At 45.1% G+C, this 47,242-nt stretch carries 44 protein-coding genes (1 of these 44 running past the window's edge); 15 read left to right on the top strand and 29 right to left on the bottom strand.

Features of this window, described 5'->3' with window-relative positions; translation table 11 throughout:
• Positions 1-241: integrase core domain-containing protein (locus DPF93_RS16160; protein ID WP_164675382.1), on the top strand; the 241-nt coding region annotated here is incomplete at its 5' end.
• A gap of 39 nt (positions 242-280) precedes the next feature.
• Here DPF93_RS16160 and DPF93_RS16155 read toward each other — a convergent pair.
• From DPF93_RS16155 to gyrA, 3 genes are all read right to left on the bottom strand, one after another.
• Positions 281-2,164 (bottom strand): methyl-accepting chemotaxis protein, encoded by a 1,884-nt coding sequence (locus DPF93_RS16155; protein WP_114767154.1) that lies wholly within the window; start codon positions 2,162-2,164, stop codon positions 281-283.
• Positions 2,165-2,493: 329 nt separating this feature from the next.
• Complete coding sequence (locus DPF93_RS16150) at positions 2,494-3,123, bottom strand: LysE family translocator (protein WP_114767153.1); 630 nt, start codon at positions 3,121-3,123, stop codon at positions 2,494-2,496.
• A 184-nt stretch (positions 3,124-3,307) separates the two neighbouring features.
• Positions 3,308-5,950, bottom strand: coding sequence for a DNA topoisomerase (ATP-hydrolyzing) subunit A (gene gyrA, locus DPF93_RS16145; RefSeq protein ID WP_114767145.1), 2,643 nt, complete (start codon positions 5,948-5,950; stop codon positions 3,308-3,310).
• Positions 5,951-6,229: 279 nt separating this feature from the next.
• Between gyrA and ubiG the strand changes: the two genes are divergently transcribed.
• The 4 genes from ubiG (at position 6,230) to yfaE (ending at position 11,171) form a co-directional block, all read left to right on the top strand.
• A complete protein-coding gene (gene ubiG / locus DPF93_RS16140) occupies positions 6,230-6,937 on the top strand; it encodes a bifunctional 2-polyprenyl-6-hydroxyphenol methylase/3-demethylubiquinol 3-O-methyltransferase UbiG (protein WP_114767144.1) in 708 nt (235 codons plus the stop codon).
• Positions 6,938-7,393: 456 nt separating this feature from the next.
• Complete coding sequence (gene nrdA, locus DPF93_RS16130; protein ID WP_114767142.1) at positions 7,394-9,676, top strand: class 1a ribonucleoside-diphosphate reductase subunit alpha; 2,283 nt, start codon at positions 7,394-7,396, stop codon at positions 9,674-9,676.
• Positions 9,677-9,759: 83 nt separating this feature from the next.
• Entirely contained in the window at positions 9,760-10,893 is a 1,134-nt protein-coding gene (nrdB, locus tag DPF93_RS16125) for a class Ia ribonucleoside-diphosphate reductase subunit beta (protein ID WP_075649642.1), read from the top strand.
• Positions 10,893-11,171, top strand: coding sequence for a class I ribonucleotide reductase maintenance protein YfaE (yfaE, locus tag DPF93_RS16120; RefSeq protein WP_114767141.1), 279 nt, complete (start codon positions 10,893-10,895; stop codon positions 11,169-11,171). Before nrdB ends, yfaE begins: the two co-directional genes overlap by 1 nt.
• Before the next feature lie 102 nt (positions 11,172-11,273).
• Here the strand turns inward: yfaE and DPF93_RS16115 are convergent, their stop codons facing one another.
• Complete coding sequence (locus tag DPF93_RS16115) at positions 11,274-11,528, bottom strand: 30S ribosomal protein S6 modification protein (protein ID WP_114767140.1); 255 nt, start codon at positions 11,526-11,528, stop codon at positions 11,274-11,276.
• Between the two features lie 176 nt (positions 11,529-11,704).
• A complete protein-coding gene (locus tag DPF93_RS16110) occupies positions 11,705-12,943 on the bottom strand; it encodes a CinA family nicotinamide mononucleotide deamidase-related protein (protein ID WP_114767139.1) in 1,239 nt (412 codons plus the stop codon).
• 176 nt (positions 12,944-13,119) lie between these two features.
• On the opposite strand from DPF93_RS16110, the gene DPF93_RS16105 reads away from it, so the two are divergent.
• Positions 13,120-14,004 (top strand): DUF3943 domain-containing protein, encoded by an 885-nt coding sequence (locus DPF93_RS16105; protein WP_114767138.1) that lies wholly within the window; start codon positions 13,120-13,122, stop codon positions 14,002-14,004.
• Between the two features lie 199 nt (positions 14,005-14,203).
• Positions 14,204-14,716, top strand: a complete 513-nt coding sequence (locus tag DPF93_RS16100) for a glycine cleavage system transcriptional repressor (RefSeq protein ID WP_114767137.1) — start codon at positions 14,204-14,206, stop codon at positions 14,714-14,716.
• A gap of 87 nt (positions 14,717-14,803) precedes the next feature.
• On the opposite strand, the gene nspC is transcribed toward DPF93_RS16100, so the two are convergent.
• The 3 genes from nspC to DPF93_RS16085 all read right to left on the bottom strand — a co-directional run bounded on the left by nspC (position 14,804) and on the right by DPF93_RS16085 (position 20,222).
• A complete protein-coding gene (nspC, locus tag DPF93_RS16095; protein ID WP_114767136.1) occupies positions 14,804-15,937 on the bottom strand; it encodes a carboxynorspermidine decarboxylase in 1,134 nt (377 codons plus the stop codon).
• 139 nt (positions 15,938-16,076) lie between these two features.
• On the bottom strand, positions 16,077-17,321 hold the full coding sequence (locus DPF93_RS16090; protein WP_114767135.1) for a carboxynorspermidine synthase: 1,245 nt from the start codon (positions 17,319-17,321) through the stop codon (positions 16,077-16,079).
• A 15-nt stretch (positions 17,322-17,336) separates the two neighbouring features.
• Positions 17,337-20,222 (bottom strand): pyridoxal phosphate-dependent class III aminotransferase, encoded by a 2,886-nt coding sequence (locus DPF93_RS16085; RefSeq protein WP_114767134.1) that lies wholly within the window; start codon positions 20,220-20,222, stop codon positions 17,337-17,339.
• Positions 20,223-20,991: 769 nt separating this feature from the next.
• Between DPF93_RS16085 and DPF93_RS16080 the strand changes: the two genes are divergently transcribed.
• Positions 20,992-22,302: a TolC family outer membrane protein gene (locus DPF93_RS16080; protein WP_244204746.1), complete on the top strand. Its 1,311-nt coding sequence runs from the start codon at positions 20,992-20,994 to the stop codon at positions 22,300-22,302.
• Positions 22,302-22,925, top strand: coding sequence for an OmpA family protein (locus tag DPF93_RS16075; RefSeq protein ID WP_114767132.1), 624 nt, complete (start codon positions 22,302-22,304; stop codon positions 22,923-22,925). Before DPF93_RS16080 ends, DPF93_RS16075 begins: the two co-directional genes overlap by 1 nt.
• 116 nt (positions 22,926-23,041) lie before the next feature.
• On the opposite strand, the gene nhaA is transcribed toward DPF93_RS16075, so the two are convergent.
• The 5 genes from nhaA to DPF93_RS16050 form a co-directional block, all read right to left on the bottom strand.
• On the bottom strand, positions 23,042-24,187 hold the full coding sequence (nhaA, locus tag DPF93_RS16070) for a Na+/H+ antiporter NhaA (RefSeq protein WP_114767131.1): 1,146 nt from the start codon (positions 24,185-24,187) through the stop codon (positions 23,042-23,044).
• 303 nt (positions 24,188-24,490) lie between these two features.
• The gene (locus DPF93_RS16065; protein WP_114767130.1) at positions 24,491-25,627 is read right to left on the bottom strand and encodes a lipocalin-like domain-containing protein; all 1,137 of its coding nucleotides are present in this window, start codon (positions 25,625-25,627) and stop codon (positions 24,491-24,493) included.
• Entirely contained in the window at positions 25,628-28,081 is a 2,454-nt protein-coding gene (locus DPF93_RS16060) for an ABC transporter permease (protein WP_114767129.1), read from the bottom strand. It lies immediately after the preceding gene.
• Positions 28,062-28,733 carry an ABC transporter ATP-binding protein gene (locus DPF93_RS16055; protein WP_114767128.1) on the bottom strand — a complete coding sequence of 224 codons (672 nt, stop codon included), beginning with the start codon at positions 28,731-28,733 and terminating at the stop codon, positions 28,062-28,064. The genes DPF93_RS16060 and DPF93_RS16055 overlap by 20 nt, the downstream gene beginning before the upstream one ends.
• Before the next feature lie 121 nt (positions 28,734-28,854).
• The gene (locus DPF93_RS16050) at positions 28,855-30,228 is read right to left on the bottom strand and encodes an MATE family efflux transporter (protein ID WP_164675381.1); all 1,374 of its coding nucleotides are present in this window, start codon (positions 30,226-30,228) and stop codon (positions 28,855-28,857) included.
• A gap of 95 nt (positions 30,229-30,323) precedes the next feature.
• Here DPF93_RS16050 and DPF93_RS16045 point away from each other — a divergent pair, with 95 nt between their 5' ends.
• The gene (locus DPF93_RS16045) at positions 30,324-31,775 is read left to right on the top strand and encodes a DUF2867 domain-containing protein (protein WP_114767127.1); all 1,452 of its coding nucleotides are present in this window, start codon (positions 30,324-30,326) and stop codon (positions 31,773-31,775) included.
• A 33-nt stretch (positions 31,776-31,808) separates the two neighbouring features.
• Here DPF93_RS16045 and DPF93_RS16040 read toward each other — a convergent pair whose 3' ends face one another.
• Both DPF93_RS16040 and DPF93_RS16030 read right to left on the bottom strand, forming a co-directional pair.
• Entirely contained in the window at positions 31,809-32,258 is a 450-nt protein-coding gene (locus DPF93_RS16040; protein ID WP_114767126.1) for a YHS domain-containing (seleno)protein, read from the bottom strand.
• A gap of 278 nt (positions 32,259-32,536) precedes the next feature.
• Positions 32,537-33,076, bottom strand: coding sequence for a cysteine hydrolase family protein (locus DPF93_RS16030; RefSeq protein ID WP_244204745.1), 540 nt, complete (start codon positions 33,074-33,076; stop codon positions 32,537-32,539).
• An 88-nt stretch (positions 33,077-33,164) separates the two neighbouring features.
• Between DPF93_RS16030 and DPF93_RS16025 the strand changes: the two genes are divergently transcribed.
• Positions 33,165-34,082, top strand: coding sequence for a GlxA family transcriptional regulator (locus DPF93_RS16025; protein WP_244204744.1), 918 nt, complete (start codon positions 33,165-33,167; stop codon positions 34,080-34,082).
• 26 nt (positions 34,083-34,108) lie between these two features.
• Here the strand turns inward: DPF93_RS16025 and DPF93_RS16020 are convergent, their stop codons facing one another.
• The 14 genes from DPF93_RS16020 to rsuA form a co-directional block, all read right to left on the bottom strand.
• Positions 34,109-34,606 (bottom strand): DUF2867 domain-containing protein, encoded by a 498-nt coding sequence (locus DPF93_RS16020; RefSeq protein ID WP_114767123.1) that lies wholly within the window; start codon positions 34,604-34,606, stop codon positions 34,109-34,111.
• Positions 34,607-34,639: 33 nt separating this feature from the next.
• Positions 34,640-35,017, bottom strand: coding sequence for a nuclear transport factor 2 family protein (locus DPF93_RS16015; RefSeq protein ID WP_114767122.1), 378 nt, complete (start codon positions 35,015-35,017; stop codon positions 34,640-34,642).
• A gap of 74 nt (positions 35,018-35,091) precedes the next feature.
• Complete coding sequence (locus tag DPF93_RS16010) at positions 35,092-35,610, bottom strand: RDD family protein (protein ID WP_114767121.1); 519 nt, start codon at positions 35,608-35,610, stop codon at positions 35,092-35,094.
• Between the two features lie 28 nt (positions 35,611-35,638).
• Positions 35,639-35,944, bottom strand: coding sequence for an NIPSNAP family protein (locus DPF93_RS16005; protein WP_114767120.1), 306 nt, complete (start codon positions 35,942-35,944; stop codon positions 35,639-35,641).
• Between the two features lie 197 nt (positions 35,945-36,141).
• Positions 36,142-36,636, bottom strand: a complete 495-nt coding sequence (locus DPF93_RS16000) for a GNAT family N-acetyltransferase (RefSeq protein ID WP_114767119.1) — start codon at positions 36,634-36,636, stop codon at positions 36,142-36,144.
• 240 nt (positions 36,637-36,876) lie between these two features.
• Entirely contained in the window at positions 36,877-37,746 is an 870-nt protein-coding gene (locus DPF93_RS15995; protein WP_114767118.1) for a PhzF family phenazine biosynthesis protein, read from the bottom strand.
• Positions 37,747-37,851: 105 nt separating this feature from the next.
• Positions 37,852-38,262, bottom strand: coding sequence for a nucleoside diphosphate kinase regulator (gene rnk, locus DPF93_RS15990; protein WP_114767117.1), 411 nt, complete (start codon positions 38,260-38,262; stop codon positions 37,852-37,854).
• A 228-nt stretch (positions 38,263-38,490) separates the two neighbouring features.
• Positions 38,491-38,997: a DUF3087 domain-containing protein gene (locus DPF93_RS15985; protein WP_114767116.1), complete on the bottom strand. Its 507-nt coding sequence runs from the start codon at positions 38,995-38,997 to the stop codon at positions 38,491-38,493.
• Between the two features lie 157 nt (positions 38,998-39,154).
• The gene (locus DPF93_RS15980; protein WP_114767115.1) at positions 39,155-39,823 is read right to left on the bottom strand and encodes a hypothetical protein; all 669 of its coding nucleotides are present in this window, start codon (positions 39,821-39,823) and stop codon (positions 39,155-39,157) included.
• Between the two features lie 60 nt (positions 39,824-39,883).
• On the bottom strand, positions 39,884-40,321 hold the full coding sequence (locus tag DPF93_RS15975) for a GNAT family N-acetyltransferase (protein WP_244204743.1): 438 nt from the start codon (positions 40,319-40,321) through the stop codon (positions 39,884-39,886).
• Complete coding sequence (locus tag DPF93_RS15970; protein ID WP_244204742.1) at positions 40,318-40,674, bottom strand: DUF6404 family protein; 357 nt, start codon at positions 40,672-40,674, stop codon at positions 40,318-40,320. The genes DPF93_RS15975 and DPF93_RS15970 overlap by 4 nt, the downstream gene beginning before the upstream one ends.
• 166 nt (positions 40,675-40,840) lie before the next feature.
• Positions 40,841-41,506, bottom strand: a complete 666-nt coding sequence (locus DPF93_RS15965) for a DUF2913 family protein (RefSeq protein ID WP_114767114.1) — start codon at positions 41,504-41,506, stop codon at positions 40,841-40,843.
• Entirely contained in the window at positions 41,506-42,711 is a 1,206-nt protein-coding gene (locus DPF93_RS15960) for a Bcr/CflA family multidrug efflux MFS transporter (RefSeq protein WP_114767113.1), read from the bottom strand. Before DPF93_RS15960 ends, DPF93_RS15965 begins: the two co-directional genes overlap by 1 nt.
• 304 nt (positions 42,712-43,015) lie before the next feature.
• Positions 43,016-43,714 (bottom strand): 16S rRNA pseudouridine(516) synthase RsuA, encoded by a 699-nt coding sequence (gene rsuA, locus DPF93_RS15955; RefSeq protein WP_114767149.1) that lies wholly within the window; start codon positions 43,712-43,714, stop codon positions 43,016-43,018.
• 127 nt (positions 43,715-43,841) lie between these two features.
• Here rsuA and radD point away from each other — a divergent pair, with 127 nt between their 5' ends.
• The 4 genes from radD to DPF93_RS15935 form a co-directional block, all read left to right on the top strand.
• Positions 43,842-45,584 (top strand): DNA repair helicase RadD, encoded by a 1,743-nt coding sequence (gene radD, locus DPF93_RS15950; protein ID WP_114767112.1) that lies wholly within the window; start codon positions 43,842-43,844, stop codon positions 45,582-45,584.
• Between the two features lie 146 nt (positions 45,585-45,730).
• A complete protein-coding gene (locus DPF93_RS15945; RefSeq protein WP_114767111.1) occupies positions 45,731-46,132 on the top strand; it encodes a PepSY domain-containing protein in 402 nt (133 codons plus the stop codon).
• A 2-nt stretch (positions 46,133-46,134) separates the two neighbouring features.
• Positions 46,135-46,794 (top strand): response regulator transcription factor, encoded by a 660-nt coding sequence (locus DPF93_RS15940; RefSeq protein WP_114767110.1) that lies wholly within the window; start codon positions 46,135-46,137, stop codon positions 46,792-46,794.
• A protein-coding gene (locus tag DPF93_RS15935) for an ATP-binding protein (protein ID WP_114767109.1) crosses the window boundary here: on the top strand, positions 46,784-47,242 show its 5' portion. 882 nt of this gene lie beyond the right edge of the window; only the first 459 of its 1,341 coding nucleotides appear in the window; its start codon is at positions 46,784-46,786; the stop codon falls past the right edge of the window. Before DPF93_RS15940 ends, DPF93_RS15935 begins: the two co-directional genes overlap by 11 nt.

The raw sequence follows: 47,242 nt of genomic DNA, 5'->3' as shown, positions 1-47,242 counted from the left end.
AGATATAAAGCCATCCATGACCGATGGGTATGACTGCTACCAGAATGCGTTAGCAGAGAGAGTCAATGGGATACTAAAACAAGAGTTCCTACTCAATAGGTGTCAAGACATCAAAGAGCTCAACCAACTAGTAAAAGAGTCTATTAGTATCTATAACAATATGAGACCACATCTTAGCCTCGGGATGAAAACCCCAAATGAGGTTCATGAAAAAAGCCAGCTGCTAACGCAGTTGGCTTAGTATAAAACTGTCAACGTATTTTAGGACGAGACAGGATAACTACAGTTTAAAGCGCTTGATCTCGCTCTCTAGCTCATAAGATAGCTGAGACAGTTGCGCAGCTTGCTCTGCCGCTTCATTGGCTTCATCGGCTAGGTCTTGTGATACATCGCGAATACCGATGGTATTGCGTGTGATCTCTGAGGTTACCGATGCTTGCTCTTCCGCCGCTGAAGCAATCTGCGTTGCCATGTCGCTAATCACTTCCACTGCCGCTTGAATTTGCGTTAAGCTCACTGCCGCTGAATCTGAATCCACCACGCTAGTATCGGCTAGCTGGCGGCTATCGCCCATAATGCCCACCGCTTTTGCAGTCGTAGCACGCAGGGTTTCGATCATCTGTTGAATCTCTTGCGTCGATGAATGCGTACGCTGACTTAACACGCGCACTTCATCCGCTACCACAGCGAAACCACGTCCTTGCTCACCTGCGCGCGCCGCTTCAATCGCCGCGTTCAATGCAAGTAAGTTGGTTTGCTCTGCAATACCTTGGATAGTCGATAGAATCGTATTAATGCTGTGACCATGCGCTTCAAGCTCTTGAATCACTTGAGTCGCCACTTCTACTTCACGAGCGAGATTCTGAATAGATGATTGAGTTTGTACGACTTGCTGACCACCATGTCCACACACTTCTACCGCTTGTGAAGATTGTTGAGCGGTATTGTCTGCGTTGCCCGCGATCTCTTGCGTCGCAGCAGCCATCTCGTTGATCGCTGTCGCGACCATATTGATTTCATCTTGCTGAGTACGAATACGCGTGCTGCGCTCTTCCGCTTGCTGCGCGGTCGTTTTCGCTTGTTCGCTTAATGACGCTGATACCATGCTCAGTTTGCTGACCATTTGATGCATATTACCCACGAATGTATTGAAGCTCGTTGCTAGGCGACCGACTTCATCATTGCTATGCGGTACAAGACGTTGAGTTAGGTCAGCATCACCAGAGGCGATGTCTTCTAGTGCTTGTGATACACGTACTAAGTCGCGGAACAAGTAGCTAACAAGGAACGACACCGCGATACCCACTAGGATAGTAATCACAGATGCTGTTACTAGCAGCTCAGCTAAAAGTGTCGCATGACCTGCTTGTTCAGTTTCACGATCCATTTCGATCGCAAACAGCCAATCTGTTTGTGGTACCGCTTTAAAGTAAAATAGCTTTTCTACGCCGTTACGTTCGATGATCTTAATTTGACCAGAACCAGCATAACTCTCAACTAGCCCCATATTCAGTTCTGGAGACAGTGAATTGACTGGCTTTAACAGCAGATTTTTGTCAGGGTGCGCTAAAAAGGTACCAGTTTGCTTATCAATCAGCATCGCGTAAGCATTTTTACCTGCGTCTAGGCTAATAACGTCGTTGATCAGTTGGTCAATCAGAACGTCAGCACCGACTACACCAACTAACTGACCGTTTTGGCGGATCGGTTCAGCGATTGTTACTAGAAGTGAACCGGTAATCGCATCTTTATAAGCAGGAGTAATCACCTGTTTACCCGCGCGATTAGCGTCAGAGTACCAAGGACGAGTACGAGGATCGTAATCGGCACGGTTACGCTCAGGATGAGAGCGGTACATATCCCCCGCAGGCGTACCTAAGAAAATGTCATCGAAGCCACCTGCAATGCGAGCTTGTTTGAGAAATGGCACCACATCCGACTGGTTAACATAGCCATTAAACGCAGATGCGATATCTTCGCGAATGGTCACCCAATCAGAAATACCCGTTGCAGCAGTATTCGCCATACTTTCCGCACGTGAATACATGCCATTACGCGTTTGTTGATAAAGCTGGTCAGCAGACAACCAAGTAAGGGCACTCGCCATTAGCACTACCGCCAATAAGCTTGCACCTATGAGTTTTTGTTTTAGTGATAGATTCATTGATGTTTTGTAGCAAGACAGAATAGTAAGTGCGCGAATTTTAGCTACAAAAAAATACAGTTGCACGAAAATTCCCACACTTTTAGATATTTAGGTTAATTTGCGAACATATCACCAAAATAGAATATGAGACTGATTTAATAAATTATTTCGCTATTATCATTAGATGAGAGTGGTTAAAGAAAGAGGAAAAAATGGCAAGCCAAACTTCGATTGGGTGTCTTGCCAAAAATTAAGACGTTTGGAAGGAAAATGAGTGCTATTTGCTGCTTCGCTAGGCTGAAGGCTTACTTAACTTTCGCACTCACCAAAACTGTAGTGTGCCAGAATCAGGCTTTGGTTGCCGTCGATAGAACCGTACCTGCGCCAATAAATACCCCGCCAGTAACACGATTAAATACCTTCGCGCGCCCTCTGGCGAACAGCCAGTTAGAAGATTTCGCGCCCAAGAAGGCGTAAATCGCCAACCAAGAAAACTCCATCACAATAAACGTGGCAGTGAAGATAATATATTGACTAAGCAGTGATTGCTCGGGGCTAATAAATTGCGGAAAAAGTGCGGTGAAGAATAAGATAGCTTTGGGATTGCTGCTCCCAACAATAAAGCCTGACACATAATGTTTAAGCAGTGATTGCTCTTGACCTGTTTGGCTCTGTTGCAACTGATAGTCTTCTTCGCGAGACATAATGGCTCGAATACCCAAATAAATCAGATACGCAGCGCCGACGTATTTAATCACGTTGAAGACTAGTTCTGAAGAAGCGATGATCAACCCTAGTCCAGTAAACGACAAGGTTAATATAATTGTAATCGCACTCAGGCTGCCAAGAGCAGTAAATACACCAACTCGAAACCCTTGTGTCACCCCTTTGGTCATACACAATAATGAACTTGGTCCTGGTGACGCGGTAAGAATTAAAATGGCGACAAAATAGAGCGCCCACGTTTCTAAACTCATACTAATCTGCTCCTTGCTGATCATAACAACTCCCTCTCTCGGGAGACTTCGAATTGTTAACTTCCTTGTAACAAACATCAATTGAACAGAATTTACGCTCTTTGTCTAGCGATGAGTCTCTCTATTGGGTATCAGACATAAAAAAACCGAGCGCGAGGCTCGGTTTTTATTTCTATTTGAAGTCTTATTCCGCAGAGTCTTCTGCAGAATCGTCCGCTGGTGCATCTGAGTTTGCTTCAGCTTGAGCTGCTTCATTTGCAACTACTTCGCCTTCTTCACCCTCTTCCGTCAGCTCTGACTCTTCAATTTCATCGATACGCTGTAGACCTACCACTGACTCATCCGCAGCCGTACGGATTAGTGTAACACCTTGAGTATTACGACCAACCTGGCTTACTTCAGCAACGCGAGTACGAACAAGTGTACCTGCGTCAGTGATCATCATCATTTCATCGCCTTCTTCAACTTGAACAGCACCTACTACAGGGCCATTACGTTCTGAAACTTTGATAGAAACAACACCTTGAGTCGCACGACCTTTGATTGGATACTCAGCAAGCTCAGTACGCTTACCGTAACCATTTTCAGTCACTGTTAAGATGTCACCTTCATTAGAAGGAACAATTAACGATACAACTTGGTCTTCGTCTGCGAGTTTCATACCACGAACACCTGCCGCAGTACGACCCATTGGACGAACTTTGTCTTCGCTAAAGCGAACAACTTTACCCGCTTTAGAGAACAGCATGATATCGCTTTGACCATCGGTAATGTCGACACCAATCAGTGCATCATCATCACGTAGATTAACGGCGATTAGACCATTTGAACGTACGTTCGCAAACTGGTCTAGAGACGTCTTCTTAACAGTACCGTCGCCAGTCGCCATAAAGATAAACTTATCTGCGCTAAATTCCGAAACAGGAAGAATAGCAGTGATACGCTCACCTTCTTCTAGCGGCAGAATATTAACGATAGGCTTACCGCGCGCTGTGCGACTTGCTAGAGGTAGCTGGTAAACTTTCAGACGGTATGTCTTACCACGAGTAGAGAAACATAGGATGTTGTCATGAGTATTCGCAACTAGCAAACGCTCGATGTAATCCTCTTCTTTCATCTTAGTTGCGCTCTTACCTTTACCACCACGACGCTGTGCTTCATAGTCGCTTAGGATTTGGTATTTCACGTAACCTTCATGAGATAGAGTCACTACTACGTCTTCACGTGCAATTAGCTCTTCCATGTCAATGTCGTGGCTAGCCGCAGTGATTTCAGTACGACGAGCGTCGCCAAAGCCATCACGTACCGCTTCTAGTTCTTCACGAATCACTTCCATCAAACGCTCTGAGCTTGCAAGAATGTGCATTAGCTCTGCGATTTCATCTAGTAGTACTTTGTACTCGTCTAGGATCTTCTCGTGCTCTAGACCGGTCAATTTGTGTAGACGTAGATCTAGAATCGCTTGCGCTTGTTGTTCAGTCAGGAAGTACTGACCATCACGGATACCGTATTGTGGCTCAAGCCACTCTGGACGCGCAGCATCTGTACCAGCACGCTCAAGCATTGCCGCTACATTGCCAAGATCCCAACCGCGTGCAACTAGACCCGCTTTTGCTTCAGCTGGTGTTGGCGCGTTACGGATAAGGTCGATGATTTCATCGATGTTTGCTAGTGCTAGCGCCAAACCTTCAAGGATATGCGCACGCTCACGAGCTTTACGTAGTTCGTAGATAGTACGACGAGTCACCACTTCACGACGGTGGTTAACGAAGCACTTCAACATCTCTTTTAGGTTAAAGAGTTTAGGCTGACCATTATCTAGGGCAACCATGTTGATGCCGAATGTAGTTTGCAGCTGAGTTTGCGCGTAAAGGTTGTTTAGAACCACTTCGCCTACTGCATCACGCTTACATTCGATAACGATACGCATACCATCTTTGTCAGATTCGTCACGTAGCGCACTAATGCCTTCAACTTTCTTATCTTTAACTAGCTCAGCAATCTTCTCGATTAAGCGAGCTTTGTTCACCTGGTATGGGATCTCAGTAACGATAATGGTTTCTTTACCATTCTTCTCTACTTCGATGTCCGCTTTTGAACGCATGTAGATCTTACCGCGACCAGTCTTGTACGCGTCTACAATGCCTTTACGACCGCTGATTAGCGCCGCTGTTGGGAAGTCAGGACCAGGGATGTATTCCATTAGCTCATCAATTGTGATTTCTTCATTATTGATGTAAGCCAAGCAACCATCGATTACTTCGCCTAGGTTATGAGGCGGAATGTTGGTCGCCATACCAACTGCGATACCAGAAGCACCGTTTACCAGCAGGTTTGGAATTTTAGTTGGAAGTACTGCCGGAATTTGTTCCGTACCGTCGTAGTTAGGTACGTAATCAACAGTCTCTTTGTCTAAGTCAGCCAATAGTTCGTGTGCGATTTTCGACATACGAACTTCGGTGTAACGCATTGCTGCAGCAGAGTCGCCATCGATCGAGCCAAAGTTACCTTGACCGTCGACTAGCATGTAACGTAGTGAGAACGGCTGCGCCATACGTACGATAGTGTCGTACACAGCACTATCACCATGCGGGTGATATTTACCGATTACGTCGCCAACAACACGGGCAGACTTTTTATATGGTTTATTCCAATCGTTGCCTAATACATTCATCGCGAATAGAACGCGGCGGTGTACTGGTTTTAGGCCATCACGCACATCTGGAAGAGCACGACCCACGATTACTGACATCGCGTAGTCTAGGTACGAACCTCGAAGCTCGTCTTCAATGTTTACGGGCGTGATCTCTTTAGCTAAATCGCTCATAGAGCCATTATCCCTCTATTATCAGATCGTAAATACGATACGTGTAAGGTGCAAAAATATAACACACAAATCGTCACTTCGGCATCACTTTCCCTCTCCTTTTATCAGGTTGTGAGGTCGGTTGTGAATCAACTGCTGACTATTTGCACACAACTTGCATACCTTGCTGAATTCTGGTCATTTTATAGCCAGCTTAAGTGAAAACAACCATTCACTTTTGAGTGGTTGAAAATTGTCGCTATAATGCCCGTCGAAGTTTGCCAAATAGATAAATGGATTATGACAAAACAACAAAACGTAGATCCAAACGAGATCAAGAAGTTTGAAGAGATGGCTTCCCGTTGGTGGGATCTCGAAGGTGAGTTTAAACCTTTGCACCAAATCAACCCACTGCGTCTTAATTATGTCTTAGACAATGCCGACGGTCTTTTTGGTAAAACCGTACTTGATGTGGGCTGCGGTGGCGGCATTTTAGCAGAAAGCATGGCAAAAGAAGGCGCCATAGTGACTGGTCTTGATATGGGTAAAGAGCCTCTAGAAGTTGCGCGCCTGCATGCGCTAGAGACAGGTACGAAGCTGACTTATATCCAAAGCACGATTGAAGACCAAGCACTTGAAAACGCCGGTCATTATGATGTGGTTACCTGTATGGAAATGCTTGAACACGTTCCTGACCCACTTTCAGTGATCAAATCTTGCGCAGCTCTTGTTAAGCCTGGTGGTCACGTTTTCTTCTCCACACTAAACCGCAATATCAAATCTTACCTATTTGCGATTGTTGGCGCAGAAAAGCTACTTAAAATCGTGCCAGAAGGCACCCATGACCACGACAAATTCATTCGTCCATCTGAGATGATCAAAATGATCGATCAAACGGATCTTATCGAATATGGCATCACAGGTTTGCATTACAATCCGTTAACAGACAGCTATAAATTAGGGCGTAACGTCGACGTTAACTACATCGTTCACACCCGCAAATTCTAGCTTGGTCAATATTTGTTCGATCTCTGGCGGTAGCACATTGTGCCCGCCTTTTTTAATGAATTTTGCATAATTTACGTGCGATTGATTCCAGAATAATCAGCAATTTTTTCACTCCCTTTTTTTGTCTAAGATCAAGATATTTTTTTTTCGTTGTGGTTAACAAAGAACCGAATCAAAAACCGTATTTTCCTACAGTCACGCCACGCCTAATTTCATCGGTTAGTATTCACTTACTGTTTTTTTTTAATTAACTAGTTATCCACAGGAACTGCAAGATCTTGAGCTTGAAAATACCCCTCGATAGCACTATCTTGTAACCCGCAGAGACAAAGACCCCTATATCTTGTGTTTGCACTATAATTAACAAATAGATTTTGATCACAAAGCCGAATATTAATTTACAACAATTACACAAAAATACGGCTTTCATCAGTTTTGTTAGGGAAATGAAGCAGAATGAAACAACAACTCACTGTCACAAAGCGTGATGGCCGAAAAGAGACTATTGACCTAGAGAAAATCCACCGCGTGATTACGTGGGCAGCAGAAGGTCTAAACAACGTTTCGGTATCACTTGTAGAACTTAAAGCTCACATCCAGTTCTACGATGGCATTACTACATCCGACATTCACGAGACTATCATCAAGTCTGCCGCTGACCTGATATCTGAAGAAACGCCAGATTATCAATACTTAGCAGCGCGCTTGGCGGTATTCCACCTACGCAAGAAAGCATATGGTCAATACGAGCCGCCTAAGCTGTTCGACCATGTTTCTCGCTTAGTTGAAATGGGTAAGTATGACCACCACATTCTTGAAGATTACACCAAGGCTGAATTAGAAGAGCTAGACTCATACATTCAGCACGACCGTGATCTTGATTTCTCGTACGCGGCAGTAAAGCAGCTTGAAGGTAAATACTTCGTGCAAAACCGCGTGTCTGGTGAAATCTACGAAAGTGCGCAGTTCCTATATATTCTTGTATCAGCATGTCTATTCGCGAAATACCCGAAAGAGACACGTCTTGATTACATCAAACGTTTTTACGACGCAACTTCGACATTTAAGATTTCTCTACCTACACCAATCATGTCTGGTGTACGTACTCCTACTCGTCAGTTCAGCTCATGTGTTCTGATCGAATGTGGTGATAGCTTAGATTCAATCAACGCAACGGCTAGCTCGATTGTGCGTTATGTTTCTCAACGTGCTGGTATCGGTATCAACGCAGGCCGTATTCGTGCACTAGGTTCTGAGATCCGTGGCGGTGAAGCTTTCCACACTGGTTGTATCCCGTTCTACAAATACTTCCAAACAGCAGTAAAATGTTGTTCGCAAGGTGGTGTTCGTGGTGGCGCAGCGACTGTGTTCTACCCTATGTGGCACGGTGAAGCGCGTTCGCTACTTGTACTTAAAAACAACCGCGGCGTTGAAGAAAACCGTGTTCGTCATATGGACTACGGTGTACAGCTAAACAAACTGATGTACCAACGTTTAGTGGAAGGTGGCAACATCACACTATTCTCACCATCAGATGTACCAGGGCTTTACGATGCATTCTTCGAGAACCAAGCTGAGTTCGAACGTCTGTACGTGAAATACGAAAACGATCCTTCAGTTAAGAAAGAAACCGTTAAAGCAATTGAAATGTTCTCTTTGCTAATGCAAGAGCGCGCTTCAACTGGTCGTATCTACATTCAGAACGTTGACCACTGTAACACACACAGTCCATTCGACTGTGAAGTTGCGCCAGTACGTCAATCAAACCTATGTCTTGAAATCGCACTACCAACTAAACCATTGGTTAACGTTGAAGACGATTCAGGTGAGATCGCGCTATGTACGCTTTCAGCGTTCAACCTAGGTGCAATCAACGAACTTGATGATCTGAAAGAGCTATCTGAGCTTGTGGTCCGTGCCCTAGATGCACTACTAGACTACCAAGACTACCCGCTTCCAGCGGCGTACAAGTCAACCATGAACCGCCGTACTCTTGGTGTCGGTGTGATTAACTTTGCTTACTACTTAGCGAAGCATGGCGTGAAATACTCTGATGGTAGCGCAAATGGTCTAACGCACCGTACATTTGAAGCGATTCAGTACCACCTATTGAAAGCGTCTGTTGAACTGGCGAAAGAACAAGGTAAGTGTCCGCTGTTCAATGAAACGAACTACGCGAAAGGTCTACTGCCGATCGACACTTACAAGAAAGATATCGACCTGATCTGTGACGAACCACTGCACTACGATTGGGATGAGCTTCGTAAAGAGATCATGGAACATGGTCTACGTAACTCGACACTGACTGCGCTAATGCCTTCTGAGACCTCATCTCAGATTTCAAACGCAACCAACGGTATCGAGCCGCCACGTGGCTACGTTTCGGTTAAAGCGTCTAAAGACGGTATCTTGAAACAGGTTGTGCCTGATTTTGTTAACCTAAAAGACAACTATGAGTTGCTATGGAACATCGGTTCAAACGATGGGTACTTGCACCTAGTTGGTATTATGCAGAAGTTCGTCGACCAAGCTATTTCAGCGAACACGAACTACGACCCAAGCAGCTTTGAAAGTGGCAAAGTGCCAATGACTAAGTTGCTAAAAGACCTGCTGACTGCGTACAAGTTTGGTGTGAAAACACTGTACTACCATAACACGCGTGATGGCGCGAAAGACGATCAGAAAGACGCAGTTCAACCTGCTGATGACGATTGCGCAGGCGGCGGTTGTAAGATCTAATTTAGGTCTGAAGTCGACAACACTTTTCTTTAACGAACATTCGCCCCTTGAGCTTCGAGGGGCTTAAAAGGAATTGAGGCATCATGGCTTACAGTACTTTTAACCAAAACAAAAATGACCAACTAAAAGAACCAATGTTCCTTGGTCAATCGGTTAACGTAGCGCGTTACGACCAACAAAAATTTGAGATCTTTGAAAAGCTAATCGAGAAACAACTTTCTTTCTTCTGGCGTCCAGAAGAAGTGGATGTATCAAGCGACCGAATCGATTACAACAAGCTTCCAGATCATGAAAAGCACATTTTCATCTCGAACTTGAAATACCAAACACTGTTGGATTCTATCCAAGGTCGTAGCCCGAACGTTGCCCTACTCCCTCTAGTATCACTACCAGAGCTAGAAACGTGGATTGAGACTTGGTCATTCTCTGAGACAATTCACTCACGTTCATACACGCACATTATTCGTAACATCGTTAACGATCCTGGTATCGTATTCGATGACATCGTTGAGAACGAGCACATCCTAAAGCGTGCTAAAGACATTGCTCATTACTACGATGACCTCATTCAAATGACCAATGACTACCACCGCCTAGGCGAAGGTACGCACATGATTGGCGGCGAAGAAGTTAAGATCAGCCTATACGATCTGAAAAAGAAACTTTACGTATGTCTAATGTCAGTCAACGCACTAGAAGCGATTCGTTTCTACGTAAGTTTTGCATGTTCATTTGCCTTTGCAGAACGTGAACTGATGGAAGGTAACGCGAAAATCATCAAGCTAATCGCTCGTGATGAAGCGCTGCACCTTACTGGCACACAGCACATGATCAACTTGCTGCGTAACGGTCAAGATGACTTCTCATTCATGCAAGTTGCTGAAGAGTGTAAGCAAGAGTGTTTTGATCTATTCAAAGAAGCGGCTGAGCAAGAAAAAGAGTGGGCAGAATACCTATTCAAAGATGGCTCGATGATCGGTCTTAACAAAGATATTCTATGCCAATACGTTGAATACATTACTAACGTACGTATGCAAGCGGTTGGTCTACCAGCGGCTTACCCAGAAGCAACGTCTAACCCGATCCCTTGGATCAACGCTTGGTTGTCTTCAGACAACGTACAGGTTGCGCCTCAGGAAGCGGAAATTTCATCTTACCTAGTAGGTCAGATTGAAAGTGACGTTAAAGCAGATGACTTTAAGGACTTCGAACTTTAATGCCTAGCGTCAAAATCAACGGAATCGTCAATATCGCTTCTAACCCAAGCAACACTCTATTGGAGACGATGGAGCAAGCAGGCTTGGAAGTGGAATACAACTGCCGAGACGGTCACTGTGGCGCCTGTCGCTGCAAGCTTAAGTCTGGTGATGTCGAATACGTTGGTTTTGCGATGGCTTATACTCAAGCAGACGAAATCTTACCTTGTATTACCCTTGCCAAGAGTGATGTTGAACTCGAAGATGTGGTGTATAAACTCAAAGAGAAACGCGCTTAATCGAAGCTAGAAATTGACAAGTTAGAAAGTAAAAAGACCAGTCAACTGACTGGTCTTTTTGTCTTTAAAATCAATAACAAGAGTAGCTAACACTCAATGCGCTTAGGCGTCATTTAAACAAGTGCCTGAGAGCAATTGGTCTGCAGTTCCCATTGAAATGGCTTTGCCCGCAATTTCTCGACCATCGTCGTCAAATAGAGATAAACGAAACCCCATCCCTTGATTTGATTGATCTTCTTCTGGTGTGCGGCGCCAGAGTGAATGCACGTCGTAGTGGCTGGAATTAAATGCCTCGCCTAAGACTACTTTTTGACTCGCTACTTGATACCAAACCAAAATTTTAGACTGCTGAAACATACCACCCTCCTTGTGCGTTTCTGCTCAGAACTTTTAGTTTAAGATCAATTGAGCAAAGATCATGTGTCAATTTAGAGAAATTTAAAATTTCCCTAAATTGCAATGACTTAGCACTTAGAAGATTTTCATATAAGCAAGGCGATCTAAATCAAACAGTGAATTTACCTTTTGCAGGATCAACCGATAATACTGCGAGGTACGTGCATTTCCTTCTCACGTTTCAACGAGCTGTAGCTAGCAAACATCGTCTTTTGCGATAAGTAGCGACGCAGCATATCAACGCAAACTGTGGTGATCAGCGTCTGTTGATCTTCTCGAGTAAAGCGTCGGTTAAAGGTTAGCACTTGTCCCCACTCACCCTCTGGAGTTGCCAAGGCAACGGTAAATGAGTTGTCGATTAAGCGCCCAGACACAAGAGCAATATCAGTCGCACATTTATCTTTCGTCGCACCCGCCAATGCCAGTGTTTCCGCGAGCACATCACCATTTTCTGCGCCTATGGCAACTTGGCTTCCTAGAACCCAACCGTGACCACAGTATGCTTGTGCATCTGGATTAGCATGTAGCCAATTAGCCAAACTACCATGTGTTGATCTTTCCGCCAGAGAGATTGACTGCTTACGCTCTGCAATCAATTGACCGACATACTCATTCATCGGTTGATCAATGCTGACCACATTCGGCTCAATCAATTTGAAGATAAGCTGCATTAACTTAAGACGGGTATCGAGATCACCTTTCGGCCCGAATAATTTTACTTCAATAAAAGGCAAATAAGAGCGGTAGCCCAACTGGTAACCATCAGGCAATTGAAGCTTGTCTAGGGTATCAGAAAGTCCAGATTCTGAGGTGCCAAAGGTATATAGTTTTCCGCAATCAAGCCCTGCAACTTCGCTGTAGCTACGCTGCAAGTCTGGAATGATCTGCTCACTCACCATGCGCTTAAACTCGCTTGGTACACCCGGAGTAAAATAGAACACACAATCGTTGATCAGCATTTTAAAGCCACAAGCGGTACCTATTGGATTGTCGATAAGTACCGAGCCTTTAGGTAGCATGGCTTGTTTGCGGTTGCTTTCCGGCATTTTCATGCCACGTGCCATAAAAAACTGCTGTAAACGTTCCATCCAAACAGGCGAAAGCTCTAACTCTACTTCTGCTGCAGACGCGGCAGCTTCGGTACTTAAATCATCACTGGTTGGTCCCAAGCCGCCGTTGACAACAACGACATCGCTATTAAAGCTGAGCATCAATAACTCTTCAACCAAACCACTAAAGGTATCGCCAACGGTCGAGCGTTTCGTTAAGGGGAAACCATGTTGGAAGAATCTCTCCGACAACCATGATGCATTCGTATCGACGATATCACCGTGCAATACTTCTTCGCCTGTGCTTAACATTGCGATTTTCAACATACTTTTCCTTTCACAAAAAACTGTCGTGTGTCTAGATTTCCTAAATCAATCAAGTGATTTCAAATTGATTTACTACACTAGCTACTAAAGGATTCAACAATTTTGTGTTCATTTAATGACTGCTGTGGCGCTACTCACCGTGGCTAAAGACACAAAAAATAACATCGGAGCGACTTGTGCTAAATACACGTATTACCGCTGTGGCTTTTTCCCTGGCAATATCGGCTAACGCAGTTTGCCAAGAAACCTTTTCCTGGCAAGGTGAATCTTTTGAAAACCACAGTGTAATCAGTCCTGAGCCTCGCTTCTACTCTTTTCAAGACTTTCACGCACTAGGTCACGATGAAACGCGACTTTCTCTTGATCTGGAGTCGACTCCGCGTTACTTGCAGATATCCACTGAGCCGGATTTTGATTATCTCAAAGAGCAAACCTATACCATTCTAGGTCTTAGTGTCGTTACGGTTGGGCTAATGACACTCTTACCAGAGTCTGTGACCAAATGGGACGATGACGATCGCAGCTTCTCAAACCTTGGGAAAAAGTGGAAGGATAATGTCAGTGAGGGACCAGTTTGGGATCGTGATCAGCACTTTCTTAACTATATTATGCACCCCTACTTTGGTGGCGTTTATTACACCGCGGCACGTCATGCCGGGTACGACGAGTTTGACTCTTTTCTTTACTCTGCTTTTCTATCGACTTTTTTCTGGGAATACGGCGTGGAAGCCTTTGCCGAAGTCCCCTCTTGGCAGGACTTGTTTATCACACCGTTTTTTGGTTCGGTGGTTGGTGAACTTATGTTTGAAGCCGAGCAAGATATTGTCGCCGGAGGCGGTGAAGTATGGGGCTCAAAGTCGATGGGTAGTGTCACTCTCTTCTTTCTTAACCCTGTTGGACATATTCATGGCTGGGTAACCGATGCATGGGGCGGAGATGCAAGTTTGCAGTACAGCAGCACACCATGGTTTGGCAATCAAGAAGCCGCCCAATTTGCTCTCGATGCTGGCGCGGAATATGACCGTGTTTTTTATGGCGTGGAACTAGAAATCTCTTTTTAAAATCTAGAGTTGGATAACGTGCTCTATTTTGTGCTCGACGTTTGATTCTTAAGGTAACGCTAATAAATTAGGTCAAAAAATTGACTTAGATCAAACCATATAGACTCACGAGTTCTACACTGAACTTAAAGCAAAACAAAATTTAGTATCTGATTTTGCTTTGTTCCTTTGTCCTTCGCATGCATTCAGGAGGCATCATATGACGACCACATTCATCGTAAATTTTGTCGGAAAAGCATCACCTTCCACAATAAAAAAACTCGCCGCCGTTACCCATGAAAATGGTGGTAAATGGCTGATCAGTAAAGTGAACTTTATTGAAGATCAAGTTGCTGCTGTTATTAAGGTCGAACTGCCTAGTGAGAATGCCGAGCTAGTTAAACAAGCATTCAAAGATCAACCCAACCTTTTGGTTGAAGTGATTGATTCTGATGCGCATCAGCACTGCGCTGATACCATCTTCCAGATTCGCCTTGATGCCAATGACCGTGCGGGTATCGTCAATGAGATCACCCACCTACTTGATAATCAAGGTATCGATGTTCTTGATATGGATTGCCAACGCGTATTTATTGCTGGCGGTGGTGGTGTTAGTTCAAGTCTGTTTACTTCACAAATCGCGCTGCGCTTACCGAAAGAGATCCAGATTAGTGACGTGGTTAAAGAGTTAGAGTCACTCAGTGAAGATACACGCGTGGTACTCCAGCAATAAACGATACGACTCTCATTTAGGTGATTGTTGAAACAGCAAAGCCCGCATTCAATGCGGGCTTTGTCATATTGTATGGCTAGGTAACTTCTAACTTACGCTCCACTGAGATAGCGAGCGCTTAAAGTCGGAATAATCAAACTCGTTAAGCTTTTCCACCTCGCCACTGGTGCGCTGGCAGTAAACTGCTGGCATGCGCAGCCCGTTAAACCAGTTGAGCTTCACCATGGTGTAACCAGCACTGTCGAGAATATGTAATCTCTGACCAATTTCTAGTGGCTGCGTAAAGCTCGCCTCACAGAATTGATCGCCTGCCAGACACGAACATGAACCAATCACATATTGATGCTCGCCATTCTCATCAGCTTCAAGAATCGATGCCGGCTCATTGTAGATAAGCGTATCAAGGCGATGGGCTTCTGTGGCTGAATCGACAATCGCGGTCTTTTTCACGTTCTCAACAATATCGACTACCGTTACCACCAAGTCGGTGGTTTTGGTAATGATCGCTTCCCCCGGCTCAAGGTACATTTGTACGCCGTGCTTTTCAGAAAAAGCTTTCAGTGCAAGACCTAGCTTTTCGATGTCGTAGCCTTGCCACGTAAAAAATACCCCACCGCCCATGCTAACCCAATCAAGCTTATCGAGATAGTCGCCAAACTGCTCAGAAATTGCGTCGAGTAACGCAATAAACGCATCGACATCTTTGTTCTCACAGTTCATATGGAACATCACGCCATCAATTGAGTCGAATATCTCGGGCTTAATATGATCCGCTTGAACGCCAAGGCGCGAGAATTGACGCGCCGGATTAGCCAAATCTTGACCGGCGTAACTCACTCCCGGATTGAGACGTAAACCAATTGATGCTTTGCCCTCAACGATATGACGATAAGCGTTAAGTTGCGATTGCGAGTTGAAAATCATCTTGTCGCAAATATCGACCACTTCACGCACATCATCTTCGCTATAGCCAACGCTGTAGGCATGCGTTTCACCACCAAAGGTTTCATAACCGAGCTTCACCTCAAACGGACCTGAACTCGTAGTGCCATCAAGGTATGGTCTGAGAATGTCAAACACACCCCAAGTTGAAAAACACTTGAGTGCCAACACCAGTTTCACCCCTGAAATCTCTTTAAGCTGTTTTGCCTTTTCAAGGTTCTCAATCAACTTATCTTCGTTGATCATAAAATAAGGCGTTTTTAATTCACTATGCTGCATACAAACCTTTTCTTACTGCGGATTGTGCTCTTGCTAAACTTTGTCATTCCGGAGCCTGCCGTAGGTACAAGTCCGGAATCTCTCAGTTAGACGAGATTTCGCATCACGCTCGTTACTCATGATGCGAAATGACAAGTCTTTACTTCAATTTATGGATAACAGGTTGACCCGGCTCAAGCTCTTGAACATGCCAATCAAGACCAATAGCCGGCATAGTTGCTAAGAACGGATCTGGGTCTAGTTGTTCCATATTGAACACCCCCTTGTCCGCCCACTCACCACGGAAGAACTGCAGCGCAGCAGTGATCGCTGGAACACCAGTGGTGTAAGAAATCGCTTGATGCTCTACATCTTCATACGCAACTTCATGGTCGGCGTTGTTGTAAATAAATACACTACGCGGCTTGCCGTCTTTATGACCTTGCACCCAAGTACCAATACAGGTTTTACCGGTATAACCTGGTGCAAGTGACGTTGGATCTGGTAGCAATGCTTTGAGTACATGCAGTGGTTGTACGACAGTACCATCATGCAAAGTTAACGGGTCTGGGCTCAACAAACCGATGTCACGCATAACATTGAAGTAATTTAGGTAGCGATCACCAAAGCCCATCCAAAACTCAATGCGCTTCGCTGGAATAAACTCTTGCATTGAGCGCACCTCATCGTGTGCCATTGAGTAAACTTTATGGCTACCACAATTTGGGAAATCAAACTCTAACATACGTGAGTGACATGGCACTTGTTTCCACTGCCCCTCTTCCCAGTAGAAAGAGTCACCTTGGATCTCAAGCATATTGGTTTCTGGGTCAAAGTTTGTCGCAAACTTCTTACCATGATCGCCAGCGTTTACATCCATTACGTCAATGGTGTCGATTTCATCAAATAGATGTTTTACCGCGTAAGCAGCAAATACCGAAACCACACCAGGATCAAAACCCGCCCCCAAAATACCCGTGATGCCCGCTTGCTCGAACTTCTCACGATAGCCCCATTGCCAATCGTAAGCTTGTGGCACTTGCTGACCTTCGCTACACAAGTCCACTGCCACCGATGTATCTAAGTAAGACACTTTCGCTTGGTAGCAAGCTTCCATAATTGAGATGTTAACCCAAGGAGGACCAGCGTTAATCACTAAGTCAGGCTGAACTTCGTTAATTAGAGCAACCAGTGCCTCGACGTCGTCAGCATTGACTGCGCGCGCCTGAAGTTTCTTCGAAGGATCTTTAAGATTATTTTTCTTATCAATCGATTCGATGATCTTCTCACACTTAGCCAGTGTGCGTGATGCAATCGTGATATCGCCCAACACATCGTTGTTTTGCGCCGCTTTATGCGCGACGACCCAACCAACACCACCAGCACCAATTTGTAGAATTGCCATAGTTTTCCATTACCTCTATTTAACTAGCTCAGCCGCTAGAGATTTGACTTCATTGAGTAAAGATTCGAAATCTGAAATCTTTAAACACGGGTTCAAAATTGTGAATTTCAATGCAGACTTACCTGCAACAACCGTCTCGCCCAGTACTGCAATTCCGCGCGTTAACGCTTCGAGTCTTAGCGATTGGTTTAAACTGTCTAAATCCGTGACATGGGGATTGACTGTACGGAACAACACTGTAGTCAGCGAGGGCTCCGCCAGTAGTTCGAATTCATCATGATTTCGAACCAAATCAGCAACCTGCTGAGTCTGCTCAATCAGGTGGTCGTACATATTACCCAACGATTGAGGACCAACACTTTGCATGGTCATAAACACTTTTAGTGCATCAAAACGCTTGGTTGTGGCGATGGATTTGTCGACCAAATTCGGCAGCTCATCGTGCTCACGATTGAGATAATCGGCGTGATGCAATAAGTATTTGAAGTTAACTTTCTCTTTTAGCAGTAACGCGCCACAACTGATGGTTTGGAAAAACAGCTTGTGAAAATCAACGCTAAGAGAATCGGCTTGTTCGATGCCAACTAAACGATGTTTGTGTTGGCTCAGAATCAACGCGCCACCGTACGCAGCATCAACATGGAACCAAAGCTGATGGTGTTTCGCGACATCCGCAATTGCCGCAAGATTATCAATCGCACCATGATCGGTGGTACCTGCGGTTCCGACTACCGCAAAAGGAAGCAAACCTTGCTCTTTAAGAGAGATGATCTCCGCTTCAAGTGCGGCGGTTTTTATTGTGCCGTTGTCCTCGCAGTCAACGCAGCTCACCGCGTTTTCGCCCAATCCAAGTAGAGAAGCGGATTTCTGAACGGTGAAGTGCGATTTCTTCGAACACAAGATGCGCAGCTTGCTGGCAAATTCAGGCAAACCTTGCTTTTGAATCGAGTACCCAGCGAGCCTGTCGGCAATCCAGTCGCGCGCGAGCAGTAGCCCCATTAAGTTACTTTGCGTGCCGCCACTGGTAAAAATGCCATCCGAATTGCTGCCAAGTTGGTACTTATCGCACATCCAGTCGACCACTCGCTGCTCAACATACGTCGCAGCAGAGGCTTGATCCCATGAATCCATCGACTGGTTGAGCGCCGCAATCATCGCTTCTGCGACAACCGAAGGCATCAACGGTGGTGTATGCAAATGCGCGATACAGTTTGGGTGCTGAACAATAATCGAGTTTTTGGCAACCAATTCAGCAGTATCGTTGATAACTTTAGTCAGGCTTTGCTGCTGATTATCCAGATCAACCGCTTTAATTGCATGCTCAAGCAATTTAGGTTCAACACCCGAATATGGCGCATCAATTTGTTCAAACACTTGCTTCATGGCAGAAGTGGTTTGGTTCATCACTTTGGCAAATTGATCACTGCCTTGCGCCCCAGTATGGATAAAATGCTCGCGCCAGCTATCTTGCGGGTTTACGGCGACATGATTACCACCAGCAACTAGAATCGCCTCTTCTAGTACGCGCAAAGCAAAATCGAGCTGCTCGTAAGAGATGATAAGTGGCGGAAGGAAGCGGATTACCGAGCCATCTCTGCCACCTTTTTCAACAATTAAGCCACGCTCTAAAGCCGCGCGTTGAATGCGTAGCGTCAGTTCGCCATCAGACGCTGGCTCAGCAAACTTATTTCGCTCACCTTTGGGTTTACAAATCTCAACGCCAAGCATCAACCCCATGCCACGCACGTCAGCAATACAATCAACGCGCTTTTGAATCGCTTCCAAGCCATGGCGCAAGTATTGTCCAGCGACATATGCATGCTGCACTAAGCGGTCACGCACAATAATCTCGAGCGCTTTAGCGCCTGAAATCATTGCCAGTTGATTACCGCGGAAAGTACCGGTGTGCTCGCCCGGCAGCCAAGTGTCGTACTGCTTATTGATCACCAGCAGCGACATAGGTAAACCGCCACCAATCGCTTTAGACAAGCAAAGGATGTCTGGTTGAATACCCGACTCTTCATAAGCAAAGTGGTAACCAGTTTTACCCACACCACATTGAATCTCATCAAAGATCAGTAAGATGCCGTGCTCATCGCAAATGCGGCGAAGCTCTCTAAGCCAAAACGCTGGTGCGGGAACCACGCCCCCCTCGCCTTGCACTGGCTCTACAATCATTGCCGCTGGCTTCATAATACCCGCTTCATCATCCGCTAACAGGCGCTCGATGTAGCGAATACCTGCTTTAGCGCCTTCTTCGCCACCAAGACCGAATGGGCAACGCAGATCATAGGGAAAGGGCATAAAGTGCACATCAGACATCAGACCGGTGCGGCGGGCTTTGGTATTGAGGTTGCCCATCATACCCATGGTGCCATTGGTCATCCCATGGTATGCACCGCGAAAGGCGAACATGGTATTGCGACCTGTGGTTTGTTTAGCAAGTTTGATTGCCGCTTCCACGGCATCAGCCCCTGATGGACCACAAAATTGAATCGCAGAATTATCAGCAAGCTCTTGTGGAATAAAGCTTCTCACTCGCTGAATGAAGGTGTTTTTCGCTTGAGTCGTAATATCAAGCGTTTGGTATGGCAGTCCTGAATCTAACTGCTCTTTTAAAGCTTGGTTGATCTCAGGGTGATTATAGCCAAGCGCTAAAGTGCCAGCTCCGGCTAAACAGTCTAAATAGATTTGACCTCGGGTATCTTCAACTAACGCACCAAAAGCTTGTTTGATAGCAATAGGTAAACGACGTGGATAAGATCGAACTTGAGACTCATGTTGCTCTTGCTCCAATAGAGCATCGTCTAAAGTAAGATCATAAACCCCTTCCACGTGAGGAATTTGGGTAGAAAAATAGGATGCGATATTCTCAGTATCGACTTCAAAGGCTGTGCTCATGATTATTCCCTTGAAATGTAACCTCTCGATCACCTGCCAGTAAGCAAGATATAACAGTGCTTTCGCATACGACAGGCGTGCGAAATCCGTCCCATCAAACTGATGGGTTACATGTCAAAAAGAGGGATCAAGGCTCAGTAATGCTGCTGTTTTGAAGCACAGGGCATTTTGGTAGAACAAAGCTGATTTGTGTGTGTAAGTTATGTGGTTTCAATGTTGGGTTTCCCATTCACATGTCGCCGCCGCGACATCAGTATCCCGTCTATCGATAAAGGATTTATCGATACCTACCCTACGAGTGATCACTCAGCCCGAATGCTCACTCGCGTATCCCCCAGAATTATCTCCGAGATTGCGCGCGAAATTATCATAAATAGACATTTATTGGCAATGGTTTTTCACAATTCTAACAATATTGGTGTTCATTATTAATCATCACACCAATAACTGTAATATTCACCACCGATTTAAATATGCAACACCATCTAAATTGTTAATACACCCCAGAGCCGTGTTGCGCACTGGCTTTACTCAGTCTCAAAGCACTGGCGCACGTTTTGAGTGTGGCAAGTGATTAACACCACTAAATCGCATTTGCTGGCTACAAACTTCATTGTTGAGTTACAAGTCATTTAATTTTCTCATTTTTAGTACTTTAAAATTTCTACTTTTCAAAACCCTCAACTAGTCTTTAGTTAAGTAATACATCTATTTACCCAAACCAAAAACATCCGTCTCTTGTCAATTTGCATCGCATAGGGAGAGTATCGTGAGAATAACAACGACAATACTGGTTGGCGGTCTGTTAGCTAGTAATTATCTGAATGCTCAGACATTAGAGCAGGCTGTTGCGATTACTTTGAAAAATAATCCAGAGATAAAGCAGTCTTATAATGAATACCAAAGCGCGGTTAAAGAGCATGATGCTGCCGGTGGTGCTTATCTTCCCAGCATCGACTTAGATGCGGGTATCGGTTACGAGGGCATTGATCCTGCCGATTCGACCGGACGAGACGATACAGACCTAACCCGAAAGGAAGCGACGTTAAGCCTCACTCAGCTAATCTGGGACGGTAACGCCACCATTAATGACATTAGCCGCACCGGCGCTGATGCCGAATCGATAAGACTGCAACTTATCTCTGATGCGTCAGACATGGCATTGCAGGTCACCCAAGTCTATCTTGATGCCGTAAAGGCCACCGAAGTGCTTGCCCTATCGGAAAGCAACCTCGCGGTGCACAAAGAAATCTACCGCGACATTAAAAAGCGTGCCGATTCTGGTATTGGCTCCACAGCTGATGTTACTCAAGTCGAAGCGCGTATCGCGAAAGCGCATGGTAATCTGCTTGCGGCGCAAAACAACCTTATCGACACTCACACTCAGTTTCGCCGTCTCGTTGGACAAGAGCCACTAGGCTTAACTTACCCAAGAGCAGACATTTCCAAACTGCCCCTGTCTCTGACCGAAGCGATTGACGAAGCATACGAGAAACACCCAGTGATCAAGGTGGCGAAAGTCGATGTCGATGCCGCACGCTATCAATATAAGCAGTCAAAAGGCAACTTCTACCCAACCCTTTCTATCGAAGCGAGTCAGTCTTGGCGAGATGATGCCGGTGGCGATGAGGGTCGCAGCGAAGAGACATTAGCCATGCTGAGACTGCGCTATAACCTTTATAACGGTGGCAGTGATAGTGACTTGTCAGAACGTGCTGCTTACCAACTCAACAAAGCCAAAGACTTGCGTGATAACACTTATCGTCAAGTTGAAGAAAGTCTGCGCCTATCATGGAGTGCGCTTGATTTAACCTTGCAGCAAAAGAACTTTCTAGCGGACCACGTTGATTCAGCATCAGAAACCGTTATTGCCTATGAAAAGCAATATCGTATCGGTAAACGAACGCTACTTGATCTACTCAACACAGAGAATGAGCTGTTCCAAGCACGAAAAGACTACCTAGATGCTCACTACGCTGAACAGTACGCAAAATATCGTGTGATGAACGCCACGGGCAACTTGCTCGATGCGCTGTTAGTTGAAATCCCTACAGAATGGACTGAGAAGGTGGACTACTAATGAACAAATCACAAAGCTTAATACCACTTTTATTGGCGATGTCAGTCACCTCCTTAGCTTTCGCTGAAGAGGAGAATGATGAGTATGAATACATAGAAACGCCAGTAGCCGAACAGATAGCAGATCTTATTGATGACGATAGTGATGGCGTCGTTAACGCTCGTGACCTGTGTATCAGCACTCCTGAGGGTTCGCTAATTGATAACGATGGGTGCGGAATTATCGTAGAAACCGAAGATGAAATGCAGTTAAGAATCCTCTTTGCCAATGATTCTTCCACAATAGAACCCGTATTTGAGACGCAAATTCGCAATATGTCTGATTTCCTCAAGCGTTTCCCTGAAACCGCTATTGAAGTGCAAGGCTACGCTAGTGCAGTGGGTTCACCTGAGTACAATCTCGCGCTTTCTAAACGTCGCGCGGTAGCGGTCGAGCAAGAATTACTGGGCAACGGTATAACTCCAGATAGGGTCACTATTGTGGGCTATGGTGAAACCAATCTAGAAGCGAGTGGCGACGACGAGCTGTCTCACGCGAAAAACCGTAAGGTCACAGCTACGGTTGTCGGTTATGACGAAGAGCCAGTTAAGGAGTGGACTATCTTCAGCATTATCGAGAAATAACGCTCAAGACTTTGTTTATATCGAAACTGCGAATCCCAACACTATGTATAGAAAAACAAAACGCCTCGGTTGAACCGAGGCGTTTTTTATTTTCACATTGATTGAATGTCTTTCGATTACTTGTTTTTCGGCAACGATATATGCAGCAAGAAGTAACCTAGAATCGCAGCAGTCGTTGACCCCATCAAGATACCCAAGCGCGCATAGGTATCAAACTCAACGTTTGTCTGACCAAATGCTAGCGATGAGATAAAGATCGACATGGTAAAGCCGATACCACACAACACAGAAACCGCGAAGATGTGGAACATGGTGATCCCTTCAGGGAGCTTGGCAATACCCGACTTAACGGCCACCCAACTGAAGCTGAAGATACCCAGTGGCTTACCCACTAACAGACCCAGTGCAATACCAAGCGGCAGCATAGAAGTTAGACCTTCCATCGATACACCTTCCAGTGAGATACCTGCGTTAGCAAATGCAAATAGAGGAAGAATACCGAAGGCTACGTATGGGTGTAGCGCATGCTCCATATGTTTAAGCGGAGAATGCTCACCTTTCTTACCTTTAAGTGGAATAGCAAAACCAATCACAACACCAGCAAGCGTTGCGTGAACGCCTGACTTAAGCACTGCTACCCAAAGAATCGCACCCACAATCATGTATGGTAGGAGTTTGGTCACTTTACGCGAGTTCAAGATAAACAGGGCAGCTGTCATGGCAAAACCAATTGCCAATGCTGTGGTTGATAGATCACCCGAATAGAACAGAGCGATAATAACAACAACGCCTAGGTCATCAATAATAGCCAAAGCAAGCAGGAAGACTTTCAAGCTCACTGGCACGCGGCTGCCAAGCAGCGCCATAATACCTAGCGCAAAAGCAATGTCTGTTGCAGCGGGAATCGCCCAGCCTTGGATCGCCATTGGGTCATTAAAGTTAAATGCCAAGTAGACTAATGCTGGTGCTAGCATACCGCCTACAGCAGCGATCGCTGGGAAGATTGCGGTTTCTCGAGATTTCAACGCGCCTTCAAGCAGTTCACGTTTAACTTCCAAACCAATCAACAAAAAGAAGATCGCCATCAAGCCGTCGTTGATCCAGTGGGATACCGACATGCCAAGCACATAGCTATGCAAAAATGCTTGATAGGTTTCGTTTAATGGTGAATTAGCAATAGTCATTGCAATTGCTGCAGCAATGACCAACAACACGCCTCCTGCTGATTCCATCTTAAAGAAGTCGCGAATGATATCACTCATGTGATCGTCCTTATATTTATTATCTTAACGATTAACGAAGAATAACTTTGAGTGTATAGCTATCCTTAAATTTGTAAAAATCGCTTGTTTGGAGTTTATACATCGGAAATTCCGAAACAAACGAGCAAATTGAACGCATATTCCTTAGCATTCTATTTTAGTTAAAAGTGTTAACGTGCTACAACTCCCTGCTATACAACAGTTTTACTTGATATTATCTGTTCAAAGGATAGGAAACATAGAAATATTTCACAAATGGATTACATAGTGAAATTCTCACAATGTGAGATTTGCAAGTCTTGGTTAGTAACCCGCTAACTGCATAAAACCAAAACTTTTATGGCTGCCAGTGGTCGAAATCGGACCTTCCCAGTAAGGTAAAACAAACGGTAGCCACATGTTTGCGTTTTGAACTTGGGTATTCAAATTGATCCCATGCTTAGGAATACTGATCAACCAATTAAGTGGAATTTGTTTTTGTCCGGCTAACACACTGGTTTTTACTGGTGTGATAATGATGTCTGATTGCGGGATCGAGATAACCTTGCCAGAACTGGTCGACATTGTCGCAACAACATGGTCGGGCGCATCATGGTAGCGGTAATGATGAATCGACAAAGTGGTTTGATGATCAAGATGGAATACAAACCAATCCCAGCCTCTTTGCGTCACATCAAGCAGACCACTGCCCCACTCTTTGCTCATCCAAGCTTCGCCTTCAATTTCTAGCGACTTGTTACCATCTAACGTCAGTTTACCCGCCACCTGAATAAAAGGTGCGGTGAGATTATGCGACGCCAGTTTATTGTGTTCACCTTTGCTGATATAGCCTTTATTTCCTGGCAGAACATACGGGCCTAGCGCCACGCTATCGAGAGTCAACGCCAGTTTATCGGTCTCAACTTGCAGCTGTCCGGGAAATGGTGTGCGACCAAGTGAGCTCCAAGACCAGTTATCAATCCAGACTTTGAAAGGGGCTTTTTCCACTCCAGCTTGTCCAATTCCGCCGCGCGCGATACGCTGCTCACGCCATACTTTGTGATCGTTAGACACGACGATGTGAGACAAAAACAACTGAGAATTTTGCCAGCCTGGAACTTCTTGTGGATTTTTCGAGATACGGAAAAAACTCCACTGAATGCCGTAACGCACGCCCTGCTCGTCTTTCACGTTGGCGAAAAAGTGCCACCAACCATGTTGGAAACTCGGGTCTAAAGGAATGTCACGAGGGATCGCAACCGGTTTATCCGGTGAAACTGGGGTAAACTCTTTGGTCTTCTGGTTGAACAGCAAGTTCGCCTGCGTATCAATAGTGTTAACATGCAAACGATCATTTTGCCCAATGCCGCTGTTAAAGAGCGTCAGCGCAAGCACCAAAACCACCGCTGCCACAACTAGCAAGCGTTTTGTGTAAGATTTTTTGGTTGGCTTTCGCTTCATTTACAACGCGTCTCTTAAAGATTTCATCGGCGTATTGCGTACCAAACGCAGCACTGGCATTGCACCTGCTATAACAAGTGAGGCCATCGCCAAGATGATAGTATTCATGTATTCATTTGGAATAAATTGCAGTTCAAGCGTCCAGCCAAATGATTGTTTAATGACAATATCGACCACCAAATGAGCCAAGGCTAAACCTAATGGCATCGCGACAATAATTGCAATCGCGCCAAAGACAAACAACTGCAAGCTGCCCATCATGATCAACTCTTTACCAGACATGCCTAAACAGCGCAGCAAAGAGATATGTCTTTGTCGCGCAACTTCGCCTGCAACAGTTGAGAAGAAGATCCCGAACACAGCGATCACCAAGGTTATGCTGCCAAGGGTGTCCGCAATCGAGAATGTCCGGTCAAATACATACATCGCTTGTCGATGAATACTGCCGTTATCGAAAATGCGTTCAGAGCTTAATCTAAAGACGGACTCCATACGACGTTTAAGCCCTTCAGGGTTAACGCCGTCTTGTAAAACCGCGCCTAAAGCCACTGTGCCGCTACCAGCAAAGTTATATAACCAATTGCGATGTGACATCAGCACCTGATTGTAAGGGTTACCATAGTCATAGTAGACACCAACAACCTGCCAACCCTGTCCTGCTTTACCATATAGATTGATGTAATCGCCCGGACGAATGTTCTGTTTCAGCGCCATTGACTCACTGACCATCACGCCTTTCGAGTGGTGCAAATGGTACCAGTAATTCGGCACACCTAACTTCACCGTCAGCGCTTCTAGCTCACCTTCCGACGCACCTGTACTGACGATTTGTAGTGAACCTTTTGGCGTGGTGGTCTCTTTCTCCCAGCGCCACCATACGGAATTCACCTCTGGCTGTTTAGAAAGCCAAGAGCTCAAACGCGCAGCAGAACTGCTGTTGGGATGAATGTAGAGATCGGCAGCCAAACGCTGACTCAACCATTTATCGGTGGTGTCGCGGAAACTACCAACCATGGTCTCGATACCGATGTTTGCCGCCATCGCCAGCATAAATGCCATCGTCGCCACACCGCGATAGCTCATACTCGCAGCGGCATCCGAAAAGAACCAGCGCACTTTTACCCAGCGCATAGAGTAACTAAAGCTGGTAAACAAGCGCCAAATTAAAAACGGCGTAAACAGCGCCACGCTAAGCAGCATTAAACCAATGATGGCGAAGCCAGATTCTTGCGATTGTGGCGCTTGATAAATAGCAATGGCTGCTACGGCGAGCGCGCAAGCAATCAATGCTTGAATCGAAAACTCGGTGCCAGTGAAACGCAGCAGCGATAAACGCTTAGTCAATCGAATCGGCTGTGAGCGCAGTAAGCGTACCAAAGGCCAGGCACAAGACGCGAACGCACCAATCATCGCCATCGCTAAACTGTAACCGCTCGATGCAAAACTCCAGTGAATCGACAAACCAACATTTGCGTTATAAAGATCTTCTAAACTCGCTGACACGCTTGGAATAAGCTGGTTTGCAAGCAAAATACCAAACACGTTGCCGCATAGCCAACTGACAAAAACGAGTACGACCAACTCAAGCAATAAGGCTTGCGTTAATTGCCAACCTGAAACGCCAGTCTGACGCAAAATACCGACTAGCGGTTGGCGCTGTGTCAATGAGAGTGACATGGCTTGATAGAAAATAAACAAGCCCACTAGGAATGCCATCATCCCCATTGCGCTCAAATTCATGTGAAAAGCCTGCGTTAATGACTCTAATTCAGCTTGCGAGCTGCGCACTAAAGACAAACCATGCGGCAAGTTTTGCTTCAGCTGTTCCAATTTCTCTTCTGGCATTTCTGCACAAGCAATAGAAGAAATACCTGAGCCTTTCGCCAGCATACGCACCAACGCCATATCGGCAATAATGCGGGTACCGTTAAGGCGGTTCTCTTTTTCAATGCGTACAGGTCCCAGCTCTTGCCCATCGGCTAAACGAATGGTGCCACCATCTTGCCAACGCATATAGTTCGCTAAGTCTTGGCTAACCAAAATCGGATATGGCGCTTTCATGATGCCAAGCGAGTTGATGGTTTTGAGAGAGACATTTTTCTCAATCGACAACATGGCGACCGGATCGATTCCTACCAAGGTTAGATCAAGTTTCTTCGCTGTGGTGAGGTTAATCGCATTGAAAGGCGCGCACTGGGTATAACCATCGCGGCGCAATTGAATATAGTAACCCTGCGGAATATGATTAACAGCATGCTTAGGACGAATGCGGTATGGCAGAGGGTTAGAGAACAGTTTCTCACCATGCTGATAGCTGGTACGCGCATGCTCATTGATCGCGGTTACGCCAACTAATAAGGATACGCCAAGTGTAAGACCGAGCCAGACAAGAAGGATTTGAAAAGGGTAACGTCTGTAATGGCCAAGTAATGCTTTAACTACGGGCCATAACATGCAGCTGTCCTCCTTGAAGACGGATGCGCCCTTCCATGTGTAAAGCCACTTTTTCACTGTGAGTAACCAACAATAGCGTACACTCTAACTGACGAGTAAGCGTGGTTAGAAGACGCATAACGGCTTCTGCGTTACGCTCATCCAAGCTACCGGTTGGTTCATCTGCCAATAGCAGTTTTGGTTCCATATACAGCGCGCGAGCAATCGCCGCACGCTGCTGCTGACCACCTGAGACTTCTTCCGGGTAACGACCAAGTAAAGGCATTAAATCAAGCGCTGAAAGGATTTGACGCCATAAGCCTTGATCTTCCGGTAAGCCTTTTAACTGACGACAAAAGCGAATGTTGTCGGCGATATTCAGTGTAGGTAGTAAATTGAATTGCTGGAAGATAAGACCAATATTGTTACGGCGATAAGCGGTGCGGTTACTCTCTGACTCTTTACTCATCAAAAAATGAGGAAATTCAATTTCACCTTCATCAACCACATCTAAACCGGCGATCAAGTTGAGCAAGGTACTCTTACCCGACCCACTCTCGCCCATCAATGCGATCTGTTGACCTTGCGATAGTGTTAACTCAGCACCTTGTAAAACTGGGTGAAATTCACCACCGTCTACATAGCCCTTACATAGGTCTGTTAGTCGTAACATTTATCGCTCGCCATTAAAAAATTAGGAGTGTGAATCTACACTAATTCACGCCTAGTAGGAAGCATTTTGGACGACAGATCACAGTACATGTATTCGATTACACGGATATTACCCTATCTCGCTAATTTTCAATCAAATTCTTTAGCCATTTCTTACTCTTAACTCGATAGATTGAGCCACCCCATTTAACTAATTCTTCAGTGAGAAACAGCACATAAATCGCCTCTGGTTTCCATCCCCAATAAATCGCCGCAACCGCAGCCAGAGGAATACCAATTAACCACTGCGCGACAAGGTCTTGATACAGGCAGAATTTCACATCACCACCCGCTCGAAGCACACCGACAATTGCCATCATCGGGATACAACGAAGAATCAAGCCAAGACTTAACACCAAGATAAACTTGTCAGTTAACGCGCGAGTTTCTGGAGACAAAGCACTAAATGAATCGAGCACCAAATTACGACACAAGAACAGTAAGGCGGCCACAACAATGGCGACGCATATACTAAGCAACATGATACCAATCGCTTGGTAATAGGCTTCTTCGTACTTCTTAGCGCCAATTTGATTGCCAATCAGTACCGCGGATGCGTTCGCCATACCGATGAGAAATGCCAAAGAAATCGACTCAACTGGCGTCATCACCGAAAGTGCGGCTAGCCCTTGTACGCCTGATTGCCCCATGATCGCGTGATAAACAAATAAGCCACCCGCCCAAGCGAGAAAGTTTAGTGTGGTGGGCATTGAGAGTTTTAAAAAGCGCACCACTTTATCGATCTTTAACGTCGAGCGGATGTCTTCAATTGAAAACGCCAGTAGATGTTTTTTAAAGTGCAAGTAGCCAAATAAGGTAATGACTTCAATTGCGCCACTAACTACAGTAGCAATCGCCGCCCCTTTGATACCCAAAGCTGGCATACCAAACTTGCCGAAAATTAGCACCCAGTTAAGGAAAATGTTAGAAACAATGCCGATGCCACTGAAAAAGGTACTAAGCCCGGGTTGATGCACCGCGCGCAATCCGACCGCCATACTCGCCACACAGGCAACAGCTAACATGGTGACAGAGGTGATCACTAAATACTCACTACCAAGCTGATTAACCAGAGCGGAGTCTGTGGTTAATCCCATGATTTGAGATGGGAAGAAAACAAAAAGTATCACACTCAGTAGCGCAAACAACGTTGCCATAAACCAAGTCAAAGCGGTACTTTCTCGCACCCCTTGCCTGTCTGCTGCACCCCAGTATTGCGCAGTCAGCATCGCGCCACCGGTCGTTACCCCCACCAGCATAATCGTGGTCACAAATGTTGCGCGCGCCGCAACGCCAACCGCTGCAATTTCAGCCTCACCTAGCTGACCAAGCATAAGTACATCGACCAAACTACGGCTCGAAAACATGATGCTCTGTAACGTGATTGGCAGGGCAATAGCAATTAGGCGCCGGATAAAATCGCCTCTGGTATGGGAAATTACTTGGGACAGCAGCATCAAAAACCACCTCGATTATTTTGATAAGTCGTATTGCCAACTGGGCTGTTCATTATATACTCAATTAAAAACAAGAACATACATTTAGGTGAATGATGAAGAAAGTTCTAGTTCTCGGCGCATCTGGCTATATTGGTTCTCAGCTTTTATCGCAGCTATGCGATCAAGGTTACACCGTCACTGCTGCAGCGCGTCAAATTGAGTATTTAGAAGCGCGCACACTTCCTCATCCTCATCTAACGCTTACCTATCTCGATCTTGCTGATCGTGAGGCGACCGTTGATTTAGTTCCCCAGTTCGATATCGTCTATTTTTTGGTGCACGGTATGGCGCAAGGACACGACTTTGTCGATTACGAACTAGGCTTAGCAGAAAACTTCAAGCTCGCCTTGCAACAAAGCCAAGTTGAACAAGTGATTTATTTAAGTGCTATCCAACCTCAAACCGGAAACTCGGAGCACTTACAGGCACGCAAAATGACTGGCGAAGTGTTACGCCAAAGCGGCACGCCGATCACGGAAGTTCGCGCGGGCGTAATCATTGGCCCCGGTTCAGCGGCTTTTGAGATCATGCGTGATTTTGTTTATAACTTGCCTGCGTTGATCACGCCTAAATGGGTCGACTCCAAAGCTAACCCAATTGCACTAGAAAACCTCAATCACTATTTACTTGAACTAGCTAAGCACCCAACAGGAGAAAACCTGCTCTATGAAGCGGGCGGTCCTGACGTACTCAGCTACCGTGACCAATTCAAGGTTATTTGCCAAGCAAGCCAACGTCCCTATCGTTTATTCGCCACTTCGTTGCTTACGCCTAAAATGGCTTCTTACTGGCTAGGTATGGTGACATCGGTTCCTTCCAGTATCGGCGCTGCCCTGCTTGCAGGTTTGGAACACGATTTTATTGCTGACTCTAGCGAGCTCGAACAACGCTTTCCACAGCAGATGATTGGTTTTGAGCAAATGGTTGCTACCAGTATTGAGCAAGAAGGCAAGTTTGTGCGCAGCAACGTGTGGGGCTTTGATCCCGCCGCGCTTAAACGTTGGCAAGCAGGCTATGGTTATTATCCTAAACAAACTGGAGCGAGCATCGAAACTGAGCTTTCGGCGGAGCAGCTTTGGCAGGTAGTCAAAACGATTGGCAACCTCAAAGATCCCTATTTCTTTGCCAACTACTTGTGGCGTACTCGTGAGTGGCTCGATATTTTCTTTGGTGGCAGTAAGCCGCTACGCCGCTCCCCACAAGGACCGGAGCTTGAAGTTGGTGATTATATTGATTCTTGGAAAGTAATTCGCTGTGAGAAAAACCAATTTCTCTCTTTACTATTTGGCATGCAAGGACCAGGGTTGGGACGCCTAGAATTCACCATATCTGACTTAGGCGATAAACGCAGTTTGAACATCACCGCATGGTGGCACCCACAAGGTTTTCGCGGACTACTTTACTGGTTTGCGATGATGCCAGCCCATCTATTTATTTTCAAAGGGATGGTGAAAGCGATTGTGCGTAAAGCTAAGGCGATAAATATCTCGCCAGAGACGCCTTAGCTCGTTGTTACAGCAATTGTTCATCACTCGACTTTACTCTGCGAGTAAGCGTGGCCAGTTTTGATCGCCCTGACGTATATTGCCATCAATGTCTTGTTGCCAAGTCTGTTGTACTGACTTGCTGTAATTTAAATAGAGTTTACCATTGACAATATTCCACGCTGTCGGATCGATTTTTGCGGTATAGCCTTTACTGACAGCCCAAGCGCAATAGCCACCATACTGAGGAGCGTATTGGTCAGGGTTTGCCATAAATGCAATCAAATTCTCCTGAGTAGAAAAGTACCACTCAGCCCCATTCCATTGGTAAGTAAAATCACTGTTTCCCTTAACTGGCTGCGCCTGCGAAAAATAAGCGACGGGATCATAACCTCTAATTGCTTTACCGAAGAAGTCGCTATAAACAGCATCAATTGCAAAGGCAGAGCCTACGACACCGAGCCACATAACAAAAGTCAGGGTTAGTTTACTTATCAATTTCATCTGCCTGTTCCTTATACACTCATACATCCGTGGGCAAGTTAACAATTCGCCCTTTCCAGAGATTTTGTTCCTCATACAAGAGTAGAGCTATAAAGCGGATAAAAACTTTCACCCTGAAACAAATCCCAATTTGACGCAGAGGTTGGCTTTATGGCTTTTGCCAGCGTATTCACGCGAGTCACTGACATCGTTCAGACACATAGCCAAATGCCCAAGTTGTCACTCAGCTTGGGCACTAATGGCTAGAGGCAGTAGCCTATTAACCATCCAAAAAGTGTTTAAGCAAGCAACGCTCTGGTTGTCACTAGCTGGGCTATATTGCTCACTTCTGCCAATGCAGTTTTATGGACATTATCCGCAGGGATCACCTCGTCAAAAATAGGCAGGGCGCAGGTAGCACAAGCATCGTGGGCAATGGTCGTTTTTAGTCCATATTCAATGGTAGCGCGCGCGGTTGAACTGACGCACATATGCGTCATCATGCCAACAAGTACAACCTCTGTTACCCCAAACTCTACCAACACTTGATGTAAGTTGGTACTGGCAAATGCATTGGGGTAATGCTTGATAACCACAGTCTCCCCCTCGTTTGGCGCCACACTCGGATGAATTTTTTGCCCTTCTGTACCGGGTAACATAAAGCCAAGTTCCGGTGATGCCGCTAAGTGCTGAACATGGATAACGGGTTTACCATACTGACGGAAATGCTCTAACAATAATTTGGCGTTATCTGCTGCCGCTTCAGGGTTGTTAAGTGGCATAGCCCCACCCGCAAAATAGTCATTTTGAATATCAATAATAATTAGCGCTTGGTTCATAATTTTGCTCTCCTTGTTTCGATGGTGATTACTTTACTCAAAACAAACCCACGCTATAATGACCAAAATGGACAATATAAGGTCACATATGGACAATAAGGAAATTAACGTCGTTATACTTGTTACCGACAACGCGCTTAATTCCGCCGTTTCTGGGGTAGCAGATATTTTGTCGATAGCCAACCACCTAATGGTGAAACCACTCTTTAGGATCAAGACCTTAGCCAGTCAAAACTTGACTAGTTTGGATACGCCAGATTTACTATTTTTACCGCCCGGAAAAATGGGCACAGTGACTCATTATGATGGCGACACGCTGCAAGCTCTGAAAATGTGGCATACCAATGGCACTACCCTCGCAGCAAACTGTGCGAGCGTCTTTTGGCTTGCTCACGCCGGGCTGCTTGATCAACGCGCCGTCACTACCCATTGGAAACTCTGTGAACAGCTAGCACAAGAGTTTCCACTCATCAGTGAAGTAAAGCGTCATGAAATGGTAGTTGATGAAGGCAGCATCATTACAGGTTCGGGATTATTTGCTTTTCAAGATCTGACATTACATGTCATTGCTCGATATGCTGGATTTGAACTGGCAAAAGAGGTCGCAGACGTCTGCCTGCTCGATTTTTCGGGACGACTACAAGCGCATTATGAACGCTTTGTTCCAGACTTCAGCCACGGCAACCCTCTAGTGTTAAAAGCGCAGCATTACTGTGAGCAGACACCACTTGGTGAGCAAAATAACCAAGCAATGGCAGAAGTCTGCTGTGTGAGTGAGAAAACCCTAACTCGAGCGTTCAAAAAAGTACTTAACTTAACGCCACAGCAATATCGCTTGAACTACAAGATGGATTTAGCAAAGCGCGAGATGAACATCAATAAACGCACCGTAGAACAAGTCGCATATCAACTTGGCTACAATGATGTGAGTAATTTCACCCGCGTGTTTAAGAAAGTGGTCGGCATTACGCCAACACATTATCGTTCGCGCTTTATCAGCGAATAGAATCCTCTGTTTAGTTATTCAGCAGGTTACAGGCGCCCCGCCTTGAGTGCTTGTCGAAGACAATATTTGGCGACGAATTTATGAAATGGCTTAACAAAAGCCATATAAATTTTGCCCGAACGTGTTTTTAAGTTCACTAAGGTTGATAACGCAAACTCATTGTCTGATAAGCGCATGACCGACAGCCACATATCCATATTCGGCTCATAAGCCCCGCAAACCACCTCAGATTCTGTCACCAATTCAAAGGTCAGAAAACCAGCCTGCTTGCCCGCTTCAATTTCTTCAAGCGCTAACGACATCTCTGTGTTACTGACTGAAAAGCCCAACTTCTCAACCGCTATATTTCGAATCTTTAGCGCGCGTTGCACCGACTTTGGTAAATAGCCAAATACACTGTGATAAACCTGTTTCGCTTCTAAATTATGCTGGGTTACAGTGACTTTAAATGAGTCGCGATAATAACTTCCCGTTTGTTTGCCGTTGATACTGCTCGCGGCAGGAAAAGTAATCTCAGATATCATTGATTCGCCTTACTTGAATACACATAAGTCACTTTATTGTTCAATAATGGTTGAGTGTACCGAAACGACTTGTAGTTTTCCGTCTCGCTTTGCCCACACTCTCGAAAACGCAAAACAACCATTGGCTTCTGTTCCATTGTAAGTACCTTGAATCTCCGCTTTAACATAGACCAAAACAAAGGTGTCATGCGGCACAGTTTTAACATCCGTCAATTCAATGGTTCGAATAGAAAGTAAGCCTGATTGATGAAGCAAAATATCTTCTTGTTTGGTGCTTCTCTGCCCAAAATGATTAACGAAAACGAGCTCATCTGCTAATAATTGGTCGAGTGCCGCCGTGTCTGAATTTATCATCGCACGTTTGAGCGCCTCTTCCGCTATAACGACTAGATCAACAATCTCACTATTCATCTTTACCTCTTATTCCCTAGCTAACTGTGGTTTAACCAAACTCTTTTTTGCTTCACCTTATGATTCATTTATGTCTAAAACTCTTCACTATATTCAGCCTGATCATTTTTGACTTTAACTGTATTAATCACCTGTGTTCCTGCGATTAAATCATGCACACAGCGCTTATCTTTCCTAAAAATAAATAACACATCGACAGTTGGTAAGAACGAGCCAATTAGAGGAATAAAGGTGGATATAGAAATTGGTACAATGCGTTTAGCGAACAACTTCGGTAACCCAAGTAACTGACCATTTTGATCGACAATAGCAATATCAAAAACAAATTTGCCGATTGTTTGTCCCTTAGTATGTAATAGATAACCATGAATAAGCAGATACATGGCAAAACAATAGATCATGTAGGCAAATGACTCTTCGGGTAGCATCACACCAGAAGAGGCTATTCGGTCACCAAAATCGGTATACCACATCAATGGAATCACATACGCTAAGGTGATAACCCCATCGATAATTGCTGCCCAAAAGCGTGACCATCGCGACGCAAGGTCGACGCTATCTACTACCTGTAACTGTTTTTCTTGCTCTAACATCTAAAACTACCATTTCCTTGTAAGTGATTTAGCTAAATACCGGACGGAAAAAACTGCGTTCATAGCTGATAATGCACCCTGTCTTATCTGCATAATCAAATGCGTGAAGACAATCAGGATCGTCGAACGATTTATTTCGGTACTCTTCGTATGCAGATAAACTTTCAAATGTGAACAAAGCAAGGGCAATATTGTTAGCTCCTTCAGCTGGCAAAAAATACCCATTATGTTGACCACCAAATCTTTCAACTAACGGAATCCACATCTTGGCATACTGCTCAAATTCCGGTGTTTTCTTTGGATCAATAACGTATTTTATGTAGCAAGTAATCATGCAAAATCCTTTTTAAATGCATCTAACAACCAAATAACCATCAATAAAGTATTCTTGATGCACGCAAATATCACCTGCTCACCAAAGTAGCAAATATCCTTTATAAAGTAACAGGGTGATAACGTGCTATGACACGCAATATTGGCTGAGATCATCTATAGTTTGCAACTGAACTGTCTCTCAGAAACACTCAGTCGTTACTCACAAGACCCACTTAACCATTTGTACATAATGTAACTATCGATTAAGCCCAAACGCTTATGCCGATAGGCTTTAGGAATCGTGCCGATGATCGAAAAACCAAGTTTCTGCCATAAATTAACGGCAACGGTATTGGTCGAGACAACACTATTAAATTGCATCGCTAAATAGCCAAGTTCAAGCGCAGTCTGCTGTGAATGTTCGCATAAGAGCTTGGCGATGCCTTTTCCCCTCGCCTCACTAGCAACCATATAGCCACAGTTACAGATATGCTTGCTCGGTCCCATCGCATTTGGCTTTATATAATATGAGCCTAGTACGGCGCCATTTTCGACATAGGCGTACACTTTTTGCGGCGTTTGGCACCATAAAGCATAAGCTTGCTTACGCGTCATATCTGGATCAAATGCATATGTTTCTTGCGCTTCAATAACACTACTGAATGTTGACCAAAACGAATCAAAATCCACTTCTGTCATTTCTCTGATCATCACTTCTCCTTACCGTCGCAAACTTGTTAAGACGTACAATCATTACAGGTTAGCGCCTAAAAATAACAAATCAGGACGACAACCAATAGAAGAGAAGTGAGTGCTGATGCGCACTGTTAAATGATACAAGGATGAAATTATCGGCATCGCAAACTATGTGCTTATCCATGGCTCGCGAGCGAAGTTTCACGAGGTAAAATCAAGGATATGGGCAATATATTCGGCATAATTATCACCCACTCAAAGCTTGATCTCGATGCGCCCAATTCTGCTGGCAAAACCACCAACGCTTACTTTGTTAATCACTAGTGAATCTGACTCAACGGTGGCAGTAATTTCAGAGCGGCAATTCATGGCACGCCCTTGCTCAAAGATAAACTGGCTGTCTGTGTTTTTACTCAAGTGCTTAAATAAATAGCATGCCAGCGCTCCACTTGCACTGCCGGTTGCTGACTCTTCTAAGATACCCAGCAAAGGGGCAAAATTACGACAACTTGCCGTCGTGGTACTACCCTCTTCACACAATTCAAAAGCATGAATACCCACCACAGAATGCTTTTGACAGAACTCGATCGTTCGCTGTTGATGCAATTGGATTTGGTCTAAATACCCGATGGGTAGCGGCACAATAATATCCGCCAGTCCGGTTGAAATGACCTCTATGGGAAGCTGAGTACTTGATAAAATAGCCGAGTCAATGCCAACAAGCTCAGATACGTCCTCATAACTAAAACCGCCCAAATACTCGGGGAGCTTTTGCTCCATCACTACATGACCATCAGCTTCAATATTAACCCCAAGCAAGCCTGCCTTGGTCCTCTGAACGTAATATCCTTGGGTAAGAATGCCTTGTTGATAAAGGGTCGAAAACGCAGCCAAAGTAGCATGACCGCAAAAGTCGACCTCTTCTGTGACCGTGAAAAATGACACCTCAAAGTCAACTTGGTTATCTTGTGATACAAACGCAGTCTCGGAGTAGCCTACAGCCTTGGCGATCTCCAATTTCTCTTTATCAGAAAGCGCATCGGCATTTAATACCACTCCAGCCGGGTTGCCACCTTCTCCTTGAGCTGTAAAAGAATTAACTAAAAATACATCGACTGATTTCAACTTCCCTGTCTCCTTACCATAGTGTCAACTTAATCACCGACAAGCATACGTCCCTTGCCCGCTATAACAAAATGCCCAAATTGGTACTCCAACTTGGGCATTTGTCTAAACTAACAATTCACCTGCTCTTTCCGGTTGGTAGACAATGTCTTGAATGGTCACATTAACGTCTGTGCCATCCGGTTTCGGCCAATGAATTGAATCACCAATCGACAAGCCTAATAGAGCGCTCCCGATTGGGGCAAGAATCGAAACCTTATCTAGGCTATTGTCCATATCCCTTGGGTATACCAGGGTCATTTCAAACTCTTTTTTCGTTGCCTCGATAATAAAACGTACTCGCGAATTCATTGTCACGACGTTCGCCGGCACATCTTGCGGTGCAACAATATTACCGCGCTCAAGTTCCTCTTCTAGTTTTTCTGTTGAAACTGCATTGCGCGGTAGTGATTCAATTAAGTTATAGATTCGATCTACATCAAGCGATGAAAGGGTAATTTCGGGTTTGATATTCATACTGTCCTCATACAACAAAAATACGCTCGCCGTATTTTTTCCAAGACATCCTCACACCAAATAAAACGCCCCCAGTCTTCGATAAAAGAAGGCTGGAGGCTATATGGTATGAACTGAATTGTCTGAGAACCAATGTGCCTATAACGATCATGATTAGCAAATTAATGTCTGAGAAATGAGCTATCAGGCGACATATCTAACTCGCCATACTGAAGACAAAACAGATAATTAAAATGCCTGTAACAATTGGCGGTGATATTGGCTAACATCGAGCGTGACGCCATACTGCTTTACCCACTCAGCCAACTTTTCTTCGGCCTTATTGAGACTGGTCATAGTGATGGTATTGTCATCCAATTGCCATAGTTGACGCGAACCTTGATAACTAAAATGCAGGGCAAGCATGGCCTCTTTATTTCCCTGCTCTGCGGCGGCTAATAGCTTTTTATTTTTACGGTAAATAAGGTTGAGCTCTTGTTTTAAATGCCAAACATACGCCACTTCTGCCATTTTGGGATGCGTTTTCAGCTTGATTAACACACTCGCCAAGATTACCGCACTCACGACAACACCCAGCAAATTCCAGTGAAAATGAGAGCCTGACGGATCAGGGAACAAATAAATGAGACTTTGAGAGATTGCCAGGCTCGAGATAGCTAAACTGGCAATACACGCGACAATCACAATATTTAAACGTGAGCGATATAACTGCTTATCGATTTTTTTTAATTGCATCAAAAATCCATCATCTTACTAATCTTAAAATCCCGATCACTTTCGGTTAACGCATTGTAGCGTTTTTTAACTGTAAGATTGATTTAAAAGCGTAAATTCGCGAGCTTAAAACGCAACAAAAATGTAAGCGTTTATCATAATAAAAAGGCAACCTGCGCTATTGTGAGTGCACTGGCGAATCAAACAGGCGACTGACTCGAATTGCCACACCAACCCAAGTGGAGTTTTTGTATTTTTTGTCACTCTCTTGCCATTTTTCAATAAAGTCCCAATCCGGCGAGATTTCTTCAATATTGGTATCCAACCATTCACGGCGGCTATTGTTGATGATGTAGTGCGGAGAGTCAGGGTCCATGATCAAGGGGATCAATATTGTGCCATCCGGTGTTGAGGGTTGGTTATCAAGAATACAGATTGGCACAGCGAGTTTATCGACTAATTCTAATTCCGTTGGATAAGCACGACGAAGATAACTCAGAGTCTGACTATCACGCACCACTAACTCACGTTTAAGACCAAACTCACCAAACACATACAGCATTGCTGCGAGAGAGTTATAACCGGAATGCTCTATATAACTGGGGTTTTCACCTTTGGTGACAATACCAATAATTTTGTAGATCTCTAATGCCGCCTCTTCAAGGTCAAGGTTTTCACTGATGGTTACCCCATCGCCATTAAACGCTTTCTCTGTACGATTATATCGCTGCAGTAATTTAGCTTGTTTTAGCGGTAATTGCTCAAACGCATATAAGCAAGCCACTGTGCAATAGGGACCGCAATAAAGGCTACCTTGAGGTTGTTTGATATTGGGAAAAGCTAACATGCATGTCCTTATCTAGGTTTTATGTGGCTAATGTGTGGTTAGAAACGAAATGAAAAATCTTTAATAATCCCTAACCATTTTTATATGTGGCACACCGGTACTTTGCGCGACAAAGGCATCACCAGAGATTTTAAAGCCGAGATTTTCATACATTTTTATCGCATGTAATCTGGCATTCAAATAGATCTGCTTGGCTTTTCTTTCGCGTGCAATATCCGTCAACTTAGTGAGCACTTGAGTGCCTAAACCTTGTCCCTGCATATCAGGACGCACTACCATTTGTGATATTTTAAACTGATTCGGGCGTCCCTCACTCAAGCGCCCATAGGCGTATAAGTTGTCTTCGCAGGCAACTGCAATGTGGACGCTATTATTCTCCAGCGAATCAAACAGGATTTCTCTTGGCAAGTTTGGCTGTTTAAAAAACAGCTCATAACGTAAATCGAGCGCTTGTTGGTAAAGTTTATCTGTGTCTTTTATTTGAATAAGCTCCATCATTCACCCAATCTTCGCCAATCCGTTAGTTGTAATTGCTTACGTCTAACATAATAAAAAACCGCCATAATCAGTCCAAATAACACCCCGCCGAGTAGCGACATAAAAATAGCCTCAAGAATCGGCTTACCTTCTCTTTGCCAAATCACAAACCAATTTAGCGTGCCCCAAACTGTGGCAAACGTTGCCATCGAAATAATAAAATTGTCCCAAAAAGTCTGATAATGAGGCGGTGGGATTCGCATCCCCAATTTAATAAGAAACTTAGCAATGGGCGGATTGTAATGTGTCTTCCAGACACCTTTTTCATAGAGTTCTTGGCTCGCCGCTTTAAGCTTACTTTCATAATCCATCATGCTCACTCCCCCACTTCCATGCTGAACAAGAGTTGTGTGTTTTTGTTGTTCCTGTTTAAAGAATAGCCTCTATCTACACAGACTACCCGTCTCTATTTGTCCCGTTTCGATTCTCCTCGCATAAAAAAAGCTTCCCGAAGGAAGCTTTTCAACTCAATAAAAGCGCTTATTTAGCCACTTGATAGCTAATTGGAATCTCAGCAAGTTGTGCACCTTTGTTCTCAGGGAACACAATGTACTCACCGTGGTATTTCACGTTTGATTTGTAGTCAGTCACTTTATGCACCATAAAGCCCGCTTTACTTGCGGCTTCGACAAACAGCGCGTGATTACCGCGCACAAACCAGTTCATTGGTTTAACTAACAACTCACCATCAAAACACTTTTCGCACTGCTCAGAACAGAGTGCTAACGAGTTTTGACCTTCAGTGAAAAGCTGCACTTTACCTACACCAACCAGTGGTTCAGAAGTGGAGACTTCCCAACCCGCTTGTTCCATCACGTCAAGAAATGCTTCCACATCGCTGTCTTTGATTACTTTGGCATCTTGTTCCACTGGGAAGAAATCTCGGTAAAAAGATGAGATACGTTCAAAGGTAAACATCAGATTTGAGTCGTTACCTTTGGTGCGCCCCGCCTTCTGCCAGCGAGTGAGATCATCAACCACACAACGATGAAATCGTTGGCTCTTTAATGCTTTTGTCACCCAGCGGATCATAAAATTGTTGTTTGCTACTGGTGCATTCACCAACTTCTTCGCTTGATGTTCTGCGTGAATATCTTCTAACGCAGCATTTACCAACTTTTGAATTTCAACTGTATATTCAGCCATTAAGCCTTTCTTCCGTATAACCAATAAAATGCGGCAGACAAAACAGAGCATGCCGTCATAACTAAAATCATCGGCCAAGCGACGCCATTTGGCAACGCGGCAACAATTGCACCGATGATAGAGCCAATACCAAAACGTAGTGTACCAGCTAAAGAAGATGCCGTACCCGCCATCGTCGGGTAACCGCTCAGTAAAAGCGCCATGGCATTACTGCCTATGGTAGATAAGGTGCCAATGTACATCACAACAAACAGCACAATGCCCCACAATCCAAGATCGAGAGACCACGCGGTAAATAAACCTAAACCTGCTGCTAGCTGTACCCAAAGACCAAAACGCAGCATTGCATGAGAGCCGACTTTTTTCACCAAACGACCGTTAATGCTGGTCATAATGATCATTGCAATGATATTCAAACCAAACAGATAGCCAAAATGCTCAGGGCTGACACCATAGATATCAATGTAAACAAATGAACCTGCGGTTAAGAACGCAAACATACCAGCAAATGAGAATGCACCAGAAAGCACCAAGCCCATACCCACAGGATTGCGACATAAACGGATGTAATTACGCAGTGTCGTAGCTAAACGTAGTGGCTGCTTCTTCTCTGCCGTAAGTGTCTCTGGAATTTTCCACAGCACCAATAAAATAACGATGGCAGCGAAAATGGCGAGTACCCAAAAAATCGAACGCCAGCCAAACCAAATCGCTAAATAGCCGCCAATCATAGGTGCAATTAACGGAGCAATAGTAATGACTAAGGTTACAAACGACATTGCGCGTGCGAAATCTTCACGGTCAAACATGTCACGCACTACGGCTTGAATGATCACTGCCGCTGCTGCGCCAGCAAAACCTTGCGCGGTACGAACCCAAGTTAAAGCATCAATACCGTTAGTGGTTGCACTCACGACTGAAGCAAAACCAAAAAACAGCACGCCAAGTAACAAAACTGGTCGTCGACCAAAGCTATCGGCAAGCGGACCATGAATCAGTTGCCCTAAAGCAAAACCTGCGGTGTACGCGGTTAGCGTAAATTGCACTTCCCCAGCCCCAACGCCTAAATCACGGGCGATGGTTGGCATCGCGGGTAAGTACATATCAATAGCAAGCGGTGTTAAAGCACCAATCGCACCCAAGACGAGAAATAATAAAAAACTGATTTGTGGGGCGCTGGCGTGTTGTGTTGCAGTGTTAGACATACGTCTCCTAATCGGTTGCATTTCAGCCACCGCAATCCTTGCAGCAACTAAGCAAAATTGAGACACCCCCTTCCAATGGGATATTCACAAGTCACTTCTGGCATCAGCCATTACAAGAGTTATTTGAGTTATGAATGCACGACCGGAACACGGTCGTGTGAAGTGACGTGTGACTAGTCTATCCTCGACGAAAATCACCTAAAACACTAGTTCCCAGTAGGAACTAAATAATTTCCTATTTTAGCGATTATTTCTTACTAGGATTTTTCCTAGTAAGAAAACCGATGTGATTTCGCCAAGCTTATTACCACACTGAATCAATTTCTTCCTGAGTGAGGTAACGGTATTCACCCGGCTCTAGATCATCATCTAAGACGATGTCACCGATACGCTCACGATGCAGTTGATCAACCTTGTTACCAAGTGCGGCGAACATACGCTTAACTTGATGGTATTTACCCTCAGAAATCGTTAGCAGCAATTCATTGTTTGATGCATCCACAATTTCCATTTTAGCCGGTAGTGTTGCTTCTTTTTCGTTACGCAGTTCAATACCTTGCGCCAGTTTCTCAGCGTAATCATCACCAATCGCATCAGCCAGCCACACACGGTAAGTTTTCTCACACTTGTGTTTCGGTGAAGTGATGCGGTGCGACCATTGACCATCATCGGTGATCAAAACCAAACCTGTGGTGTCGACATCTAGGCGACCAGCAAAGTGCAAGTCTTCCATCTTCACCTCATCAAGCAGCACAAACGCAGTGTGGTTAAAACCATCTTCGTGCGAACAAACGAAACCATCTGGCTTGTACAACATGATGTAACGTGGGCCTTGCATCTTGATCTCGCGACCTTGCCACTCGACGATAGACTCATCCGTTACTTTGATAGCACCGCTTTTAACGACTTGCTCGTTAACCGTTACTTCGCCGCTTTTAAGAATTTTAGTCGCTTCTTTGCGTGTCGCACCTAACGCGTCACACAAAAATTTGTCCAAACGCACTTGCTGTAATTTGTTTGCTTGCGCTTTATTTGATTGCGCTTTATTTGGCTGCATGGATACCTCAACTTAGTTAGCTGCGCTATTATAGTGCGCCTAAAACAAATAGTTGAGCTATTTCACAGAATTTATGTACACCCTGCGCCCCTATCAAGCTGATTCCGTCAAAGCGGTAATCCACTATTTCAGAAAGCATTCAACTCCCGCCGTGATCGTGCTACCAACAGGCGCTGGAAAAAGCCTTGTGATTGCTGAACTTGCAAGGCTTGCCAAAGGCAGAGTCTTGGTGTTAGCGCATGTAAAAGAGCTGGTAGAGCAAAACCACGCGAAATATGAAGGTTATGGCTTAACTGGGGCAATCTTTTCCGCCGGGCTAGGACGAAAAGAGACTGACCAACAAGTTGTGTTCGCCTCGGTGCAATCGGTGGTACGCAACCTCGATGCATTTAAAGACCAATTCTCACTGCTGGTGATTGATGAATGTCATCGCGTGCCGGAAGATAAAGATTCTAGCTACCAAAAAGTCATCACTCATTTGCGCGAATTAAACCCTGGTATGAAAGTGCTCGGCTTAACCGCCACACCCTATCGCCTTGGCATCGGCTGGATTTACCAATACCACACGCGTGGGCAAGTACGCAGCGAAGAGGCGCGCTTTTTCCGTGATTGTATTTTTGAACTGCCGATTCGTTATCTGCTCGACGAGGCATTTTTGACTCCAGCAAGAATGATGGATGCGCCCGTGCTCAGTTACGACTTTTCGCAGCTTAAGCCCGCCAGTACGGGGCGTTATAAAGAGTCGGAACTGGATATGGTGATTGATCAAGCCAAGCGCGCCACACCGCAGATCGTCGAACAGATCATCCACATGTCAGGCGACAAAAAAGGCATTATGGTGTTTGCTGCCACCGTGCGCCATGCACAAGAAATTCATGGTCTACTGCCTGAGGGACAAACTGCGATCGTGATTGGCGATACGCCAACACCTGAGCGTGACGCCATAATTCAGCAATTCAAAGACCAAAAGATCAAATACTTGGTTAACGTATCGGTATTAACCACTGGCTTTGACGCCCCCCATGTCGACTTAATCGCCATTTTACGCCCGACCGAATCCATCAGCTTATATCAGCAAATTGTTGGGCGAGGCTTGCGCTTATCTCCGGGCAAAGAGGAGTGCTTGGTGCTCGATTATGCCGGTAACAGTTACGATTTATATCAACCGGAAGTAGGTAATCCTAAACCCGACTCAGACAGTGAAATCATCACCATTCCTTGCCCTGCTTGTGGCTTTAACAACAACTTCTGGGGCAAGCTTGATAGCAATGGCTTTTTGCTTGAGCATTTTGGTCGCCGCTGCCAAGGCTATTTTGAGGATGACGAAACTGGCGAGCGTGAACACTGTGGCTATCGTTTTCGCGCCAAATACTGTGGTGAATGCGGCGCAGACAACGATATTGCTGCGCGTATCTGTCATGAGTGCGATGCCACCTTAGTCGACCCAGACAAAAAGCTTAAAGAGGCGTTAAACCTAAAAGATGCGTTAGTTTTCGAATGCTTAGAGATGGAGCTTTCGACGTTTAAAGACGACAAAGGCAAAAACCAACTCAAGGTCACTTATCGAGGTGACAACCAAGCGGCTGTGCATGAGTTTTGGTCATTAACCACAGCCAAACAGAAAGAACGTTTCCATGCACAGTTTGTCCGCCCACACCTTGCAGACAAACATCGACCATTTGAAGAGTCCTCCCCCACTAAGGTGGTGGCTAACCAGCATCGTTTCCGCCCGCCGCAATTTGTAATTGCGCGAAAAGTGGGACGGTTTTGGAAAATGCGCGATCGTATCTTTGAAGATGAGCTCAACCAAGGCTAACCTGAATTTATCTAGCCAATTGAGCAAATTTGGCTTGATTCACTTTGCGTTCATGTTGAAATATTTATAATTCATTCAATGCTGGAGTAAGTGACAATTATCACCTTACGTCCCACCGAATAGAAAATTTGAGCAAAGGTAACTCTATGTTTAAAAAGCTGTTCATCAGCCTTATCGCAGTTGCTGGATGTAGCGTATTCGCTTTTCCTAGCTATGCTCACAAGCATGACAATGGTCATGAGCTCGTCCGTGATGTAGAAAAGCCCGGCACAAAAGTCGAGTTTGAAGAAGATCAAGATGAAGTCTACGAAGCGGTACAAAAAGGTTACATTCGCCCATTTTCAGAGATGTATGCGGCAGTAGAGCGTGATCTCCACGGTCGAATTATCAAAGTTGAACTCGAAGAAGACGACGATATTTGGGTTTATGAACTAAAAATTAACTATAACAACAATATCATTAAGGTGGAGTACAACGCAGAAACCTTGGAAATGATTGAAATTCGCGGTCGTAACATTAAGAAAGCACTCAAAAGTACAGAAGACTAAAAATGAAAATATTGGTAGTGGAAGACGAGCCTCGTTTGGGCGAACAGATCATTGAAGCACTTGAGCAAACAGGCTGGGTGCCTGAGCTTTCTCAAGATGGTATTGATGCACTTTACCGTGCCACCTCAGAAGAGTGGGATGTGATTGTGCTCGATTTAGGCTTACCTAAGCTCGATGGTCTCACCGTGCTTAAAGGCATTCGCGATGAAAACATCAACACGCCTGTGGTAATCTTAAGTGCGCGAGACACGCTAACTCAGCGCGTTGAAGGTTTAAATGCCGGCGCTGATGATTATCTGACTAAACCATTTGAGATGGTTGAACTGACTGCCCGTATTCGTGCTCAACTGCGTCGTGCCTCAGGTAACGCTTCGCCAGTAATGCAAGTAGGTAACTTAAGCCTAGATACACGCACTTCTAAAGTTATGTATCAGGGCGAAGCGGTAAGCCTTACTGCCCTTGAATATAAAGTAGTTGCCTACTTTATGCATAACGCCGACAAGGTGATCTCGCGTACTGAGCTTGTCGAGCATATCTACAAGCAAGACTTTGATCGCGACTCAAATACGATTGAAGTGTTCATTGGTCGCATTCGCAAAAAAATTGCCCCAAATGTAATTAAGACGGTGCGTGGACTTGGGTACCAGCTCAATGCCGAGTAAAAAGCTGTCTCTACTCAAACAGCTCAGCTTAAAAAGCCGCCTAGTACTGGCGGCTGTTGTCTGGCTGACCGCCATGATTATCGCTGCGGGTATTACCGTCCCGTCGCAGGTGTACAACTACATGGTTGCTGATACCAAATCGCAGCTCTCCATTTATATGGACGAGATCACCGGCAACTTAGAAGTAGATAAAAACGGGCAACTCACCCTTTCTACGCAACTGTCTGATCCGCGCTTTTCCCAGCCATACAGCGGTTTGTATTGGTCAGCTTCCACAGACGATAGCCAGATCCGTTCTCGCTCATTGTGGGATCGCACCATTGATCTCGAGAAGAAAAAACAACAAGCGTTTGGCGCCAAAGAAGAGCCGCTGATTTTTATTCAAAGCTCACTCTACTTCCCTGAATACAACCAGCCGATTTCGATCGTCGTTGGCATCGATGAACAG

The sequence above is a fragment of the Vibrio rhodolitus genome (genome assembly GCF_003350325.1).
Classification (GTDB): Bacteria; Pseudomonadota; Gammaproteobacteria; order Enterobacterales; family Vibrionaceae; genus Vibrio; species Vibrio rhodolitus.
Note: the sequence above shows the minus strand (reverse complement) of the source record. Positions and strands in the feature narration are given on the sequence as shown.

What these genes read in the sequence shown, in the direction of transcription:
- DPF93_RS16155 (WP_114767154.1), bottom strand. Translation starts at nt 2,164, where the DNA reads ATGAATCTATCACTAAAACAAAAACTCATAGGTGCAAGCTTATTGGCG.
- DPF93_RS16150 (WP_114767153.1), bottom strand. Translation starts at nt 3,123, where the DNA reads ATGAGTTTAGAAACGTGGGCGCTCTATTTTGTCGCCATTTTAATTCTT.
- gyrA (WP_114767145.1), bottom strand. Translation starts at nt 5,950, where the DNA reads ATGAGCGATTTAGCTAAAGAGATCACGCCCGTAAACATTGAAGACGAG.
- ubiG (WP_114767144.1), top strand. Translation starts at nt 6,230, where the DNA reads ATGACAAAACAACAAAACGTAGATCCAAACGAGATCAAGAAGTTTGAA.
- nrdA (WP_114767142.1), top strand. Translation starts at nt 7,394, where the DNA reads ATGAAACAACAACTCACTGTCACAAAGCGTGATGGCCGAAAAGAGACT.
- nrdB (WP_075649642.1), top strand. Translation starts at nt 9,760, where the DNA reads ATGGCTTACAGTACTTTTAACCAAAACAAAAATGACCAACTAAAAGAA.
- yfaE (WP_114767141.1), top strand. Translation starts at nt 10,893, where the DNA reads ATGCCTAGCGTCAAAATCAACGGAATCGTCAATATCGCTTCTAACCCA.
- DPF93_RS16115 (WP_114767140.1), bottom strand. Translation starts at nt 11,528, where the DNA reads ATGTTTCAGCAGTCTAAAATTTTGGTTTGGTATCAAGTAGCGAGTCAA.
- DPF93_RS16110 (WP_114767139.1), bottom strand. Translation starts at nt 12,943, where the DNA reads ATGTTGAAAATCGCAATGTTAAGCACAGGCGAAGAAGTATTGCACGGT.
- DPF93_RS16100 (WP_114767137.1), top strand. Translation starts at nt 14,204, where the DNA reads ATGACGACCACATTCATCGTAAATTTTGTCGGAAAAGCATCACCTTCC.
- nspC (WP_114767136.1), bottom strand. Translation starts at nt 15,937, where the DNA reads ATGCAGCATAGTGAATTAAAAACGCCTTATTTTATGATCAACGAAGAT.
- DPF93_RS16090 (WP_114767135.1), bottom strand. Translation starts at nt 17,321, where the DNA reads ATGGCAATTCTACAAATTGGTGCTGGTGGTGTTGGTTGGGTCGTCGCG.
- DPF93_RS16085 (WP_114767134.1), bottom strand. Translation starts at nt 20,222, where the DNA reads ATGAGCACAGCCTTTGAAGTCGATACTGAGAATATCGCATCCTATTTT.
- DPF93_RS16075 (WP_114767132.1), top strand. Translation starts at nt 22,302, where the DNA reads ATGAACAAATCACAAAGCTTAATACCACTTTTATTGGCGATGTCAGTC.
- nhaA (WP_114767131.1), bottom strand. Translation starts at nt 24,187, where the DNA reads ATGAGTGATATCATTCGCGACTTCTTTAAGATGGAATCAGCAGGAGGC.
- DPF93_RS16065 (WP_114767130.1), bottom strand. Translation starts at nt 25,627, where the DNA reads ATGAAGCGAAAGCCAACCAAAAAATCTTACACAAAACGCTTGCTAGTT.
- DPF93_RS16060 (WP_114767129.1), bottom strand. Translation starts at nt 28,081, where the DNA reads ATGTTATGGCCCGTAGTTAAAGCATTACTTGGCCATTACAGACGTTAC.
- DPF93_RS16055 (WP_114767128.1), bottom strand. Translation starts at nt 28,733, where the DNA reads ATGTTACGACTAACAGACCTATGTAAGGGCTATGTAGACGGTGGTGAA.
- DPF93_RS16050 (WP_164675381.1), bottom strand. Translation starts at nt 30,228, where the DNA reads ATGCTGCTGTCCCAAGTAATTTCCCATACCAGAGGCGATTTTATCCGG.
- DPF93_RS16045 (WP_114767127.1), top strand. Translation starts at nt 30,324, where the DNA reads ATGAAGAAAGTTCTAGTTCTCGGCGCATCTGGCTATATTGGTTCTCAG.
- DPF93_RS16040 (WP_114767126.1), bottom strand. Translation starts at nt 32,258, where the DNA reads ATGAAATTGATAAGTAAACTAACCCTGACTTTTGTTATGTGGCTCGGT.
- DPF93_RS16030 (WP_244204745.1), bottom strand. Translation starts at nt 33,076, where the DNA reads ATGAACCAAGCGCTAATTATTATTGATATTCAAAATGACTATTTTGCG.
- DPF93_RS16025 (WP_244204744.1), top strand. Translation starts at nt 33,165, where the DNA reads ATGGACAATAAGGAAATTAACGTCGTTATACTTGTTACCGACAACGCG.
- DPF93_RS16020 (WP_114767123.1), bottom strand. Translation starts at nt 34,606, where the DNA reads ATGATATCTGAGATTACTTTTCCTGCCGCGAGCAGTATCAACGGCAAA.
- DPF93_RS16015 (WP_114767122.1), bottom strand. Translation starts at nt 35,017, where the DNA reads ATGAATAGTGAGATTGTTGATCTAGTCGTTATAGCGGAAGAGGCGCTC.
- DPF93_RS16010 (WP_114767121.1), bottom strand. Translation starts at nt 35,610, where the DNA reads ATGTTAGAGCAAGAAAAACAGTTACAGGTAGTAGATAGCGTCGACCTT.
- DPF93_RS16005 (WP_114767120.1), bottom strand. Translation starts at nt 35,944, where the DNA reads ATGATTACTTGCTACATAAAATACGTTATTGATCCAAAGAAAACACCG.
- DPF93_RS16000 (WP_114767119.1), bottom strand. Translation starts at nt 36,636, where the DNA reads ATGATCAGAGAAATGACAGAAGTGGATTTTGATTCGTTTTGGTCAACA.
- rnk (WP_114767117.1), bottom strand. Translation starts at nt 38,262, where the DNA reads ATGAATATCAAACCCGAAATTACCCTTTCATCGCTTGATGTAGATCGA.
- DPF93_RS15985 (WP_114767116.1), bottom strand. Translation starts at nt 38,997, where the DNA reads ATGCAATTAAAAAAAATCGATAAGCAGTTATATCGCTCACGTTTAAAT.
- DPF93_RS15980 (WP_114767115.1), bottom strand. Translation starts at nt 39,823, where the DNA reads ATGTTAGCTTTTCCCAATATCAAACAACCTCAAGGTAGCCTTTATTGC.
- DPF93_RS15975 (WP_244204743.1), bottom strand. Translation starts at nt 40,321, where the DNA reads ATGATGGAGCTTATTCAAATAAAAGACACAGATAAACTTTACCAACAA.
- DPF93_RS15970 (WP_244204742.1), bottom strand. Translation starts at nt 40,674, where the DNA reads ATGATGGATTATGAAAGTAAGCTTAAAGCGGCGAGCCAAGAACTCTAT.
- DPF93_RS15965 (WP_114767114.1), bottom strand. Translation starts at nt 41,506, where the DNA reads ATGGCTGAATATACAGTTGAAATTCAAAAGTTGGTAAATGCTGCGTTA.
- DPF93_RS15960 (WP_114767113.1), bottom strand. Translation starts at nt 42,711, where the DNA reads ATGTCTAACACTGCAACACAACACGCCAGCGCCCCACAAATCAGTTTT.
- radD (WP_114767112.1), top strand. Translation starts at nt 43,842, where the DNA reads ATGTACACCCTGCGCCCCTATCAAGCTGATTCCGTCAAAGCGGTAATC.
- DPF93_RS15945 (WP_114767111.1), top strand. Translation starts at nt 45,731, where the DNA reads ATGTTTAAAAAGCTGTTCATCAGCCTTATCGCAGTTGCTGGATGTAGC.
- DPF93_RS15940 (WP_114767110.1), top strand. Translation starts at nt 46,135, where the DNA reads ATGAAAATATTGGTAGTGGAAGACGAGCCTCGTTTGGGCGAACAGATC.